The organism is Mycolicibacterium sp. CBM1 (assembly GCF_054073305.1).
In genome coordinates this window covers 1-41,059 of sequence record NZ_JBSXPP010000026.1, presented here as the reverse complement: position 1 = coordinate 41,059, position 41,059 = coordinate 1, and the positions used below count along the sequence as shown (strand labels likewise).

33 protein-coding genes, 1 tRNA gene and 3 rRNA genes are annotated in these 41,059 nt (G+C 63.8%); 29 read left to right on the top strand and 8 right to left on the bottom strand.

Going from position 1 to position 41,059, the window contains the following annotated elements; translation table 11 throughout:
• Nucleotides 1-37: 37 nt before the first annotated feature.
• Complete coding sequence (locus tag ACXDF8_RS24955) at nt 38-1,321, bottom strand: IS256 family transposase (RefSeq protein WP_457225951.1); 1,284 nt, start codon at nt 1,319-1,321, stop codon at nt 38-40.
• 115 nt (nt 1,322-1,436) lie between these two features.
• Between ACXDF8_RS24955 and ACXDF8_RS24950 the strand changes: the two genes are divergently transcribed.
• Nucleotides 1,437-1,967, top strand: a complete 531-nt coding sequence (locus tag ACXDF8_RS24950; RefSeq protein WP_457225950.1) for an AAA family ATPase — start codon at nt 1,437-1,439, stop codon at nt 1,965-1,967.
• A gap of 163 nt (nt 1,968-2,130) precedes the next feature.
• Nucleotides 2,131-3,045, top strand: coding sequence for a nucleoside triphosphate pyrophosphohydrolase (locus tag ACXDF8_RS24945; protein WP_457225949.1), 915 nt, complete (start codon nt 2,131-2,133; stop codon nt 3,043-3,045).
• Between the two features lie 285 nt (nt 3,046-3,330).
• On the opposite strand, the gene ACXDF8_RS24940 is transcribed toward ACXDF8_RS24945, so the two are convergent.
• The 3 genes from ACXDF8_RS24940 to ACXDF8_RS24930 all read right to left on the bottom strand — a co-directional run bounded on the left by ACXDF8_RS24940 (nt 3,331) and on the right by ACXDF8_RS24930 (nt 7,232).
• On the bottom strand, nt 3,331-6,441 hold the full coding sequence (locus tag ACXDF8_RS24940; RefSeq protein WP_457225948.1) for an SIR2 family protein: 3,111 nt from the start codon (nt 6,439-6,441) through the stop codon (nt 3,331-3,333).
• A gap of 116 nt (nt 6,442-6,557) precedes the next feature.
• A complete protein-coding gene (locus tag ACXDF8_RS24935; RefSeq protein ID WP_457225947.1) occupies nt 6,558-6,929 on the bottom strand; it encodes a hypothetical protein in 372 nt (123 codons plus the stop codon).
• 230 nt (nt 6,930-7,159) lie between these two features.
• A tRNA-Arg gene (locus tag ACXDF8_RS24930) sits at nt 7,160-7,232 on the bottom strand.
• 135 nt (nt 7,233-7,367) lie between these two features.
• Between ACXDF8_RS24930 and argS the strand changes: the two genes are divergently transcribed.
• From argS to rho, 6 genes are all read left to right on the top strand, one after another.
• Complete coding sequence (gene argS, locus ACXDF8_RS24925; RefSeq protein ID WP_457225946.1) at nt 7,368-9,020, top strand: arginine--tRNA ligase; 1,653 nt, start codon at nt 7,368-7,370, stop codon at nt 9,018-9,020.
• Nucleotides 9,017-10,435 (top strand): diaminopimelate decarboxylase, encoded by a 1,419-nt coding sequence (gene lysA / locus ACXDF8_RS24920; protein WP_457225945.1) that lies wholly within the window; start codon nt 9,017-9,019, stop codon nt 10,433-10,435. The genes argS and lysA overlap by 4 nt, the downstream gene beginning before the upstream one ends.
• Before the next feature lie 3 nt (nt 10,436-10,438).
• Nucleotides 10,439-11,761: a homoserine dehydrogenase gene (locus tag ACXDF8_RS24915; protein ID WP_457225944.1), complete on the top strand. Its 1,323-nt coding sequence runs from the start codon at nt 10,439-10,441 to the stop codon at nt 11,759-11,761.
• The gene (gene thrC / locus ACXDF8_RS24910) at nt 11,758-12,834 is read left to right on the top strand and encodes a threonine synthase (protein ID WP_457225943.1); all 1,077 of its coding nucleotides are present in this window, start codon (nt 11,758-11,760) and stop codon (nt 12,832-12,834) included. Before ACXDF8_RS24915 ends, thrC begins: the two co-directional genes overlap by 4 nt.
• A gap of 13 nt (nt 12,835-12,847) precedes the next feature.
• The gene (gene thrB / locus ACXDF8_RS24905; RefSeq protein WP_457225942.1) at nt 12,848-13,813 is read left to right on the top strand and encodes a homoserine kinase; all 966 of its coding nucleotides are present in this window, start codon (nt 12,848-12,850) and stop codon (nt 13,811-13,813) included.
• A gap of 274 nt (nt 13,814-14,087) precedes the next feature.
• Nucleotides 14,088-16,028, top strand: coding sequence for a transcription termination factor Rho (gene rho / locus ACXDF8_RS24900; RefSeq protein WP_457225941.1), 1,941 nt, complete (start codon nt 14,088-14,090; stop codon nt 16,026-16,028).
• 28 nt (nt 16,029-16,056) lie between these two features.
• On the opposite strand, the gene ACXDF8_RS24895 is transcribed toward rho, so the two are convergent.
• Nucleotides 16,057-16,866, bottom strand: a complete 810-nt coding sequence (locus ACXDF8_RS24895) for an RsiV family protein (protein ID WP_457225940.1) — start codon at nt 16,864-16,866, stop codon at nt 16,057-16,059.
• A 27-nt stretch (nt 16,867-16,893) separates the two neighbouring features.
• A complete protein-coding gene (locus ACXDF8_RS24890) occupies nt 16,894-17,331 on the bottom strand; it encodes a MarR family winged helix-turn-helix transcriptional regulator (RefSeq protein WP_457225939.1) in 438 nt (145 codons plus the stop codon).
• Nucleotides 17,332-17,393: 62 nt separating this feature from the next.
• Between ACXDF8_RS24890 and ACXDF8_RS24885 the strand changes: the two genes are divergently transcribed.
• Nucleotides 17,394-18,002 carry a maleylpyruvate isomerase family mycothiol-dependent enzyme gene (locus tag ACXDF8_RS24885; protein ID WP_457225938.1) on the top strand — a complete coding sequence of 203 codons (609 nt, stop codon included), beginning with the start codon at nt 17,394-17,396 and terminating at the stop codon, nt 18,000-18,002.
• Nucleotides 18,003-18,005: 3 nt separating this feature from the next.
• Here ACXDF8_RS24885 and ACXDF8_RS24880 read toward each other — a convergent pair whose 3' ends face one another.
• Nucleotides 18,006-18,629 carry a TetR/AcrR family transcriptional regulator gene (locus ACXDF8_RS24880; protein ID WP_457225937.1) on the bottom strand — a complete coding sequence of 208 codons (624 nt, stop codon included), beginning with the start codon at nt 18,627-18,629 and terminating at the stop codon, nt 18,006-18,008.
• A gap of 175 nt (nt 18,630-18,804) precedes the next feature.
• Here ACXDF8_RS24880 and fadD1 point away from each other — a divergent pair, with 175 nt between their 5' ends.
• From fadD1 to ACXDF8_RS24800, 16 genes are all read left to right on the top strand, one after another.
• On the top strand, nt 18,805-20,379 hold the full coding sequence (gene fadD1 / locus ACXDF8_RS24875; protein WP_457225936.1) for a fatty-acid--CoA ligase FadD1: 1,575 nt from the start codon (nt 18,805-18,807) through the stop codon (nt 20,377-20,379).
• Nucleotides 20,380-20,551: 172 nt separating this feature from the next.
• Nucleotides 20,552-20,782, top strand: a complete 231-nt coding sequence (rpmE, locus tag ACXDF8_RS24870) for a 50S ribosomal protein L31 (RefSeq protein ID WP_457225935.1) — start codon at nt 20,552-20,554, stop codon at nt 20,780-20,782.
• 97 nt (nt 20,783-20,879) lie between these two features.
• Nucleotides 20,880-21,950, top strand: a complete 1,071-nt coding sequence (gene prfA, locus ACXDF8_RS24865) for a peptide chain release factor 1 (protein ID WP_457225934.1) — start codon at nt 20,880-20,882, stop codon at nt 21,948-21,950.
• A gap of 8 nt (nt 21,951-21,958) precedes the next feature.
• On the top strand, nt 21,959-23,002 hold the full coding sequence (gene prmC / locus ACXDF8_RS24860; protein ID WP_457225933.1) for a peptide chain release factor N(5)-glutamine methyltransferase: 1,044 nt from the start codon (nt 21,959-21,961) through the stop codon (nt 23,000-23,002).
• Nucleotides 22,999-23,652, top strand: coding sequence for an L-threonylcarbamoyladenylate synthase (locus ACXDF8_RS24855; RefSeq protein WP_457225932.1), 654 nt, complete (start codon nt 22,999-23,001; stop codon nt 23,650-23,652). Before prmC ends, ACXDF8_RS24855 begins: the two co-directional genes overlap by 4 nt.
• A 46-nt stretch (nt 23,653-23,698) precedes the next feature.
• Entirely contained in the window at nt 23,699-24,892 is a 1,194-nt protein-coding gene (locus ACXDF8_RS24850; protein WP_457225931.1) for a glycosyltransferase family 4 protein, read from the top strand.
• Between the two features lie 237 nt (nt 24,893-25,129).
• On the top strand, nt 25,130-25,630 hold the full coding sequence (locus ACXDF8_RS24845) for an ATP synthase subunit I (RefSeq protein WP_457225930.1): 501 nt from the start codon (nt 25,130-25,132) through the stop codon (nt 25,628-25,630).
• Between the two features lie 8 nt (nt 25,631-25,638).
• A complete protein-coding gene (gene atpB / locus ACXDF8_RS24840) occupies nt 25,639-26,394 on the top strand; it encodes a F0F1 ATP synthase subunit A (RefSeq protein ID WP_457225929.1) in 756 nt (251 codons plus the stop codon).
• Nucleotides 26,395-26,465: 71 nt separating this feature from the next.
• Nucleotides 26,466-26,717, top strand: coding sequence for a F0F1 ATP synthase subunit C (locus tag ACXDF8_RS24835; RefSeq protein WP_036343982.1), 252 nt, complete (start codon nt 26,466-26,468; stop codon nt 26,715-26,717).
• Between the two features lie 5 nt (nt 26,718-26,722).
• Nucleotides 26,723-27,235 (top strand): F0F1 ATP synthase subunit B, encoded by a 513-nt coding sequence (locus tag ACXDF8_RS24830; protein ID WP_457225928.1) that lies wholly within the window; start codon nt 26,723-26,725, stop codon nt 27,233-27,235.
• Nucleotides 27,236-27,238: 3 nt separating this feature from the next.
• Nucleotides 27,239-28,570, top strand: coding sequence for a F0F1 ATP synthase subunit B/delta (locus ACXDF8_RS24825; RefSeq protein ID WP_457225927.1), 1,332 nt, complete (start codon nt 27,239-27,241; stop codon nt 28,568-28,570).
• A 71-nt stretch (nt 28,571-28,641) separates the two neighbouring features.
• A complete protein-coding gene (atpA, locus tag ACXDF8_RS24820; protein WP_457225926.1) occupies nt 28,642-30,291 on the top strand; it encodes a F0F1 ATP synthase subunit alpha in 1,650 nt (549 codons plus the stop codon).
• Between the two features lie 18 nt (nt 30,292-30,309).
• Nucleotides 30,310-31,233, top strand: coding sequence for a F0F1 ATP synthase subunit gamma (locus tag ACXDF8_RS24815; RefSeq protein WP_457225925.1), 924 nt, complete (start codon nt 30,310-30,312; stop codon nt 31,231-31,233).
• A gap of 46 nt (nt 31,234-31,279) precedes the next feature.
• Nucleotides 31,280-32,707 carry a F0F1 ATP synthase subunit beta gene (gene atpD, locus ACXDF8_RS24810; RefSeq protein ID WP_457225924.1) on the top strand — a complete coding sequence of 476 codons (1,428 nt, stop codon included), beginning with the start codon at nt 31,280-31,282 and terminating at the stop codon, nt 32,705-32,707.
• A 39-nt stretch (nt 32,708-32,746) separates the two neighbouring features.
• A complete protein-coding gene (locus ACXDF8_RS24805; RefSeq protein ID WP_457225923.1) occupies nt 32,747-33,112 on the top strand; it encodes a F0F1 ATP synthase subunit epsilon in 366 nt (121 codons plus the stop codon).
• Nucleotides 33,113-33,124: 12 nt separating this feature from the next.
• Nucleotides 33,125-33,568, top strand: coding sequence for a DUF2550 domain-containing protein (locus tag ACXDF8_RS24800; RefSeq protein WP_457225922.1), 444 nt, complete (start codon nt 33,125-33,127; stop codon nt 33,566-33,568).
• Nucleotide 33,569: 1 nt separating this feature from the next.
• Here the strand turns inward: ACXDF8_RS24800 and ACXDF8_RS24795 are convergent, their stop codons facing one another.
• Nucleotides 33,570-34,190 (bottom strand): cob(I)yrinic acid a,c-diamide adenosyltransferase, encoded by a 621-nt coding sequence (locus ACXDF8_RS24795; RefSeq protein ID WP_457225921.1) that lies wholly within the window; start codon nt 34,188-34,190, stop codon nt 33,570-33,572.
• Between the two features lie 62 nt (nt 34,191-34,252).
• On the opposite strand from ACXDF8_RS24795, the gene murA reads away from it, so the two are divergent.
• The 4 genes from murA to rrf all read left to right on the top strand — a co-directional run bounded on the left by murA (nt 34,253) and on the right by rrf (nt 41,052).
• Nucleotides 34,253-35,503, top strand: a complete 1,251-nt coding sequence (gene murA / locus ACXDF8_RS24790; RefSeq protein ID WP_457225920.1) for a UDP-N-acetylglucosamine 1-carboxyvinyltransferase — start codon at nt 34,253-34,255, stop codon at nt 35,501-35,503.
• A 288-nt stretch (nt 35,504-35,791) separates the two neighbouring features.
• A 16S ribosomal RNA gene (locus ACXDF8_RS24785) occupies nt 35,792-37,313 on the top strand.
• A 403-nt stretch (nt 37,314-37,716) separates the two neighbouring features.
• A 23S ribosomal RNA gene (locus tag ACXDF8_RS24780) occupies nt 37,717-40,832 on the top strand.
• 107 nt (nt 40,833-40,939) lie between these two features.
• Nucleotides 40,940-41,052 (top strand): 5S ribosomal RNA (gene rrf / locus ACXDF8_RS24775).
• The 16S, 23S and 5S rRNA genes sit together here, the layout of an rRNA operon.
• Nucleotides 41,053-41,059: the final 7 nt, after the last annotated feature.

Sequence of the window (41,059 nt, the reverse complement as noted above, 5' to 3'; positions counted from 1 at the left end):
GGGACTATCTCGTTAACGGTGTTTCCGGCGGTTTTGATCAGTAGGTTTCGGCTGCCGGGAATCGGTCGGCGAAGGTGATCGCGAACGCATTCAGGGCAGGTTTCCACCGCATCGTCCATCGTGCCCTGCCGGCACCGGTCGGGTCCAGTGATCGGGTGACCAGATACAGGCACTTGAGGGCGGCCTGCTCGGAGGGGAAGTGGCCGCGGGCTTTGATCGCGCGGCGGTAGCGGGCGTTGAGCGACTCGATGGCATTGGTGCTACAGATGACACGGCGGATCTCCACGTCGTAGTCCAGGAATGGGATGAACTCGTCCCAGGCGTTGTCCCACAGGCGGATCACCGCCGGGTAGCGTTGCCCCCATTTCTGGGCCAGATCGTCGAACGCCGTGCGGGCCGCAGTCGCGTTGACTGCGGTGTAGATCGGTTTCACATCACGCTTGATCTCGTCCCAGTACTTGCGGGAGGTGAGCCGAAAGGTGTTGCGCAGCAGATGGATGATGCAGGTCTGCACGATCGCCCGCGGCCATACGTTGCCCACCACCTCCGGCAGTCCCTTGAGCCCGTCGCAGACGACGAAGAAGGTGTCCTTGATGCCGCGGTTGCGCAGATCGGTGAGCACGCTCATCCAGAACTTGGCGCCCTCCCCGCCGGTGCCGGCCCACAATCCGAGGATGTCGCGTTCCCCGGCCAGGGTGACCCCGATGGCCGCGTAGAACGGCCGGTTGGCGACCTGGCCGTCGCGGACCTTGACCACGATCGCGTCGATGAAGATCGCAGCGTAGGTTTCATCCAGGGGCCGCACCGACCAGTCGTTCATCTCCTCGATGACCTTGTCGGTGATGCGACTGATCGTCTCCTTGGACACCGATGCCCCGTAGATCTCGGCGAAGTGCGCTGAAATCTCCCCGGTGGTAAGCCCTTTGGCGTACAAGGACAAGACCACCTCATCGACCCCGGACAGTCGGCGTTGACGTTTCTTGACGATCTGGGGCTCGAACGTCGATGCCCGATCGCGCGGCACGTCGAGTTCGACCGGGCCGGTGGTGTCGGTCAGCACCGTCTTGGTGCGGGTCCCGTTGCGGATGTTGCCCGACCCCGCCTCGGGCGGGTCGTGTTTCTCATACCCGAGGTGCTCGGTCATCTCCTCATTGAGTGCGGTCTCCAGGACCGTCTTGGTCAGCTGTTTGAGCAGCCCGTCGGGCCCGGTCAGCGACAGGCCCTGTTCCTGTGCTAGTCGGACCAGCTCGACCGCAGCCTTCTGCGCTGCGGACTGCTCAGCCGCCTTCTTCTTCGCCACATCTTCCAGTGTCGTCATCACGGCACCTTTCTCGCCGAGCATCGCTCAGCGTGTCAGTGCCGGAAACACCGTTACTTCCACAGTCCCTTGCCGCCGACACCCGCCGCTAGATACTGAATCCGGAGGAGCGAAGCTGTTGCGGGCTGTCGAAGAGTTCGAGCCGAAATTGATCGTTCTCGACACCATCTCGCGGTTCATTGAGGGCAAAGAGGACAGTGCGGATACCTGGCAGAACCTCTACATTCACTCCTTGATCCCGCTGCGGCGTCAGGGCCGTACTGTTCTGCGTCTTGATCACCAGGGCCATGATTCGAGCAAGGGGGCGCGTGGCTCGTCGGGTAAGCGGGACGACGTTGACGTGGCGTGGATCATGAAGCGCACCGGGAACAACATCGTTCTGACGCGGGACAAGAGCCGGGGCTTGAGCCATCCCGAGAAGCTTGTCCTACGGCGCTATGCGGAGCCGACGAAGCACGGCGTCGTCGCGGACAAGGGCAACAAGGTGGCGGAGTGCCTGGATGTGATGGCCGCTCTTGGTATCCCGTTCGGGTGTTCACGGGATGTTGCCGCCGGCACCCTGCGTGACAACAAGTTTGCGTTCAGCAACGAAACCATCAGTCATGCAGTCCGTGTGTGGAATTCGTCAGAGTTTCGGGGGGCGGCCTGAGATGACCGCGATCAAGTCGATTGTTCAGTTGCCGCGCCCACCGTCCGTCCCGTACGCACCCCCTTAAGGGGGCGGGTTGCGGACGGACAGAACAACCACGGACGACGCGACCTTGGTGGCGGTCGTTAACATCGAGTAGAACTGCGGGAACATGGATCAGAGTATGGCGAGCAACTCCGACGCGATGGGCAAGTTGGTCCGAGAGGGGATTCCGGCCACCATTGCCGCTTCGGGCCGCAAACCCGACGTTAAGACGCTCGACGACAACGCATATCGGGCTGCCCTCCTCGACAAACTGGACGAGGAAACCGAAGGACTTCGGCAAGCCGACACACCCACAGCCGTCCTCAGAGAAGCCGCCGATGTCCTAGAGGTTCTGATCAACATCGCTGCGTCGCAAGGACACACACTGGACGACATGCTGCATGCAGCAGCGACCAAACGGTCTGAACTTGGGGGATTCCGCGACAAGGTATGGCTGTCAATAGGCGCAGTCGCCGAGCTTAACACCCTGCTCAACGCACGCTATTACGGCCGGGATGAAGTGCTGCACCGTCCCTGTCCGGTTCCGAAACGGCCCGGAAATTACGGATGGTGGTTCCGGCGAGTACCGGCCCTCATCGACACAACCCAGTGCCAGACACGCGACGGGCTCGTCCTGCTCTACACCGGAATTAGCCCAAGCCGGCCACCATCAAGCGGCAAGCCTCCCAGCAGCCAGAGCCTGTATCACCGCATTCGATACCACTACACCGGGAACGCGGCAGGGTCCACGCTGCGCAAGACGCTCGGTGTACTCCTGGGCGATGAACTCGGCATCGAACTACGACGGGTCGGATCAGGCACAAGACTCACATTTGGCCCAGCGGGCGAGGCCGCCCTAAGCGCATGGATGTCCGCCAACGCGATCGTCTCGTGGGTCGTCCAGCAAGAACCCTGGCTGCTGGAAGAGGAATTGATCGCCAATCTAGACGTGCCGCTCAATATTCACGGGAACGCGCATAACCGTTTCTATCCCACGTTGAAGCGCCTTCGAGCGGACGCCGTAGCGAAGGCCCGGTCCCTTCCAATTGCTTGACCTGCACGCCTCGGACGCTGCACCCGGGCCGCGTTAGCGCGCGACGCAAGGGTGGGGGGTACCCCCTGTGTTCGCCGCAGCTTCTCGCCTCGAACGGCCAGCGTCTTCTCTCTGCAGCCAGTGTTCACAGCCAAGGAGGCGAAGTGACTAGCGCGCTGTCCCGACGACGACCGCGAAGCGAAAGAGAGACTGCGAGGCAGAGGCGGATCGTGGCGCTACGCGCGTCTACCGCTGAATGAAAAGCTGGCCGATGCAGCTCGGTACGAGTCCGATCGTCTGCTGGCTTCATTCGGCGTTAGGCGAGCCGTCCGTGTGAGACAGGTCGCCTTTCTTCTTTCTCCTCGGAGACTTTCTGGGCAACAATTTTCTTGCCCGCTCTCCGCGAAGATGGTCGATAAATTTGGCCGCGTTCTTCTTGGCTTGTTTGAGGACCGACTGTAGAAACTTCTCCAAATCGGCGCGTTGATCTGCACTCAATTTCTCGTGTATATAGTAGTGGTATGCAAGTTTAAACATGAGGTCTGAAACTGCTAGGCTATCGCTGTATTTTGCACCCACTTTTGCAAAGTTGGATGTCCAGCTCTTCGTTTCCACAGCGCAGGTGAGAATGGCTGTCAAGATCGCACTATCACGCTCATTGTCAAGAGCAGTTTCAAAGCATTCTTGCAGGGCTTTGTCGAGTTTCTTCGAAGCCAACGAGTTCACCATCACGTTAGTCGTGAAGACAACAGGCAAGTTCGTCTTCACTTCAGCAATGATGTTCGCTTTCTCCGTCTCACTCTTGTTCAGCGCATCGGCAACTTGATCTGCGAGAGTCACGCCCATTTCAACAAATTTCTGGTCCTGTTCGAGTGAGTAGATCATATCTGCCCACAGGCGCAAGGTCTTGGTAAGGATTTCCACCTTAAGCGTCATGTTTCGAACGAGTTCCGAATCACGAAGGACCATCGAAACAAGCGAAAGTGCTGCCAACGCTTTTGGAATCTGGGGGGCATCCTTAATGCTCCGTGTCGGAAATGGATCGCTACTTCGCGACATGGCGTGGTCGAAAATGTAGGCCAAGTCGCTGTCCAGTTCGTCCTCGTCGTCTTCATCATCGTCGAGGTCGTCCTCGTCACCTTCCGACTCGTCTTCGTCGTCCTTATCGTCATTCTGTGGCCGGCCCTCGTCGTTCGTTGCGCGTTCAATCAGAGCACTCAGGCTGGCAGACACCGTCATTTCTGACTCAATCGCAGGCTTCGGGCCGAAAATTGCGGCTTGCCCGACGCTGCCTTCCGCTTCTTTTAACAGCTCATGGATTTTCGTGAGGACCCATTCATCGCTTCGAACTAGAGAGGTGTAATGGGTAATGATCTTGGAATATACCAAGGGATCTTCGAGAAGACTCTCCTTAAATCCGATATCCTCCTTTGCTTGCTTTGCAGCAAAAAGGTAGAGATAACTTGGCTGCGCGAACCTGACGATCTCCTTGCGGTCGCCTTTTCTGCTCGCGAGGATGTGGCGCTTTTTCAATGATTCGAGCATCGCGGTCGGACTCTCGTCCCATCCGAACTCCTCGAACAACTTCGAAAATAGCTCGACGACCTCGGTCTCGGGAAGAGCGGCCATCCTTTTTCGCGCGTACAAGGAAGCCAGTGCGCTGAGAATCGCCTCTCGATCCCTGGCGTCGATCGACAAGCGCGAGTCCTCGAGTAATTCGCGACCCAACAATAGGTTGACGAATTGGTCGAGCAACGATGCGGACGAAAGCGACTGAATGGTTAGAGTAGTGTGGAGAAAGATATCTAGAAGCAACGTGACATGCCACGCGGTCTTTGGAAGGCCTTCTGCGCCGAGCGTGTCGAAAATTTTCTCCGCCATTGCCTCCGCGCGGGCGTCATCATCGACGGCTAGCCTAGTCAATTTAAAGACATCGCGTCGGGTGAGATGACCAGTATATCGCACTAGTGGATTGAATCCACGCGCCTGAAGAGCGGCTGTCAAGTCGGCTTCTGAGCCTAGAGAGCAGCTCAAAAAGGCGGCTGTGATCCATTCGCTTCTGAGGTCATCAATTAAACGCTCAAATTTCCTGTCGCCAGGGATCGGGACTACATCGTCTATGGCTAGCACGATATTGTTCAACGGTTCCCGTGGCGGAATATCACAGTAATCCGATATACTCCGTCGTATTAGCCTGTCTAGGCTGCGTGTCCACGACATGAGTTCGCCATATTCTAAAAATATGGGGATGGCCGTGTTATCTACTTCGGCGCGCTTCAGCGCGAACCATTCCAGAGCGGTGGTTACTCCGCTTATTTCCTCGCCCACGAGAACAACGACGTCGTGGCTGGACGCATCCTTTTCGGCGTCTGCGCGTATGTCGCTTTCACCTGGCGTGTAGTCGTCAAGCGCGGCGATCACCGTATCGTGAGGCGCTGCTAGCAATACTGGCGGTATCACGAAAGTCGACAGATCGTCACTACGCGTCTTCTGATCAAGTGCTATAACCGACTGGTTCTGAACTTTCTCGATCAAAACCATTTGCGCCGCGGACCTATAGTTGATGGGACTTATTTCATCTTTTTTTTTTCGCGCCAACGTGGCAATCTCTTGAATAAATGTTGGCAAGTCATCGTAGTTGTCGGAGCCAAAGGAAATAACAGAGATCGGAGTGTCTCTGTACTGATCTAGCAGGTTGTCACGGTCAGATTCTCTGCAAATCATGTAATGGGTGATAGTCGAGTCTTGAATGCTTTCGTCGATACGATCTATCATCTTTCCAAGATTGGGGTCTTCCAGCGTTCCGCTTGCGCCAACAAAGAGCAGGGTCTTTCCGCCGGCAAGTAGCCATTGAACTGATTGTGCGCCGTTGTTTTCCAAAATTTTGCCGTAGCTCTGAGAGCCGAATACGACCGTTTTTGGCTCAAGATGGACGCCATGTAAGTGCATTACCGCCCGAAGCTTGCCGGCCAGCGCCCGGTGCATGTTATCGGGATTCTGCCAGGTGATCGCATCTCGATTGGTGACACGCTCAACTAATGTGTCATAGTTTGTGGTCGCAATTGGCGCTGAGAGCTGAGCGATAGCTTCGATGAGTTCGGGCTTTTCCGGACTTATGCTCCCGACTGTCTCCGTGAGCCACCGTGGGAAGTTCCGCTTACCTAACCGGATCGTCACGCTTTCCGCGACGTTGACATAGTCACTCGGGTGCCGTGCGAGCTCTATAGACTTCCGAACGTTCTCCGCCCACTCGGCTTCACGGTTGTCGTAGTCGACCACGGTTTGGATACCGTGTTCGAGCAAACTTCGCCACGATCCGTACGGCGAACTTGGCGCGGTCGCCGCTGTTATTCCCGCTCCACAAACCACAATCAACTCATTGTCGCGAACGGCGGCTACAAGCCCCTCTGGCACCATGCCTGACGTTATAGCTGATGTGGCTCACTAATACACGCGTAACGGCGAGTGAGTCTTGCGCGCCGACGACTTTCAAGCAATCAAGAGGCTCCGAATATGGGCTAGCCTCTGTGGCTTCAGTCGACCAGGTAGCACCACGAAGAGGGCGTGTCAGTCGCCGCATCAATCGGCACCAAGAGCGCGCACCGAGTATTCAAACTGCTCGTCCACTTTTCGGCCGAAACTACATCGCTCACCCGAGCATCCAGCACCCAGTACGCGTCGCCGTCGGAATCCATGATCCGCGCAGCGGAGCGTGCCCACAGCAGTACGGAGGTCGAAGTGCCTTCAAGCTCGACGTTTATGGGGACAGTACTAGCGTGCGACTCGCGCACTGCACGCAGAGTAAAAATGAGATCGTCTACATCCGCCGTCGCAAGCGTGGAGGAGCTAAGATCGAGGTCGGCTTTCTGAACTGTTGCCGTCGAGGCCAGAGCCAATGTCGCCATGAGACACCTCTGTTCGGTCGGGCGATGCGGGGCGCGCCAGCCCAAGCTCGCAGAGCGATGAACTCTACGTCCCGAAGCGTAGCACCCCAAGCTGGTGTTGTTTCCCAGGTTATCCTCTCGGCTTAGTTTTGAAACTTCACCGATATTCCGGCGCGCAGCCAAATGGCACGTGGATGGCACGACTTCTCGACCGTTCGCGAAAAACTAGGTCCGAGCTGGACTAACCTGAGTGCCCCCGGCAGGATTCGAACCTGCGGCCTTCTGCTCCGGAGGCAGACGCTCTATCCCCTGAGCTACGGGGGCGCACGTACCGCTGCGCCATCGGGCTCCGATAGCCTAACGCATCCGGACGACTGCTCGTCCCACGCCATCAGTGGCCGCCTGCCCCCGGGATATGGATTCGGGGTCTGACCACGGCAGACCATAGGATGAACCCTCGTGACACCCGCCGACCTCGCCGAGTTGCTCAAGACCACCGCAGCCGCGGTGCTCACCGCGCATGACCTCGACCCCGCCGCACTGCCGGCGACCGTCACCGTCGAGCGTCCGCGCAATCAGGAGCATGGTGACTATGCGACGAACCTCGCCCTGCAGCTAGGCAAGAAGGTGGGGGCGAACCCCCGCGAGCTGGCGGGTTGGCTGGCCGCCGCACTGACCGAGGCCGACGGAATCTCATCGGCAGAGGTCGCCGGCCCGGGTTTCGTCAACCTGCGGATCGAGGCTTCGGCGCAGGGTGTCATCGTCCGTAATGTGCTCGAGGCCGGATCCGGCTACGGCCGCACGCGTCTGCTCGACGGTCAGAACATCAATCTCGAGTTCGTCTCGGCCAACCCGACCGGACCCATTCACATCGGCGGTACCCGCTGGGCCGCCGTCGGCGACGCACTCGGCCGACTGCTGAGCACCCAAGGCGCCGACGTGGTGCGCGAGTACTACTTCAACGACCACGGCGCCCAGATCGACCGCTTCGTCAACTCGCTGATCGCCGCGGCCAAGGGTGAGCCCACCCCCGAGGACGGCTACGCCGGTGACTACATCGGCGACATCGCCGCCCAGGTGCTGGCAGCGGCGCCCGACGCGCTGAGCCTGTCCGGCGACGAGCAACGCGAGACGTTCCGCTCGATCGGCGTGGACCTGATGTTCGACCACATCAAGGCGTCGCTGCGCGACTTCGGCACGAACTTCGACGTCTTCACCCACGAAGATTCCATGCACACCAGCGGGCGGGTCGAGCAGGCCATCGCCAAGCTGCGTCAGACCGGCAGCATCTACGAGAAGGACGGCGCAACCTGGTTGCGCACAACGGAATTCGGCGATGACAAGGATCGTGTCGTCATCAAGAGTGATGGTCAGCCGGCCTATATCGCCGGCGACCTCGCGTACTACCTCGACAAGCGTGAACGCGGATTCGATCTCTGCATCTACATGCTGGGTGCCGACCACCACGGGTACATCGCGCGCCTGAAGGCCGCCGCCGCCGCACTCGGCGACGACCCTGACACCGTCGAGGTGCTGATCGGTCAGATGGTCAACCTGGTGCGCGACGGCCAGCCGGTGCGGATGAGCAAGCGCGCCGGCACGGTCATCACCCTTGATGATCTGGTCGAGGCCATCGGCGTCGACGCCGCGCGTTACGCGCTGATCCGTTCCTCGGTCGACACCCCGATCGACATCGACCTGCAGCTGTGGTCGTCGGCGTCCAGCGAAAACCCGGTCTACTACGTGCAATACGCGCATGCGCGGCTCTCCGCGCTGGCACGCAACGCGGCCGACCTCGGCCTGTCTGCCGACACGGCACACCTGGAACTACTCACTCATGACAAAGAAGGCACGCTGATCCGCAACCTCGGTGAGTTCTCCCGGGTGCTCGAGTCCGCGGCCGCGCTGCGTGAACCCCATCGGGTCTGTCGCTACCTCGAAGACCTGGCCGGCGACTACCACCGCTTCTACGACTCGTGCCGCGTCCTCCCGATGGGCGATGAGGAACCGACCGACCTGCACCGGGCGCGGCTGGCGCTGTGCGCGGCGACCCGCCAGGTCATCGCCAACGGTCTGAGCATTCTGGGTGTGTCAGCGCCGGAGCGGATGTGAACGTTCATCCGGCCGGTCCCCGCCACGCCGAGGAGATCCACCACGGCGGCGCCCCGCCACGTCCGCAGACCGCGGCTGAGACACTCGCTCTGGCGCCGAATGTGTGGCCGCGCAACCTTGTCCGGGCTCTCGAGGGTCAGGTTGTCGTCGCCGGTGTGCCCGTGACGGACCTCGCCGCCGAATACGGCACACCCCTGTTCGTCATCGACGAGGGCGATTTCCGCAGCCGCTGCCGCGAGATATCTGCCGCCTTCGGTGGAGGCCGCAACGTGCACTACGCCGCCAAGGCGTTCCTGTGTAGCGAGATCGCGCGCTGGGTCGACCAGGAGGGGCTATGCCTGGACGTCGCCAGCGGCGGTGAGCTGGCGGTGGCGCTGCATGCCGGGTTCCCTGCCGAGCGGATCGCCTTCCACGGCAACAATAAATCGGTTCAGGAGCTCACCGCAGCCGTGAAGTCCGCGGTCGGCCATGTCGTGCTGGATTCGATGACCGAGATCGATCGCCTCGATCTCATCGCCGGTGAGGCCGGTGTGGTGCAGGACGTCCTGATCCGGATCACGGTCGGCGTCGAGGCGCACACGCACGAGTTCATCGCGACCGCTCACGAGGACCAGAAGTTCGGACTGTCGCTCGCTAGTGGCGCCGCCATGGCAGCGGTGCGTCGCGTTTTTGCCGCCGATCACCTTCGTCTGGTCGGTCTGCACAGTCACATTGGCTCACAGATCTTCGACGTGGCCGGATTCGAGCTGGCGGCCCGACGGGTGATCGGTCTGCTGCGCGAGGTCGTCACCGAATTCGGGGTGGATAAGACCGCTCAGATCGCAACCGTGGATCTCGGCGGCGGTTTGGGCATCTCGTACCTGCCGCAAGACGATCCGCCGCCCGTCGAGGATCTTGCGGCCAAGCTCACGGCCATCGTGCGCAACGAGTCGGCCGCTGTCGGCCTGCCTGTCCCGCGACTGGCCGTCGAACCCGGCCGGGCGATCGCCGGGCCGGGCACGATCACCCTCTATGAGGTTGGCACCGTCAAGGACGTGGTGGTCGGGGCCGACAGGTCGCGGCGCTACGTGAGTGTCGACGGCGGGATGAGTGACAACATCCGGACGTCGCTCTACGGCGCCGAGTACGACGTCCGGCTGGTGTCACGCGCCAGCGAGGCGCCTTCGGTGCTGGCTCGAATCGTCGGAAAGCACTGCGAGAGCGGCGATATCGTGGTCCGCGACGCGTGGGTTCCAGGAGACGTCGGGCCCGGGGACCTGTTGGCGGTGGCCGCCACCGGGGCCTACTGCTATTCCATGTCGAGCCGCTACAACTTGATCGGCCGCCCTGCCGTGGTGGCCGTGCGCGACGGGCACGCCCGCCTGATTCTGCGCCGGGAGACCGTCGACGATCTGTTGAGTTTGGAAGTGAGGTAGCCAATGAGTACACCCGCGGGTGTCGGCGTAGCGGTCCTGGGACTGGGCAATGTCGGCAGTGAAGTGGTTCGGATCATCGAGGAGAGTGCCCCGGACCTGGCGGCGCGCATCGGTGCGCCGCTGGAGTTGCGCGGTGTCGCGGTCCGGCGGGTCGCCGATGATCGGGGCGTTCCGGCCGGGATGCTCACCGACAACGTCGAAGAGCTGGTCTCCCGTGCCGACGTCGACATCGTCGTCGAGCTGATGGGGCCGGTCGAGCCCGCCCGCAAGGCGATCCTGTCCGCGCTCGAAGGCGGCAAGTCAGTGGTGACCGCGAACAAGGCGCTGCTGGCGCAGTCGACCGGCGAGCTCGCCCAGGCCGCCGAACGGGCGCACGTCGACCTGTATTTCGAGGCGGCCGTCGCCGGCGCCATTCCGGTGATCCGTCCGCTCACTCAGTCGCTGGCCGGCGACACGGTGCTGCGGGTGGCGGGCATCGTCAACGGCACCACCAACTACATTCTGTCCGAAATGGCCTCCACCGGAGCTGATTACGCGTCCGCTCTGGCAGACGCCAGCGCGTTGGGATATGCCGAGGCCGACCCGACCGCCGATGTCGAGGGGTACGACGCGGCGGCCAAGGCCGCGATCCTGGCCTCTATCGCGTTCCACACCAGGGTCACCGCCGACGACGTCTACCGCGAAGGCATCACCAATGTCACCCCGGCGGATTTCGTGGCCGCCAAGGCTCTGGGCTGCAGCATCAAACTGCTGTCCATCTGTGAACGCATCACCGATGCCGATGGCCAGGAACGTGTTTCGGCGCGTGTCTATCCGGCGCTGGTTCCGCTGACCCACCCACTGGCTACGGTCAGCGGCGCGTTCAACGCCGTGGTTGTCGAGGCGGAAGCGGCCGGCCGGCTGATGTTCTACGGGCAGGGTGCCGGTGGAAAGCCGACCGCGTCGGCCGTGATGGGCGACCTCGTCATGGCCGCGCGCAATCGCGTGCAGGGCGGGCGTGGCCCGCGCGAATCCAAGTATGCCCAGCTGCCGATCGCCCCGATGGGAATGATCCCCACCCGCTACTACGTCAGCATGACGGTCAGCGACCGCCCGGGCGTGTTGTCTTCGGTTGCAGCCGAATTCGGCAAGCGGGAGGTCAGCATCGCCGAGGTCCGGCAGGAGGGGATCGTCGACGACGGCGGCCAGCCCTGTGGCGCCCGCATCGTCGTCGTGACCCACCGGGCCACCGACGCCGCATTGTCCGAAACCGTCGCCGCGCTGGCCGACCTGGAAGCGGTCCAGGTCGTCAACAGCGTGCTGCGCTTGGAGGGAACCAGCGAATGAGCGCGACCACAGTGCACACCCCCTGGCCGGGCCTGATCGAGGCCTACCGCGATCGGCTGCCGGTGGCGCCGGAGTGGACGCCGATCACCCTCCTGGAGGGTGGAACCCCGTTGATCAGCGCGCCGCGCCTGTCTGAAAAGACCGGCTGCACAGTGTATTTGAAAGTCGAAGGCCTCAATCCGACCGGCTCCTTCAAGGATCGCGGGATGACGATGGCGGTCACCGATGCCGTCGCCCGCGGCCAAAAGGCCGTGCTGTGCGCCTCCACCGGCAACACCTCAGCCTCGGCGGCCGCCTACGCCGCGCGGGCCGGCATCACCTGCGCGGTGCTTATCCCGCAGGGCAAGATCGCGATGGGCAAGTTGGCGCAGGCGGTCATGCACGGCGCCAAGATCATTCAGATCGACGGCAACTTCGACGACTGTCTCGAACTGGCGCGCAAGCTCACCGCCGACTACCCGGCCATCTCGCTGGTCAACAGTGTCAACCCGGTTCGCATCGAAGGCCAGAAGACCGCGGCTTTCGAGATCGTCGACGCCCTGGGGATTGCGCCCGATGTCCATGCGCTGCCCGTGGGCAACGCCGGAAACATCACTGCCTATTGGAAGGGCTACACCGAGTACCACCGCGACGGACTGACCGACCGGTTGCCACGCATGCTCGGCACGCAGGCCGCAGGTGCGGCACCGCTGGTCTCCGGCGCGCCGGTGAGCCACCCGGAAACCATCGCCACCGCGATCCGCATCGGATCGCCTGCCTCGTGGAGCGGCGCGGTGACCGCTCAAGAAGAGTCCGGCGGACGGTTTCTGGCCGCCACCGACGACGAGATCCTGGCTGCCTACCACCTGGTGGCGGCATCCGAGGGCGTATTCGTCGAACCGGCGTCGGCGGCCAGCATCGCGGGGCTGCTCAAGTCCGTCGAGGATGGCTGGGTGAAGCCCGGCTCGACGGTCGTGTGCACCGTCACCGGTAATGGCCTCAAGGATCCCGACACCGCATTGAAGGGCATGCCGACCGTCAATGCGCTGCCAGTCGATCCGGGTGCCGTCGTGGCCGAGCTGGGCCTGGGCTGAGATCGGACTTGCGGTGACGCTGAACCTGCCCCCCGGACTGACGGCAAGTGCGACCGTCGCGGCTTCCAGCGCGAACTTGGGCCCTGGCTTCGACAGCCTGGGTGTCGCGCTGGCGCTCTACGACGAAGTCCTCGTCGCAACGGCCGACGCCGGATTGCTCATCGAGGTCGAGGGTGAGGGTGCCGGCCAGGTCCCGCTCGGACCCGAGCACCTGGTGGTCCGGGCGTTGCAGCGGGGGCTGGTGGCCGGTGGCGCGCAGGCATCGGGGTTGGCGGTCCGCTGCCACAACGCTATTCCGCACTCGCGTGGGCTCGGTTCCTCTGCGGCAGCGGTCGTGGGTGGCCTTGCCGCAGCGAATGGCCTTCTGGCGCAAGCAGATCTAGAACCGCTCACCGAGGCGCAGCTGATTCAGCTGGCGTCGGAGTTCGAGGGCCACCCGGACAACGCGTCGGCCTCGGTACTCGGTGGGGCCGTCGTGTCCTGGACGGACCCGGCGGACCCGGCGGATCCGGCGGATTCGGGCGCGCCCCGCTATGCCGCGGCCCGGGTCCGGCTTCATCCCGAGATCCACCTGTTTTCGGCCGTTCCGCAGGTGCGATCGTCCACGGCGGAGACACGCGTGCTGCTGCCGGTGCAGGTCAGTCACCAGGCGGCGCGTTTCAACCTCAGCAGGGCGGCGCTGCTGGTCGTCGCGCTCACCGAGCGCCCCGACTTGCTGATGGCGGCCACCGAGGACGCGCTGCACCAGCCGCAGCGTGCACCGGCGATGCCGGTCTCGGCGGAATACCTGCAGATGCTGCGGCGTTGCGGAGTACCGGCGGTTCTCTCCGGAGCCGGTCCGTCCGTGTTGGCGCTCAGCACCAGCCCGGAGCTGCCGGCCGAGGTCGTGGAATTCGGCGCCGCCAACGGGTTCTCCGTGCGTGAAATGGGCGTCGGCGAGGCTGTTCGCTGGCGTTCCGGTGTCGCGGTCCACGGCTGAGTCACCAACGCGCCGGCGGCGAATTCTTGCTTTCCGGCCGTGAAGGGGGCTATCCTCGGTGCCGTCCAGGTAATCGCAGCGTCTTCACCTGCGCCAAGGCTAGGACGACCACCAATTCTTCTCGTGTTCAACTCGTTGACTGACGGTTCGCCTTGTAGTCGCGAATCCCGGCGATCACGTTGACGCAGACGACGGTGAGACTTCGCATTCAGCGAATCGGCTGAATGCCAGAACCCCTTGCCACGACGAAACGGCGAGGGAAGAAAGGAAATCCGTGACCGATACGGACCTCTTCACGGCTGGAGACAGCGCGCCACAGACGGAGGCGCCCGCCGTGACAACTGAACGCCCTTCGGCCGCCGAGGCAAAGCCTGCAGCGACCGCGAGCGCGGCAAGCGGGTCTTTGTCGACGATGGTTCTGCCCGAGCTGCGCGCCCTGGCCAGCCGTGTTGGCGTCAAGGGAACCTCCGGTATGCGCAAGGGTGACCTGATCGCGGCGATCAAGGAACGTCAGAACGGTGGCGGCAGTGACGCGAACGGCGCCGCCGAGAAGCCCACGCAGGCCCCTGCCGAGCCCGCTGCGCAGGCCTCTGCCGAGCCCGCTGCGCAGACCCCTGCCGAGCCTGCCGCGGAGCCCAACGGGACCGCACCGCGTCGTCGGGAGCGCAGGACGGCCACCCGCGGCGCCGGGGCGGCCGGCGCGGAAGCCGCCGACCAGCAGGCGGGGTCGCCGGAGAACCGGTCCGATCAGGACCGTGCTCCCGAGGCAGCCAAGTCCGATGAGAAGCCCGAGCCCCGCCAGGACAAGCGCGAGAACGCTGACCAGGGTCGGGAACCGGCTGAGCAGGGTGGCCGGGGCCAGAATCGCGACAACCAGAATCGCGATAACAACCGCGACAACCAGCAGAACCGCGATAACAACCAGAATCGCGACAACAATCAGGACGACGACGACCGGCAGGGCCGCCGGGGCCGCCGGTTCCGTGATCGTCGGCGTCGCGGAGAACGCACCCCGGGCGAGGGCGGCGGCAACGAGTCCGAGCTGCGTGAAGACGACGTCGTCCAGCCCGTCGCCGGCATTCTCGATGTCCTAGACAACTATGCGTTCGTGCGGACGTCCGGCTACCTGGCCGGCCCGAACGACGTGTACGTCTCGATGAACATGGTTCGCAAGAACGGCCTGCGCCGCGGCGATGCGGTCACCGGCGCCGTGCGAGTGGCCAAAGAGGGCGATCAGAGCAACCAGCGCCAGAAGTTCAATCCTTTGGTGCGCCTCGACAGCGTCAACGGCGGTCCGGTGGACGCGGCCAGAAACCGTCCCGAATTCGGCAAGCTGACCCCGCTCTACCCGAATCAGCGGCTGCGTCTGGAGACGACGTCCGAGAAGCTGACGACGCGCGTCATCGACCTGATCATGCCGATCGGCAAGGGCCAGCGAGCCCTGATCGTGTCGCCGCCCAAGGCCGGCAAGACGACGATCATGCAGGACATCGCCAATGCGATCACCCGCAACAACCCGGAATGCCACCTGATGGTGGTTCTGGTCGACGAGCGACCTGAAGAGGTCACCGACATGCAGCGCTCGGTCAAGGGTGAGGTCATCGCCTCCACCTTCGACCGCCCGCCGTCAGACCACACGCAGGCCGCGGAGCTCGCCATCGAGCGGGCCAAGCGGCTGGTGGAGCAGGGCAAGGACGTGGTGGTGCTGCTCGATTCGATCACGCGCCTGGGACGTGCCTACAACAACGCCTCACCAGCGTCCGGGCGCATCCTGTCCGGTGGTGTCGACTCAACCGCGCTGTACCCGCCGAAGCGATTCCTGGGCGCTGCCCGCAACATCGAGCACGGTGGCTCGCTGACGATCATCGCGACGGCCATGGTGGAGACCGGCTCCACCGGTGACACCGTGATCTTCGAGGAGTTCAAGGGAACCGGTAACGCCGAACTCAAGCTCGATCGCAAGATCGCCGAGCGTCGGGTGTTCCCGGCCGTGGACGTCAACCCGTCCGGCACCCGCAAGGACGAGTTGCTGCTGAGCCCCGACGAGTTCGCGATCGTGCACAAGCTGCGCCGGGTGCTCTCGGGTCTGGACAGCCACCAGGCCATCGACCTGCTGATGAGCCAGCTGCGTAAGACCAAGAACAACTACGAGTTCCTCGTCCAGGTCTCCAAGACAGCGCCCGGCGGCCCCGCCGGCGCGATGGATTCCGACTGACGGCCGCTGCCCTCGATACGCGCCGCAGTCAGCTCGCGCGCAGCGCGTCCATCCGGGGTGCCAGCAGATCATCGAGCGCTGCCCACGGCACGGTGATCGTCGGTAATCCGTGGAAGAACTGGTAGTCCGCGAAGTGGATCTCCACTCCGGCCGGCGTCGGTATCCAGTTTTCGAAGTTCTTCTCCGTCGGCGCATTGCCCGGCTCGTCGGGCATGGGGGTCGGCCCGACGCCTGACACCGTCGGCAGAATCTCCTTGGTCTGTTGGGACAGGCGCTCCAGGCCCGCCTGCTCGTCGGTGAACAGATCGGCGAGGGTGATGGGCTTGGCCGACCGCGAGTCGATCACCACAGTGCTGACGTAGGTGGTCGGGTGAGCGGCCGGCACGTGTACGTAGAGGCCGGTGATCAGTTCCGACACCGACGCCTTCCCGAAGAAGATCTGCGGTTCGGTGTCGAACGTCCAGGTGCCGTCGGGGTCGGCGTCGCGCTTGACTGGGATGAGTTGTCCCAGTGCCGAGGAGTGCACCGAGTTGTTGAAGGCTTCGGAAACTCGAGGATCGCCGCCGGTAATGGTGTCGACAACGAGGTTCCAGCGGCCTCTGCCGTCGGCGGTGGCGTCCCCGGCCGAGGAACGGGTGACCGAGTACGTCGCGCCGTTGGAAGTTCCACTGGCGGGAGCCGCCGTCGACGGTGCGGCGGACGCCGTCGCGGACGTAGCGGCAGCGGTCGGGACCGGGGGCGACGAACTTGCCGGAGTCTGCGCTGAACCACCGCATGCGGTGAGCCCGGCGACCAACATTGCGATCGGGAGCGCCCCCCGGCGGCTGCGTGTGCCCATGTTCGGCATTGTCTCAGGCCCCCGCCCTCAGCGGTAGGGATCGGTGATTTCGCGCAGATCCACCAGTGCGGCCCGCAGCTCCTGATAACGCTTGGCGCCCAAATGCTTTCGCCAACGATGCTCGACCTGTGCCACCTCGGCGGCTGCCGCCCGGCACAACGCCGCACCGGTGTCGCTCAGAACGACCAGGCGGGCCCGGGCATCCGCGGGATCGGGCGTGCGCACGACGTAACCTGCAGCCTGGAGTTGATCGACCAGCGCGCCGGCCGTCTGCTTGGTCACACCGGCCTGCTGGGCGAGGTCGGTCAGGCGAATTCCGTTGGCGTTCATGCGCTGTAGCAGCCGCGCCTGAGCAACGGTGATGTCGCTGCCATCGACTGTGCTCAGCGAGGTCATCACCTGTGCCTCGGCGGCGCGATGCGCGATGAACATCAAGGTGGGGGTACTGGGCGCGTCGTCGGCCATGAGTTGACTTTAGTGCGAGAGCTTGTCTATTTTAGTCAGTGAAACTGACCAAAGGATGGGTTGTGCACGCTGACGAAATCTGGCGCACCATCGATGATCAGCGCGCGGAGCTCGCCGACCTGCTCGAAGCGCTCCCCGCGCGACAGTGGACCGCCGCGTCGTTGTGCGCGGGATGGCAGGTGCGCCATGTCGCCGCGCACCTCGCGCATTCCCACATGAGCCCTGGGCGGATGATGCGCGAAGCGCTGAAGTCCGGTTTTCGGTTCGACCCGATGATCGATCGCCTCGCGACCGGGGACGCCCGGTCACAGCCGGAGATCGTGGCGGCCCTGCGCGCCATGGTTGGATCGCGCAAGCGCATCCTCGGAACCCGGCCCGTCGACCCGCTGACCGACGTGCTGGTGCACGGTCAGGACATCACGATTCCGCTTGGCATCGACCGGCCAGTACCGCTGGCCGCCGCGGTCGCGGCGGCGAATCACCTGTGGCGCATGCGATTTCCCATGCATCCGGCCGCTACGGTCAAGGGCATGCGGCTGGTCGCCACCGACGCTGACTTCGCCGTGGGCCGCGGCGAAGAGGTGCGGGCGCCGATCCGCGACATCCTGCTCATGCTCGCCGGCAGGTGCCGGCCCGGCGCGGTCGAGAGCGATCCGCATCGCCGCGACTGAACCTTAGGGCTGCGGCGCGCTCCGCAATCCGGGCAGGACGTAGCGTCGCATGAAGCGGAGCACGGCGTCGTGATCATCGGGGTTGAAGGTTTCGCCGGGCACCGTACCGAGGCTGATCTGGATTCTCGCCACCCACTCGGCCGCCTCGTCGAGGTCGGTGTCGCTATGGATCTCACCGCGATCACGGGCCGTCTCGATGTAGGACCGCCAGAAGCGACCGAGATCGGGCACCAAACCCTGGACGCCGGCGCCGGCGCACGCCGCGAACTCATCGGGTTCGTCGCGGCGCAATTGCATGACCAGTGCGCCGGGGGAGTCGTAGGCACTGCGGCCCAGCCGCACCCCTACGGCCAGCTGCTCCTCGAAGCTGTCGATCCTCGAGAGAATCTCGTGAGACTCGGTCCAGAACGCGTTGTTCAGACGGACGACCGCGGCGCCCAGTAGCGACGCCTTGTCGGGATAGTGCCGGTAGAGCCAGCCGCGTGACACCCCTGCGGCCTCGGCGACCTCCGACACCGTAGTCGCGCGGATTCCCTTGGCCCGCAGGCAAGCCTCGGCGGCGTCGATCAATCGTTCCCGGACCGACTTCGCCGCGCTCTGGCCATCGGTGTGGACGCTGGCGGTCACCTCGGTCGTCCCTCCTCGTGTCGACCCGACTGTCTCGATGCCGACATCCTTTCAAACATCGGTGGACCGGGTGCTCGTCGGATAGGTAGACAGATTCGTCGTTCTGTTTACACTGCGCTTCTATTGTGACCGAAGCCACCGCCACACGAGCGGGATGACGAAAGGCGGGGGATCCGTGGCAGATACCGTCCAGCAACTGCTTCGCGAGCGCTGCACCGATCCGGCGCCCGCGGTGATGTTCGGCGAGCGGGTCTGGACCTGGCGCGAGCATCTCGACGAGGCCGCCCGGCAGGCGGCGGCGCTGATCGCCCTCGCCGACCGTGACCGGCCGCTGCATGTGGGTGCCCTGCTGGGCAACACTCCGGCGATGCTCACCGCGATGGCGGCGGCAGGCCTGGGCGGCTACGTCCTGTGCGGGGTGAACAACACCCGCCGCGGGGATGCGTTGGCCCGCGACATCGTCAAGGCCGATTGCCAACTCCTGCTGGTCGACACCGCTCACCGGGCCCTGCTCGACGGTCTGGACCTACCTGGTGTCGAGGTTCTCGACATGGACTCCGATGATTGGTCGAAACTCCTCGCCGACGCCGGCGAACTGACACCGCACCGCGAGGTCACGCCCACCGACACGTTCATGCTCATCTTCACCTCGGGTACCAGCGGAGAGCCGAAGGCTGTCCAGGTAGCACACATGATGGTGCCCTTCGCCGGTGTGGCACTCGTCGAGCGGTTCGCCATCACCGCCGCCGACGTCTGTTATCTGTCGATGCCGCTGTTCCACTCCAACGCCCTGATGGCCGGCTGGGCAGTGGCGGTGAGCGCAGGCGCGGCGATGGCCCCGGCGACGTTCTCGGCCTCGGGTCTGCTGGCGGATCTGCGCCGTTACGGCGTCACCTACATGAACTACGTCGGCAAGCCGTTGGCGTATGTGCTGGCCACCCCCGAGCATCCCGACGACCACGACAATCCCCTGCGGGTGGCGTTCGGCAACGAGGCCACCGACCGGGACATCGCCGAATTCGGCCGGCGCTTCGGCTGCACGGTGTGGGATGGCTTCGGATCCACGGAGGGCGCGGTGATCATCACCCGCGAGGACGACTGCCCGCCCGGCTCGGTGGGGCGAGGCTTTCCTGGTGTGGCGATTTATGACCCGGAGACGCTGCAGGAATGCCCGGCAGCGGAGTTCGACGAACACGGGGCACTGGCCAATCCGGACGCGGCGATCGGCGAGATCGTCAACGCCACCGGGGGCGGTCTCTTCGGCGGGTACTACAACGACGCAGCCGCCACCGACGAGCGTCTGCGGCACGGCATGTACTGGTCCGGTGACCTGGGCTACCGCGACGCCGACGGCTGGATCTTCCTGGCCGGTCGGACCGCGGACTGGATGCGGGTCGACGGCGAGAACATGGCTGCCGCCCCCATCGAGCGCATCATTCTGAGGCTGCCGCAGGTCAGTCAGGTCGCGGTGTACGCCGTGCCCGACGAGCACGTCGGCGACCAGGTGATGGCTGCGATCGTGCTCGCCGACGACGCCCAGTTGGCCCCGGCGGCCTTCGCGGCATTCCTCGCCGCGCAGTCCGACCTCTCGCCCAGGGCCTGGCCGCGGTATGTCTGGATCACCGACGCTCTGCCGTCCACCGCGACCAACAAGGTGCTCAAGCGCGAACTCATCGGGTACGGCGCCAACCCAGCAAAAGGTGTGGTCTGGGCGCGTCCGGCGCGGGCTTGGCGCTACGACGTCAGCTGATCGGCGCCCGGCGCACCACCGGGTCAGGAATAGGGTGTGCCAACGAGGCGTTTGGGCAGGTGACGGTCGAGCTGGCATACTAGACCGTCGACCACCTCAGGTACCGGTTCACGCCCGATTAGCAGGGAGAACACTCGGGCGACCCGGCGACCACCGAATGAAGAGGAAAACCATGAAAACTGGGATTCATCCCGCCTACGCCGAGACCACCGTGGTCTGCGGTTGTGGCAACACCTTCACCACGCGCAGCACCAAGGACGGCGGTCACATCGTCGTCGAGGTCTGCTCGCAGTGCCACCCGTTCTACACCGGCAAGCAGAAGATCCTCGACAGCGGCGGTCGCGTGGCCCGCTTCGAGAAGCGCTACGGCAAGCGTAAGACTGCCGAGTCGGCCGACAAATAGCTGCCTCACCGACGCCCGATCTGTCGCGATTTCCAGCGAGAGGCCGGGCGTCGGTCTGCGTTTCGGGCACAGTTGAGGTTCACCGAGGAGGAGTGGGATGACGCAAGCGATGGCGATTGACGCCGTGCTCGCCGAGCATGCCGACCTCGAACGTCAGCTGTCCGACCCCGAGCTGCACAACGACGCGGGCAACGCACGCCGGGTGGGACGCCGGTTTGCCCAACTGGCTCCGATCGTCACGACCTATCGCCGGCTGGAGACGGCCCGCGGGGATCTCGAGGCGGCTCGCGAGCTGGCGGTTGAGGACGCGTCCTTCGCCGCCGAGGTAGCCGACCTGGAGGGTCGGGTGGCCGAGCTCGACGGGCATCTCACCGACTTGTTGTCCCCGCGCGATCCGCACGACGCCGACGACGTGGTGCTCGAGGTGAAGTCGGGGGAGGGTGGCGAGGAGTCGGCGCTCTTCGCCGCCGACCTGGCCCGGATGTACGTCCGCTACGCCGAACGGCACGGCTGGATCGTGACCATGCTCGACGAGACGACCAGTGACCTGGGCGGCTACAAGGACGCCACGCTGTCGATCCGCAGCAGGGGCGATTCCGCTGACGGGGTGTGGGCGAGGCTGAAGTTCGAGGGCGGGGTGCACCGAGTGCAACGCGTGCCGGTCACCGAATCTCAGGGCCGGGTGCACACCTCCGCGGCCGGTGTTCTGGTCTATCCGGAGCCCGAAGAGGTCGAGCAGGTGGCGATCGACGAGTCCGATCTGCGCATCGACGTCTACCGCTCCTCGGGCAAGGGCGGCCAGGGCGTGAATACCACCGACTCCGCCGTGCGCATCACTCACCTGCCCACCGGCATCGTCGTCACCTGCCAGAACGAGCGTTCGCAGTTGCAGAACAAAGCACGTGCGATGCAGGTGTTGGCGGCACGTCTGCAAGCGCTGGCCGAGGAGCAGGCGTCCGCCGACGCCTCGGCCGACCGGGCCAGTCAGATCCGCACCGTCGACCGCAGCGAACGGATTCGCACCTACAACTTCCCGGAGAACCGGATCGCCGATCACCGGATCAACTTCAAGGCGCACAACCTCGACCAGGTGCTCGACGGCGACATGGACGCCCTGCTGGACGCGCTGGCCGAGGCCGACAAGCAGTCACGACTGCAGCAGGCATGACCCGGCGGATGACCGGAGCGGGCGAGGACCGAGCAACGGGCCGGCTGCGCCTGCGGCAGGCCATCGACACGGCCACCGCGGTCCTCGCCGAATCCGGGATCAGCTCGCCGCGTATCGATGCCGAGCTGCTCGCAGCGCATCTGGCCGGCATCGACCGCGGCCGCCTGGTCACCATGGACCCGCCCGGCGGCGACTTCTTCCGCCGGTTCGACGAGGCGGTCGCCGCGCGGTCGAGTCGCATCCCGCTGCAGCACATCACCGGCTCGGCCGCCTTCGGCCCACTGGACCTGCGGGTCGGGCCGGGAGTGTTCATCCCGCGGCCGGAGACCGAAGCGCTGCTGGAATGGGCTCTGGCGCAACGGTTACCGGACCGTGCGGTGATCGTGGACCTGTGCACCGGGTCCGGCGCGCTGGCCATCGCGCTGGCGAGGCGCTGGCCGCAGGCCCGGGTGATCGCGGTCGACGACGACGACACCGCGCTGAGCTACGCGCGGCGCAACGCCGAAGCGACGACGGTCGAACTGGTGCGCGCCGACGTCACTGCCCCCGGCTTGCTTGCCGCGCTGACCGGTACGGTCGACCTCGTGGTATCCAATCCGCCGTACATCCCCACCGGGGCAGTCCTGGAACCTGAAGTCGCCGACCACGACCCGGCGCATGCGCTGTTCGGCGGCGACGACGGCATGGCGCTCATCGCGCCGATCGTCGGACTCGCCGGCGGCTGGCTGCGGCCGGGCGGACTGCTGGCCGTCGAACACGACGACACCACGTCCGAGAGGACCACCGAAACGGTCTCTGCCACAACGCTTTTCGACGAAATCACGCCGCACCGCGATCTGGCCGGTCGGCCGCGGTTCGTCACCGCCCGCAGGATAGGGGGAGGCTCGGCGAGGCCGGCCGAAGTTGGCGCGCCAGCGCCGGCGGAGGACAGGGGAAGCCGGGGCCGACCCAATATGGAGGGAGGCTCGGCGAGGCCGGCCGAAGTTGGCGCGCCAGCGCCGGCGGAGGACAGGGGAAGCCGGGGCCGACCCAATATGGAGGAGCCAGCGTGACCCAAGTGTTCGACTGCGCCGATGCCACCCAGCGCGCCGACGCGATCATCGCGGCGGCGGCTGCCGTTAAGAGCGGCAGGTTGGTGGTCATGCCGACCGACACCGTCTACGGCATCGGGGCCGACGCCTTCGACAGCGCGGCCGTCGCGAGCCTGCTTTCCGCCAAGGGCCGCGGACGCGACATGCCGGTCGGCGTGCTCGTCGGGTCCTGGCACACCATCGAAGGCCTGGTCTACTCGGTGCCGCACAGTGCCCGCGAGTTGATCCGGGCGTTTTGGCCTGGCGCGCTGAGCCTGGTGGTGCAGCAGGCGCCATCGCTGCAATGGGACCTCGGGGACGCCCGAGGAACGGTGATGCTGCGGATGCCGCTGCACCCCGTTGCGATCGAACTGCTGCGCGAGGTCGGCCCGATGGCAGTCTCCAGCGCCAATGTCTCCGGACGGCCTCCGGCGACCACCGCCGAAGAGGCGCAGCGCCAGCTCGGCGATCTGGTGCAGGTATACCTCGACGCCGGTACCTCGCCGGAACAGGCCGCGTCCACCATCGTCGACCTGACCGGTTCGACCCCGCGGATCCTGCGCGAAGGACCTATCAGCGTGGCAGCGATCGCCGACGTGCTGGGCACCGACGCGGCATCGCTGACTACCTGATCGGGACCCTCGGGTTCCCAGGTTCTTGAAGTAGGTTCATGTGGAAATGGTCAGCGGCACTGGAATCCAGCTTCTCGCACTGTCCGACCGTGGCGCCGGTGTTCCGTTGCGTGAGCTGGCCCTCGTTGGTCTGACCGCCGCGATCATCACCTATTTCGCCACCGGGTGGGTCCGGGTGCTGGCCACTCGGTTGGGTGCGGTCGCCTACCCCCGTGAGCGCGACGTCCATATCAAGCCCACCCCGCGCATGGGCGGACTCGCGATGTACCTCGGCGTCGTCGCCGCCGTCTTCGTCGCCTCTCAGCTGCCTGCGCTGACCCGAGGCTTCATCTACTCCTCCGGCATGCCCGCCGTGGTGGTCGCCGGTGGTCTGATCATGCTCATCGGCCTCATCGACGACCGGTGGGGGCTGGACGCGCTGACCAAGTTCGCCGGCCAGATCACGGCGGCCAGCGTGCTGGTCACCATGGGGGTGGCGTGGAGCGTGCTCTACATCCCCATCGGGGGCGTGGGCACCATCGTGCTCGACCAGGTGTCGTCCATCTTGCTGACGCTGGCGCTGACCGTCTCGATCGTCAACGCGATGAACTTCGTCGACGGCCTCGACGGACTGGCGGCGGGTCTGGGCCTGATCACCGCGTCGGCGATCTGCATCTTCTCGGTCGGCCTGCTCCGCGACCACAGCGGCGACGTGCTGTTCTACCCGCCAGCGGTGATCTCGGTGGTGCTCGCCGGCGCGTGTCTGGGCTTCCTGCCGCACAACTTCTATCGCGCCAAGATCTTCATGGGGGACTCCGGGTCCATGCTGATCGGCCTGATGCTGGCAGCGGCGTCCACGACCGCCGCCGGCCCCATTTCGCAGAGCGCCTACGGTGCGCGCGACGTTTTTGCCCTGCTCTCGCCCTTCCTGCTGGTGGTGGCTGTCATGTTCGTACCCGCGCTCGACATGTTGCTGGCTATCGTGCGGCGTACCCGGGCCGGGCAGAGTCCGTTCAGTCCGGACAAGATGCACCTGCATCACCGGCTGCTCCAGATCGGTCACTCCCACCGCCGGGTGGTGCTGCTCATCTATCTGTGGGTCGGCATCGTCGCGCTCGGTGCGGCAAGCACGATCTTCTTCGATCCGCGCTACACCGGAGCGGTCATGCTCGCGGCGATCGTCGTCGCCGTAGTGGTCACGTTGATACCGCTGCTGCGACGTCGAGACGACGATTTCGAGGGAGTTTACGACAGTAAGTAGTAGACGGGTTTAGGGCCGCCTACCATGTGGTACGGTGCTGGCAGAACCCCGAAGAAACCTCGCGGGTTGCCGGCCCGGCCCATCGGAGTCACTCCCGATCGGCGCCGATCTACGACCGACAAAGGGAGCTGCCCCTCGGGTGATTCCAGCGCGTCTGACGCCCTCCGATACGCTCGGCGGGCCACCGCGCAAAGATCACTCGACCGGCTCTCGCGAACGCAAGATTGAGGTGAACCTGTGACGACACCAGCGCAAGATGCGCCGTTGGTGTTTCCGTCCGTTGCCTTTCGGCCCGTTCGGCTGCTCGCTATCTGCTCTGCGCTGACCGCGCTCGTGGTGGTGCTCGCCGCGGTGGCCGGACACATCATGTTCGGCGTGTTCTTCGGCATCGGCCTCGGGCTGGGGCTGCTCAACGCGGTGCTGGTCCAGCGTTCGGTGGAGTCGATCACCGCCGGGGACCACCCGCTCAAGCGCAAGATGGCGCTGAACTCCGCGACGCGGCTGCTGGTCATCACCGCGATCGGCCTGACCATCGCGTTCCTCTTCCGCCCGCAGGGCCTCGGTGTCCTGTTCGGGTTGGCGTTGTTCCAAGTTTTGCTGGTTTTGAGCACAGCGCTGCCCGTGTGGAAGAAGATTCGCACTGGCAGCGAAATCGAACCTGATGGCGAAGCCGCCGGTGCCAACGCGACCGCAGGCACCGCAGTCTCCGATTCCGTAGACGAAGCACCGAAGGATTGAACACCGAAATGAGTGAACGGATCCTCGCCGAGGCCGCGATCGAGGTCGGCCACCACCAGACGGCCACCTGGCTCGGAATGACGGTCAATGTGGACACGATCCTGGCGACGGCGATCGCCGCGATCGTGGTCATCGCGCTGGCGTTCGTGCTGCGCGCCAAGGTCACCTCGACCGGCGTGCCCGGCGGCGTCCAGCTGCTCTGGGAGGCGCTGACCACCCAGATGCGCGGTCAGATCGAGTCCGCGATTGGTATGCGGGTGGCACCGTTCGTGTTGCCGCTGGCGGTGGCACTGTTCATCTTCATTCTCGTCGCCAACTGGATCTCGGTCCTGCCGGTCCAGTACGGCACCGCCGACGGGGCGACGCACGAGTTGCTCAAGCCTCCCGCCGCCGACATCAACTTCGTGCTGGCCCTGGCGCTGTTCGTGTTCCTCTGCTACCACGCTGCCGGTATCTGGCGACGCGGTGTGCTCGGCCATCCGGTGAAGCTGCTCAAGGGTCACGTGGCGTTCCTCGCCCCGATCAACCTGGTCGAGGAGCTCGCCAAGCCGATCTCGTTGTCGCTGCGACTCTTCGGCAACATCTTTGCCGGCGGCATCATGGTGGCGCTGATCGCGCTGTTCCCGCCCTACATCATGTGGGCGCCCAACGCGATCTGGAAGACCTTCGACTTGTTCGTCGGTCTGATCCAGGCGTTCATCTTCGCGCTGCTGACGATCCTGTACTTCAGCCAGTCGATGGAACTGGAAGAGGATCACCACTGATAGACGTGTTCGACCTAAGGACCACCCACTCACCTGGTAGGTGTCCTACCAGCAATCAAGGAGGATAAGCAATGGCAGACCCACAAATCGTCATGGGCGCCCTGATCGGCGGCGGGCTCATCTTGGGCGGCGGCGCTATCGGCGCCGGTATCGGTGACGGCATCGCCGGTAACGCCCTGATTTCCGGCATCGCCCGGCAGCCCGAGGCCCAGGGCCGGCTGTTCACTCCGTTCTTCATCACCGTTGGTCTGGTGGAGGCGGCGTACTTCATCAACCTGGCGTTCATGGCCCTGTTCGTGTTCGCCACGCCTGGCGCTTCCTAGTCCGCATGGGGGAGCACAGCGTCACCCTGTTGGCGGCCGAAGAAGGCGGTACTCAGAACTTCCTCGTCCCCAACGGCACCTTCTTCTTCGTACTGGCCATCTTCTTGATCGTGCTGGGCGTGATCGGCAAGTTCGTCGTGCCGCCGGTTCAGAAGGTGCTCGGTGAACGCGAGAAGATGGTCGCCAAGACCACCGAGGACAACCGTAAGGCCAACGAGTTCGAGGCCGCTGCCGACTCCGATTACCGCAAGGAGATGGCCGCGGCACGCGGCGAGGCTTCTGGCATCCGTGACGAGGCCCGAGCGGAGGGTCGCAAGATCCTCGACGAGCACAAGGGTCGCGCCAGCGAGGAGGCAGCGGCGACGTTGCAGGAGGCGGCCAACGAACTCAAGCTGCAGAGCGATTCCATCGCGACCGAGCTGAGGTCGTCGGTGGATTCCCTATCGGCGACGCTGGCCAGCCGGGTCTTGGGTGTCGAGATCTCCAGCGAGTCGGCGACAACGGCGCCGGGACGGTAGGACATGTCAACCTTCATCGGACAGCTCATCGGCTTCGCGGTCATCGTGGGGATTCTCTGGCGGTACGTCGTGCCGCCGGTGAAGACCTTGATGGCCAACCAGAAGGACGCGGTGCGCACTCAGCTCGACGACAGCGCCAAGGCCGCCAAGCGGCTTGCTGACGCCGACAAGCACCACGCCGCTCGGGTCGAGGAAGCCAAGGCCGAGGCCAAGCACATCGTCGAGGAGGCCCGGACAGATGCCGAGCGCATCGTCGAGCAGCTTCGCGCACAAGCCGACGTCGAGGTGGAGCGGATCAAAGTTCAAGGTGGGCAACAGGTTCAGTTGCTGCGCGCCCAGCTGATCCGGCAACTGCGCCAAGACCTGGGTAGCGAGTCGGTGCGGCGCGCTGGCGAGTTGGTGCGGGCGCACGTGGCTGACATCCAGGCGCAGTCGGCCACCGTCGACAGGTTCCTGGACGAGCTGGATTCGATGGCGCCGGCGGCGTTCGCCCCCGAGACCGGTTCGGATCTCCGGTCGGCCAGCCGCGAGGCGCAGGCCGCCGTGGTCGAGAAGTTCGACGCGTTGTCGTCGGGGTTGTCCACTGACGGCCTGTCCACCCTGTCCGAAGACCTCGTGGCGGTGGCCGGGCTGCTGATCGGTGAGCCGATCCTAGCCCGGCACCTGGCGGAGTCCTCGGGCGAGACCGACGCCAAGAAGCATCTGCTGCACCGGTTGCTCGACGGCAAGGTCGGGGCCAACACCGTGGATCTGCTCGAGACCGCGGTCTCGGTGCGCTGGTCGCACACCCAGGATCTGGTCGACGTCATCGAACACGTGGCCCGGCTCGCCCTGCTGGTTCGCGCCGAGCGTGAGAATCAGGCCGACGAGGTCGAAGAACAGCTCTTCCGCTTCACCCGCATTCTCGACGAGCAGCCCCAGCTGAGCACCCTGCTGGCGGACTACTCCACACCGACCGACGGCCGGGTAGCGCTGCTGCGCAAGCTCCTCTCGGACGGCAGCGGCGCCAACGCGACCGCGACCGCCCTGCTGGTCCAGATGATCAGGCTGGTGCGCGGCGAGCGGGCCGACCAAGCGGCGCTGGCACTGGCCCGGCTTGCGGTCGCCCGCCGTGGCGAGATCGTCGCCCAGGTCAGTGTGGCCGCCGAACTCAGTGCCGCGCAGCGCACGCGGCTGACCGAGGTCCTGACCCGCATCTATCACCACCCCGTCTCGGTGCAGGTGAATGTCGATCCCTCTGTGCTGGGTGGCCTTTCGGTCGCCGTCGGCGACGAGGTGATCGACGGGACGTTGTCGTCACGGCTGGCCGCGGCCGTGACGAAGCTCCCTGATTAGCCGACCGACTAGCCCAGCCGAACAGCTGAAGAACCCCAAGACCCAAAACAAAGGCAGGAAGACGAAAAGCCATGGCAGAGTTGACAATCTCGGCTGACGACATCCAGGGTGCCGTCCAGGAGTACGTCTCGAGCTTCGAGGCGGATTCCGGGCGCGAGGAGATCGGCACCGTCATCGACGCCGGCGACGGCATCGCCCACGTCGAGGGTCTGCCCTCGGTGATGACTCAGGAGCTGCTGGAGTTTCCCGGTGGCGTGCTCGGCGTCGCGCTGAACCTCGACGAGCACAGCGTCGGCGCGGTCATCCTCGGTGAGTTCGAGAAGATCGCCGAGGGTCAGCAGGTCAAGCGCACCAACGAGGTGCTCTCGGTGCCCGTCGGTGACGCCTTCCTCGGCCGCGTGATCAACCCGCTGGGCCAGCCGATCGACGGTCAGGGTGATATCGAGGCGGAGGGTCGTCGCGAGCTCGAACTGCAGGCGCCCTCGGTGGTTCAGCGTCAGGGCGTCGGTGAGCCGCTGCAGACCGGTATCAAGGCCATCGACGCGATGACCCCGATCGGCCGCGGCCAGCGCCAGCTGATCATCGGTGACCGCAAGACCGGCAAGACCGCCGTCTGCGTCGACACCATCCTTAACCAGCGGAGTGCCTGGGAGACCGGTGATCCCAACCAGCAGGTGCGCTGTGTCTACGTCGCGATCGGCCAGAAGGGCACCACGATCGCCTCGGTGAAGCGAGCCCTCGAAGAGGGCGGTGCGATGGAGTACACCACCATCGTCGCGGCCCCGGCGTCCGACGCCGCCGGCTTCAAATGGCTTGCGCCCTACACGGGTTCGGCCATTGGCCAGCACTGGATGTACAACGGCAAGCACGTGCTGATCGTGTTCGACGACCTGTCCAAGCAGGCCGACGCCTACCGCGCCATCTCGCTACTGCTGCGTCGCCCGCCGGGTCGCGAGGCCTTCCCCGGCGACGTCTTCTACCTGCACTCGCGTCTGCTGGAGCGTTGCGCGAAGCTGTCCGACGAGCTGGGCGGCGGTTCGATGACCGGTCTGCCGATCATCGAGACCAAGGCCAACGACATCTCGGCGTTCATTCCGACCAACGTCATCTCGATCACTGACGGTCAGTGCTTCCTGGAGTCCGATCTGTTCAACCAGGGTGTGCGCCCGGCCGTGAACGTCGGCGTGTCGGTGTCCCGCGTCGGTGGTGCCGCGCAGATCAAGGCGATGAAAGAGGTAGCCGGCTCGCTGCGTCTGGACCTGTCGCAGTACCGCGAGCTGGAGGCCTTCGCGGCCTTCGCCTCCGACCTGGACGCCGCTTCGAAGGCTCAGCTCGACCGCGGTGTGCGGCTGGTCGAGCTGCTTAAGCAGGCCCAGTACAGCCCGATGGCGGTCGAGGACCAGGTCGTCGCAATCTTCCTCGGCACGCAGGGGCACCTCGATTCGGTTCCGGCCGAGGATGTTTCGCGCTTTGAGGCCGAGTTCCTAGAGCACGTGAAGGCCAGCCACGGCGACATCCTCACCGGTATCAAGGAGTCCAAGAAGCTCTCCGAGGAAGCCGAAGAGAAGCTCGTTTCGGTCATCAACGACTTCAAGAAGGGCTTCGCCGCCACCGACGGCAGCTCGGTGGTCGTGGGCGGCGAGGAGGCTGAGGCACTGGACCCCGAGGACCTGGAGAAGGAATCCGTCAAGGTCCGTAAGCCGGCGCCAAAAAAGAACTAGTAGAAGAGCTATAAGAGAATGGCAGCCACACTTCGCGAGCTTCGCGGACGTATCAAATCCGCTTCGTCGATCAAGAAGATCACGAAGGCCCAGGAGCTGATCGCCACGTCGCGGATCGCCAAGGCGCAGGCCCGGGTCGATGCGGCCCGGCCCTACGCATCTGAGATCACCAATATGCTCACCGAGCTCGCCGGCGCCAGCGCGCTGGATCACCCGCTGCTCGTCGCGCGGGAGAACCCCAAGCGGGCCGGTGTGTTGGTGGTCTCCTCGGACCGCGGTCTGTGCGGCGGCTACAACGCAAACGTGCTGCGCCGGGCCGAGGAGCTGTTCTCGCTGCTGCGGGAAGAGGGCAAGAACCCGGTGCTCTACGTCGTCGGGCGCAAAGCGTTGGGTTACTACAGTTTCCGCCAGCGGGCGGTCACCGAGTCGTGGACCGGCTTCTCCGAGCGGCCGACCTATGACGACGCCAAGGCGATCGCCGACACCCTGGTGAGTGCCTTCATGTCCGGTGCCGACGACGAGGGAGACGACGCCGGCGCGGATGGGATTCTCGGAGTGGACGAGCTGCACATCGTCTCAACGGAGTTCAAGTCGATGTTGTCGCAGCAGGCAGCGGCGCTGCGCATCGCGCCGATGGTCGTCGAGTACGTCGGCGAGGCCGAAACCGGTCCGCACACGCTGTTCTCGTTCGAGCCCAATGCCGAGGAGCTGTTCGACTCCCTGCTGCCGCGCTACATCGCGACGCGGGTGTACGCGGCGCTGCTCGAGGCGGCGGCGTCGGAGTCGGCGTCTCGTCGTCGCGCCATGAAGTCGGCGACTGACAACGCCGACGACCTGATCAAGGCGCTCACGCTTGCGGCGAACCGCGAACGGCAGGCGCAGATCACCCAGGAAATCAGCGAGATCGTCGGTGGCGCCAACGCGCTGGCCGACGCGCGCTAGCCAATCAACTACATAGTCCAACGCAGCAAGCGAAAGCGAAGAGGAAATGACTGCTACCGCAGAGAAGACGGCCGGGCGCGTTGTCCGCATCACCGGACCGGTGGTGGACGTGGAATTCCCGCGTGGCTCGGTACCCGCCCTGTTCAACGCGCTGCACGCCGATATCGCGTTCGGTGCGCTCGCCAAGACCCTGACCCTGGAAGTTGCCCAGCACCTGGGTGACAACCTGGTCCGCTGCATCTCGATGCAGCCCACCGACGGACTTGTCCGCGGTGTCGAGGTCAGCGACACCGGCGCCTCGATTTCGGTGCCGGTCGGCGACGGCGTCAAGGGCCACGTCTTCAACGCCCTCGGCGACTGCCTCGACGAGCCGGGCTACGGCAAGGACTTCGAGCACTGGTCGATCCACCGCAAGCCGCCGGCCTTCGCCGATCTGGAGCCGCGGACCGAGATGCTCGAGACCGGCCTGAAGGTCGTCGACCTGCTGACCCCGTACGTGCGTGGCGGCAAGATCGCCCTGTTCGGTGGTGCGGGTGTGGGCAAGACGGTGCTCATCCAGGAGATGATCAACCGCATCGCCCGCAACTTCGGCGGTACCTCGGTGTTCGCCGGCGTGGGGGAGCGCACTCGTGAGGGCAACGACCTCTGGGTCGAGCTGGCCGACGCCAACGTGCTCAAGGACACCGCGCTGGTGTTCGGTCAGATGGACGAGCCGCCGGGCACACGTATGCGCGTCGCGCTGTCCGCGCTGACCATGGCGGAGTTCTTCCGCGACGAGCAGGGCCAGGACGTGCTGCTGTTCATCGACAACATCTTCCGGTTCACCCAGGCCGGTTCCGAGGTGTCGACCCTGCTCGGCCGCATGCCGTCCGCGGTGGGTTACCAGCCGACGCTGGCCGATGAGATGGGTGAGCTGCAGGAGCGCATTACCTCGACCCGTGGCCGCTCGATCACCTCGATGCAGGCCGTGTATGTGCCCGCCGACGACTACACCGACCCGGCGCCGGCCACCACGTTCGCGCACCTGGATGCCACCACCGAGCTTTCCCGCGCGGTGTTCTCCAAGGGCATCTTCCCCGCGGTGGACCCGCTGGCGTCGTCCTCGACGATCCTGCACCCGAGCGTCGTCGGTGACGAGCACTACCGGGTCGCCCAGGAAGTCATCCGAATCCTGCAGCGCTACAAGGACCTCCAGGACATCATCGCGATCCTCGGTATCGACGAGCTCTCCGAAGAGGACAAGGTTCTGGTGTACCGGGCTCGTAAGATCGAGCGCTTCCTGAGCCAGAACATGATGGCTGCCGAGCAGTTCACCGGCCAGCCCGGTTCGACCGTGCCGCTCAAGGAGACCGTCGAGGCCTTCGACAAGCTGGCCAAGGGCGAATTCGACCACCTGCCCGAGCAGGCCTTCTTCCTGATCGGCGGCCTGGATGACCTGGCGAAGAAGGCCGAAAGCCTCGGCGCCAAGCTGTGATGAACGCTGACGCGACGCCAAGCCGAAAGGTGATGTGAGATGGCCGAATTGGACGTCGACATCGTCGCCGTCGAGCGCAAGATCTGGTCGGGTAAGGCAACGTTCGTCTTCACCCGCACCACATCGGGCGAGATCGGCATCCTGCCCCGGCACATCCCGCTGGTCGCACAGCTGGTGGACGACGCGATGGTGCGCGTCGAACGGGAGGGCGAGGACGATCTGCGCATCGCAGTCGACGGTGGCTACCTGTCGGTCACGGAGGAGAGCGTGACGATCCTCGCCGAGTCGGCCGAATTCGAGTCCGAGATCGACGCGGACGCTGCCAAGGCTGACGCGGCCTCCGACGATCCGCACACCGCCGCCCGCGGTAGGGCGCGCCTGCGTGCCCTAGGTCAACTCGACTAGCTGCGTGACTTGATGAGCGCGTCGATGATGTTCATGGTCGCGCTCGTCAGCGTGCTGCTGCTCGTCGTCGTCGCGCTGAGCTACCGACTCTGGAAGCTGCGCCAGGGTGGCACCGCGGCGATACTGCGTGACATTCCCGCGGTGGGCGGTCAGGGCTGGCGCCATGGCGTCATTCGCTACCGCGGTGACGAGGCCAGGTTCTACCGGTTGTCGAGTCTGCGCTGGTGGCCGGACCGCCGACTGAGCCGGCGCGGGCTCGAGGTCATCTCCCGGCGAGGTCCGCGCGGCGACGAATTCGACATCATGACCGCGGAGATCGTCGTACTCGAACTGCACGACACCACTGTCGACCGGTGGCGTGGATACGAGATGGCCCTCGATCGGGGTGCGCTGACGGCATTCTTGTCCTGGGTGGAATCTCGCCCGTCACCGCGCTCGCGGCGCCGCGGCGGCTGAGCTACTCCTTTTCGGTCTTGCCTTCGGGCTTGTCGTCCGCGCCGTCTTCCGCGCCGGCGCGCCCGGGTTGCCACAGCACGTCACCCTCTGGGTTGGCCACTCGGGACAGGATGAACAACAGGTCGGACAGTCGGTTGAGGTAACGGGCCGGCAGTGGGCTGACGGTGTCGGGGTAGGCCTTCACTGCCACCCACGCGGAGCGCTCGGCGCGTCGCGTCACGGTACGAGCGACGTGCAGCAGTGCCGACAGAGCGGTGCCGCCCGGCAAGATGAACGACTTCAAGGCCGGCAGCGTCTCGTTGTAGTGATCGCACCACGCCTCGAGCCGGTCGACGTAGGGCGCGGTGATCCGCAGCGGCGGGTATTCGGGGTTGTCGACAACCGGGGTGGATAGATCTGCACCGGCGTCGAACAGGTCGTTCTGGATCTGCAGCAGCACCGCACGCAGCTCGTGGTCGGGCTGCCCGAGCACCATGGCCACGCCGATCGCCGCGTTCGCCTCGTCGCAGTCGGCGTAGGCGACCAGGCGCGGGTCACTCTTGTCGACCCGTGAGAAATCACTCAGTCCCGAGGTGCCGTCGTCGCCGGTACGGGTATAGATGCGGGTCAGATGCACTGCCATAGCGCAAACCGTACCGGCCGAGTGACCCGGCCCAGGCCGTCGGCTCCACTAAGCTGACGGCCGTGGGTGAGCGTTTCGTGGTGACCGGTGGTAACCGGTTGTCAGGCGAGGTGGCGGTAGGGGGCGCCAAGAATAGCGTCTTGAAGTTGATGGCCGCGAGCCTGCTGGCCGAGGGCACCACCACGATCACGAACTGCCCGGATATTCTCGACGTGCCATTGATGGCCGAGGTGCTTCGCGGTCTGGGGGCCAACGTCGAGCTCGACGGCTCGGTAGTGCGGATCACCTCACCCGAGGAGCCGAAGTACGAGGCCGATTTCGCGGCCGTACGTCAGTTCCGCGCGTCGGTCTGCGTGCTCGGCCCGTTGGTCGGTCGGTGCAAGCGCGCACGGGTTGCGTTGCCGGGCGGCGACGCGATCGGGTCGCGGCCGTTGGACATGCACCAGGCCGGACTTCGGCAGCTGGGCGCGGACTGCACCATCGAACACGGTTGCGTGGTGGCGACTGCCGACAAGCTGCGCGGCGCGGAGATCCAGCTGGAGTTCCCTTCGGTAGGGGCGACCGAAAATATCCTGATGGCCGCCGTCCTCGCCGAAGGTGTGACGACCATCCACAATGCCGCCCGGGAACCGGACGTCGTGGATCTGTGCGAGATGCTGAACCAGATGGGCGCCCAGATCGGGGGAGCCGGCACCTCGACGCTCACGGTCACCGGGGTGCCGCGGCTGTATCCCACCGAGCACCGGGTGATCGGTGACCGGATCGTCGCCGCGACGTGGGGCATCGCCGCAGCGATGACCCGCGGTGATATCGCGGTGACGGGGGTGGATCCGTCGCATCTGCAGTTGGTCCTGCACAAGCTGCACGACGCGGGGGCCACCGTCACTCAGCATGACAACGGGTTTCGGGTGGTCCAGTACGAGCGGCCCAAAGCCGGCAACGTCGCCACCCTTCCGTTCCCGGGGTTCCCGACCGATCTCCAACCGATGGCGATCGCGTTGGCGTCCGTCGCCGACGGGACGTCGATGATCACCGAGAACGTATTCGAGGCAAGGTTCCGGTTCGTCGAGGAGATGATCCGGCTCGGGGCCGACGCCCGCACCGACGGGCACCACGCGGTGGTGCGCGGAATCCCGCAGCTGTCCAGTGCGCCGGTCTGGTGCTCGGACATCCGTGCCGGTGCCGGCCTGGTGCTGGCCGGGCTCGTCGCTGACGGAGAAACCGAAGTTCACGACGTGTTTCACATCGATCGCGGCTACCCGCTGTTCGTCGAGAATCTGGCGCGACTTGGAGCTGAGATCGAACGCGTGTAGAGTATGAAATCGGCCAGTCGCGCCGGGCCCGGAAACGGGAAGGCAGCGACAAGTTGACGCCGACAATGAATTCAAGTAAGCTGGCAGGGTTGCCTGCTGGCGGGTGTCAGCCGGGTGTGTTGTTTGAGAACTCAATAGTGTGTTTGGTGGTTTTTGTTTGTTGTTTTTTTTTGCTGCATTCTGATACCCCCGTGTTGGGGTGTGGCTTTTGTGATGCCAGTTTTGGTGTCGTTTTTGTTAGGTCAGATTTTCTCTGATTGTGAATTCGCCTTCTTTGGGAGGGGTTTTTGTTTGGAGAGTTTGATCCTGGCTCAGGACGAACGCTGGCGGCGTGCTTAACACATGCAAGTCGAACGGTAAGGCCTTTCGGGGTACACGAGTGGCGAACGGGTGAGTAACACGTGGGTGATCTGCCCTGCACTTTGGGATAAGCCTGGGAAACTGGGTCTAATACCGAATACACCCTTCTGGCTGCATGGTCTGGGAGGGGAAAGCTTTTGCGGTGTGGGATGGGCCCGCGGCCTATCAGCTTGTTGGTGGGGTGATGGCCTACCAAGGCGACGACGGGTAGCCGGCCTGAGAGGGTGACCGGCCACACTGGGACTGAGATACGGCCCAGACTCCTACGGGAGGCAGCAGTGGGGAATATTGCACAATGGGCGCAAGCCTGATGCAGCGACGCCGCGTGAGGGATGACGGCCTTCGGGTTGTAAACCTCTTTCAATAGGGACGAAGCGCAAGTGACGGTACCTATAGAAGAAGGACCGGCCAACTACGTGCCAGCAGCCGCGGTAATACGTAGGGTCCGAGCGTTGTCCGGAATTACTGGGCGTAAAGAGCTCGTAGGTGGTTTGTCGCGTTGTTCGTGAAAACCAGAGGCTTAACCTCTGGCGTGCGGGCGATACGGGCAGACTGGAGTACTGCAGGGGAGACTGGAATTCCTGGTGTAGCGGTGGAATGCGCAGATATCAGGAGGAACACCGGTGGCGAAGGCGGGTCTCTGGGCAGTAACTGACGCTGAGGAGCGAAAGCGTGGGGAGCGAACAGGATTAGATACCCTGGTAGTCCACGCCGTAAACGGTGGGTACTAGGTGTGGGTTTCCTTCCTTGGGATCCGTGCCGTAGCTAACGCATTAAGTACCCCGCCTGGGGAGTACGGCCGCAAGGCTAAAACTCAAAGGAATTGACGGGGGCCCGCACAAGCGGCGGAGCATGTGGATTAATTCGATGCAACGCGAAGAACCTTACCTGGGTTTGACATGCACAGGACGTCGGCAGAGATGTCGGTTCCCTTGTGGCCTGTGTGCAGGTGGTGCATGGCTGTCGTCAGCTCGTGTCGTGAGATGTTGGGTTAAGTCCCGCAACGAGCGCAACCCTTGTCTCATGTTGCCAGCACGTTATGGTGGGGACTCGTGAGAGACTGCCGGGGTCAACTCGGAGGAAGGTGGGGATGACGTCAAGTCATCATGCCCCTTATGTCCAGGGCTTCACACATGCTACAATGGCCGGTACAAAGGGCTGCGATGCCGTGAGGTGGAGCGAATCCTTTCAAAGCCGGTCTCAGTTCGGATCGGGGTCTGCAACTCGACCCCGTGAAGTCGGAGTCGCTAGTAATCGCAGATCAGCAACGCTGCGGTGAATACGTTCCCGGGCCTTGTACACACCGCCCGTCACGTCATGAAAGTCGGTAACACCCGAAGCCGGTGGCCTAACCCCTTGTGGGAGGGAGCCGTCGAAGGTGGGATCGGCGATTGGGACGAAGTCGTAACAAGGTAGCCGTACCGGAAGGTGCGGCTGGATCACCTCCTTTCTAAGGAGCACCACGAGTATCAGGCCCGCCCACATCGTGTGGGGGTTCGGTGTTCTGGTCGATTCGTTGGATGGCCTTTTGCCTGTAGTGGGTGGGGGTCTGGTGCATGACAAGCAAAGTAGCCGGAGACGGGGAGTTCCCTGTGGGGGCTTTTCTGGTGCTGCCAAACACACTGTTGGGCTTTGAGACAACAAGCCTGTGCCTCGGTTTGCGGGGTGGCCTCGCGGTGGTGGGGTCGGCGTGTTGTTGCCTCACTTTGGTGGTGGGGTGTGGTGTTTGATTTGTGGATAGTGGTTGCGAGCATCTAGCACGCATGCGAGCGTTCCTGGCCGGGGTCTTTGGACTGTGGTGGGGGGTTTGTGTGGGTGTTGATGTGCAATTTCTTTTGATATTGGTTTTGTGTTTGTAAGTGTTTAAGGGCGCATGGTGGATGCCTTGGCACTGGGAGCCGATGAAGGACGTAGGAGGCTGCGATAAGCCTCGGGGAGCTGCCAACCGAGCGTTGATCCGAGGATGTCCGAATGGGGAAACCCGGCACGAGTGATGTCGTGTCACCCAACGCTGAATGTATAGGCGTTGGGGGGGAACGCGGGGAAGTGAAACATCTCAGTACCCGTAGGAAGAGAAAACAAAAGTGATTCCGTTAGTAGTGGCGAGCGAACGCGGAGGATGGCTAAACCGTGCTCATGTGATACCCGGCAGGGGTTGTGGGTGCGGTGTTGTGGGGTGTGTCTTCTCAGATCTGCCGGTCTGGGCGTCAGTGAGAAAAGAATGTGTTAGTCGAAGTGGTCTGGGATGGCCTGCCGTAGTGGGTGAGAGCCCCGTAGACGAAAACGTGTTCTCTGTCGTGACATGTCCCCGAGTAGCAGCGGGCCCGTGAAATCTGCTGTGAATCTGCCGGGACCATCCGGTAAGCCTGAATACTTCCCAGTGACCGATAGCGGATTAGTACCGTGAGGGAATGGTGAAAAGTACCCCGGGAGGGGAGTGAAATAGTACCTGAAACCGTGTGCCTACAATCCGTCAGAGCCCTCGCTTGCGTGGGGTGATGGCGTGCCTTTTGAAGAATGAGCCTGCGAGTCAGGGACATGTCGCGAGGTTAACCCGGGTGGGGTAGCCGTAGCGAAAGCGAGTCTGAATAGGGCGTATCCACACAGGAGTGTGTGGTGTAGTGGTGTGTTCTGGACCCGAAGCGGAGTGATCTACCCATGGCCAGGGTGAAGCGCGGGTAAGACCGCGTGGAGGCCCGAACCCACTTAGGTTGAAGACTGAGGGGATGAGTTGTGGGTAGGGGTGAAAGGCCAATCAAACTCCGTGATAGCTGGTTCTCCCCGAAATGCATTTAGGTGCAGCGTTGCGTGTTTCTTACTGGAGGTAGAGCTACTGGATGGCCGATGGGCCCCACAGGGTTACTGACGTCAGCCAAACTCCGAATGCCGGTAAGTCTAAGAGCGCAGCAGTGAGACGGCGGGGGATAAGCTCCGTTCGTCGAGAGGGAAACAGCCCAGATCGCCGGCTAAGGCCCCTAAGCGTGTGCTAAGTGGAAAAGGATGTGCAGTCGCAGAGACAACCAGGAGGTTGGCTTAGAAGCAGCCACCCTTGAAAGAGTGCGTAATAGCTCACTGGTCAAGTGATTGTGCGCCGATAATGTAGCGGGGCTCAAGCACACCGCCGAAGCCGCGGCAACGACCTTGTGTCGTTGGGTAGGGGAGCGTCCTGCATCCAGTGAAGCCGCCGAGTGATCGAGTGGTGGAGGGTGTGGGAGTGAGAATGCAGGCATGAGTAGCGATAAGGCAAGTGAGAACCTTGCCCGCCGAAAGACCAAGGGTTCCTGGGGCAGGCCAGTCCGCCCAGGGTGAGTCGGGACCTAAGGCGAGGCCGACAGGCGTAGTCGATGGACAACGGGTTGATATTCCCGTACCCGTGTGTGGGCGTCCCTGATGAATCTATTCTGCTAACCGCCCAAATGGTCGGTGAGTGTTCCCTTCGGGGGCCACCGCTGGCTGGCTGCGCGGGACCCGGGTGGGTAGTAGTCAAGCGATGGGGTGACGCAGGTAGGTAGCCGTACCAGTCAGTGGTAATACTGGGGTAAACCTGTAGGACGAGATATAGGCAAATCCGTATCTCATATGTCTGAGAGGTGATGCATAGCCGAGTGAGGCGAATTCGGTGATCCTCTGCTGCCAAGAAAAGCCTCTAGCGAGCACACACATGGCCCGTACCCCAAACCAACACAGGTGGTCAGGTAGAGAATACCAAGGCGTACGAGTGAACTATGGTTAAGGAACTCGGCAAAATACCCCCGTAACTTCGGGAGAAGGGGGACCTCCTACTGTCATCACCCTTGCGGTGGGCAGCGGTGGGGGGTGGCACAAACCAGTGAGAAGCGACTGTTTACTAAAAACACAGGTCCGTGCGAAGTCGCAAGACGATGTATACGGACTGACGCCTGCCCGGTGCTGGAAGGTTAAGAGGACCCGTTAACCCTTGGGTGAAGCGGAGAATTTAAGCCCCAGTAAACGGCGGTGGTAACTATAACCATCCTAAGGTAGCGAAATTCCTTGTCGGGTAAGTTCCGACCTGCACGAATGGCGTAACGACTTCTCAACTGTCTCAACCATAGACTCGGCGAAATTGCACTACGAGTAAAGATGCTCGTTACGCGCGGCAGGACGAAAAGACCCCGGGACCTTCACTATAGCTTGGTATTGGCGTTCGGTTCGGTTTGTGTAGGATAGGTGGGAGACTGTGAAACTCACACGCCAGTGTGGGTGGAGTCGTTGTTGAAATACCACTCTGATCGTATTGGACTTCTAACCTCGGACCGTATATCCGGTCCAGGGACAGTGCCTGGTGGGTAGTTTAACTGGGGCGGTTGCCTCCTAAAATGTAACGGAGGCGCCCAAAGGTTCCCTCAACCTGGACGGCAATCAGGTGTTGAGTGCAAGTGCACAAGGGAGCTTGACTGCGAGACGTACATGTCGAGCAGGGACGAAAGTCGGGACTAGTGATCCGGCACCCCCGAGTGGAAGGGGTGTCGCTCAACGGATAAAAGGTACCCCGGGGATAACAGGCTGATCTTCCCCAAGAGTCCATATCGACGGGATGGTTTGGCACCTCGATGTCGGCTCGTCGCATCCTGGGGCTGGAGCAGGTCCCAAGGGTTGGGCTGTTCGCCCATTAAAGCGGCACGCGAGCTGGGTTTAGAACGTCGTGAGACAGTTCGGTCTCTATCCGCCGCGCGCGTCAGAAGCTTGAGGAAACCTGTCCCTAGTACGAGAGGACCGGGACGGACGAACCTCTGGTACACCAGTTGTCCCACCAGGGGCACCGCTGGATAGCCACGTTCGGACAGGATAACCGCTGAAAGCATCTAAGCGGGAAACCTTCTCCAAGACCAGGCTTCTCACCCTTTTAGAGGGATAAGGCCCCCCGCAGACCACGGGATCGATAGACCAGACCTACACGCACCGCAAGGTGTTCAGGGAACTGGCACTAACCGGCCGAAAACTTACAACAACCAATCAACACCAACGGTTGAAAGAGACGCACACGCCCGCAACCACACCACAACCACACCCCACCACCAAAACACAGATTCACACTCACAAACGAGTGAATAAAGTTACGGCGGCCATAGCGGCAGGGAAACGCCCGGTCCCATCCCGAACCCGGAAGCTAAGCCTACCAGCGCCGATGATACTACCCAACAGGGTGGAAAAGTAGGACACCGCCGAACACAAATT

Coding starts and splice junctions, on each gene's coding strand:
- atpA (WP_457225926.1), top strand. CDS start 28,642: ATGGCAGAGTTGACAATCTCGGCTGACGACATCCAGGGTGCCGTCCAG.
- atpD (WP_457225924.1), top strand. CDS start 31,280: ATGACTGCTACCGCAGAGAAGACGGCCGGGCGCGTTGTCCGCATCACC.
- thrC (WP_457225943.1), top strand. CDS start 11,758: ATGAGCGCGACCACAGTGCACACCCCCTGGCCGGGCCTGATCGAGGCC.
- ACXDF8_RS24815 (WP_457225925.1), top strand. CDS start 30,310: ATGGCAGCCACACTTCGCGAGCTTCGCGGACGTATCAAATCCGCTTCG.
- ACXDF8_RS24830 (WP_457225928.1), top strand. CDS start 26,723: ATGGGGGAGCACAGCGTCACCCTGTTGGCGGCCGAAGAAGGCGGTACT.
- ACXDF8_RS24945 (WP_457225949.1), top strand. CDS start 2,131: ATGGCGAGCAACTCCGACGCGATGGGCAAGTTGGTCCGAGAGGGGATT.
- ACXDF8_RS24835 (WP_036343982.1), top strand. CDS start 26,466: ATGGCAGACCCACAAATCGTCATGGGCGCCCTGATCGGCGGCGGGCTC.
- ACXDF8_RS24895 (WP_457225940.1), bottom strand. CDS start 16,866: ATGGGCACACGCAGCCGCCGGGGGGCGCTCCCGATCGCAATGTTGGTC.
- rpmE (WP_457225935.1), top strand. CDS start 20,552: ATGAAAACTGGGATTCATCCCGCCTACGCCGAGACCACCGTGGTCTGC.
- prfA (WP_457225934.1), top strand. CDS start 20,880: ATGACGCAAGCGATGGCGATTGACGCCGTGCTCGCCGAGCATGCCGAC.
- ACXDF8_RS24850 (WP_457225931.1), top strand. CDS start 23,699: ATGGTCAGCGGCACTGGAATCCAGCTTCTCGCACTGTCCGACCGTGGC.
- ACXDF8_RS24800 (WP_457225922.1), top strand. CDS start 33,125: ATGAGCGCGTCGATGATGTTCATGGTCGCGCTCGTCAGCGTGCTGCTG.
- ACXDF8_RS24795 (WP_457225921.1), bottom strand. CDS start 34,190: ATGGCAGTGCATCTGACCCGCATCTATACCCGTACCGGCGACGACGGC.
- ACXDF8_RS24890 (WP_457225939.1), bottom strand. CDS start 17,331: ATGGCCGACGACGCGCCCAGTACCCCCACCTTGATGTTCATCGCGCAT.
- atpB (WP_457225929.1), top strand. CDS start 25,639: ATGAGTGAACGGATCCTCGCCGAGGCCGCGATCGAGGTCGGCCACCAC.
- ACXDF8_RS24915 (WP_457225944.1), top strand. CDS start 10,439: ATGAGTACACCCGCGGGTGTCGGCGTAGCGGTCCTGGGACTGGGCAAT.
- ACXDF8_RS24935 (WP_457225947.1), bottom strand. CDS start 6,929: ATGGCGACATTGGCTCTGGCCTCGACGGCAACAGTTCAGAAAGCCGAC.
- ACXDF8_RS24825 (WP_457225927.1), top strand. CDS start 27,239: ATGTCAACCTTCATCGGACAGCTCATCGGCTTCGCGGTCATCGTGGGG.
- ACXDF8_RS24940 (WP_457225948.1), bottom strand. CDS start 6,441: ATGGTGCCAGAGGGGCTTGTAGCCGCCGTTCGCGACAATGAGTTGATT.
- ACXDF8_RS24805 (WP_457225923.1), top strand. CDS start 32,747: ATGGCCGAATTGGACGTCGACATCGTCGCCGTCGAGCGCAAGATCTGG.
- prmC (WP_457225933.1), top strand. CDS start 21,959: ATGACCGGAGCGGGCGAGGACCGAGCAACGGGCCGGCTGCGCCTGCGG.